At 61.8% G+C, this 57378-nt stretch carries 51 protein-coding genes, 1 other RNA gene and 1 pseudogene (2 of these 53 cut by a window edge); 14 read left to right on the top strand and 39 right to left on the bottom strand.

Annotated features, from left to right (window positions below; genetic code table 11):
- Together CO667_RS24705 and CO667_RS24700 are read right to left on the bottom strand one after the other, a co-directional pair.
- Positions 1 to 1274: the 5' portion of a PrkA family serine protein kinase gene (locus tag CO667_RS24705; RefSeq protein WP_097620921.1), read on the bottom strand. It extends 670 nt beyond the left edge of the window; the window shows 1274 of its 1944 coding nt (coding positions 1-1274); the start codon lies at positions 1272 to 1274; its stop codon lies beyond the left edge, outside the window.
- A 397-nt stretch (positions 1275 to 1671) separates the two neighbouring features.
- Entirely contained in the window at positions 1672 to 2148 is a 477-nt protein-coding gene (locus tag CO667_RS24700; protein WP_097620920.1) for a VOC family protein, read from the bottom strand.
- 231 nt (positions 2149 to 2379) lie between these two features.
- Here CO667_RS24700 and CO667_RS24695 point away from each other — a divergent pair, with 231 nt between their 5' ends.
- A complete protein-coding gene (locus tag CO667_RS24695; RefSeq protein WP_097620919.1) occupies positions 2380 to 4842 on the top strand; it encodes a UvrD-helicase domain-containing protein in 2463 nt (820 codons plus the stop codon).
- A 21-nt stretch (positions 4843 to 4863) separates the two neighbouring features.
- On the opposite strand, the gene CO667_RS24690 is transcribed toward CO667_RS24695, so the two are convergent.
- Positions 4864 to 5211 carry a hypothetical protein gene (locus tag CO667_RS24690; protein WP_097620918.1) on the bottom strand — a complete coding sequence of 116 codons (348 nt, stop codon included), beginning with the start codon at positions 5209 to 5211 and terminating at the stop codon, positions 4864 to 4866.
- Here CO667_RS24690 and CO667_RS35485 point away from each other — a divergent pair.
- From CO667_RS35485 to pncA, 3 genes are all read left to right on the top strand, one after another.
- On the top strand, positions 5210 to 5380 hold the full coding sequence (locus CO667_RS35485; RefSeq protein WP_179874214.1) for a hypothetical protein: 171 nt from the start codon (positions 5210 to 5212) through the stop codon (positions 5378 to 5380). The genes CO667_RS24690 and CO667_RS35485 overlap by 2 nt on opposite strands.
- A 227-nt stretch (positions 5381 to 5607) precedes the next feature.
- Positions 5608 to 6108, top strand: coding sequence for an EF-hand domain-containing protein (locus CO667_RS24685; RefSeq protein ID WP_097620917.1), 501 nt, complete (start codon positions 5608 to 5610; stop codon positions 6106 to 6108).
- Positions 6109 to 6408: 300 nt separating this feature from the next.
- The gene (pncA, locus tag CO667_RS24680) at positions 6409 to 7035 is read left to right on the top strand and encodes a bifunctional nicotinamidase/pyrazinamidase (RefSeq protein WP_097620916.1); all 627 of its coding nucleotides are present in this window, start codon (positions 6409 to 6411) and stop codon (positions 7033 to 7035) included.
- Between the two features lie 15 nt (positions 7036 to 7050).
- On the opposite strand, the gene CO667_RS24675 is transcribed toward pncA, so the two are convergent.
- The gene (locus tag CO667_RS24675; RefSeq protein ID WP_097620935.1) at positions 7051 to 8643 is read right to left on the bottom strand and encodes a hypothetical protein; all 1593 of its coding nucleotides are present in this window, start codon (positions 8641 to 8643) and stop codon (positions 7051 to 7053) included.
- 184 nt (positions 8644 to 8827) lie between these two features.
- Positions 8828 to 9073: a DUF2164 domain-containing protein gene (locus tag CO667_RS24670; protein ID WP_033181033.1), complete on the bottom strand. Its 246-nt coding sequence runs from the start codon at positions 9071 to 9073 to the stop codon at positions 8828 to 8830.
- Positions 9074 to 9202: 129 nt separating this feature from the next.
- On the opposite strand from CO667_RS24670, the gene CO667_RS24665 reads away from it, so the two are divergent.
- Entirely contained in the window at positions 9203 to 9934 is a 732-nt protein-coding gene (locus tag CO667_RS24665; protein WP_097620915.1) for an AzlC family ABC transporter permease, read from the top strand.
- 3 nt (positions 9935 to 9937) lie between these two features.
- The gene (locus tag CO667_RS24660) at positions 9938 to 10246 is read left to right on the top strand and encodes an AzlD family protein (RefSeq protein ID WP_097620914.1); all 309 of its coding nucleotides are present in this window, start codon (positions 9938 to 9940) and stop codon (positions 10244 to 10246) included.
- A 31-nt stretch (positions 10247 to 10277) separates the two neighbouring features.
- On the opposite strand, the gene CO667_RS24655 is transcribed toward CO667_RS24660, so the two are convergent.
- Positions 10278 to 12113 carry an aminopeptidase P family protein gene (locus tag CO667_RS24655; RefSeq protein ID WP_097620913.1) on the bottom strand — a complete coding sequence of 612 codons (1836 nt, stop codon included), beginning with the start codon at positions 12111 to 12113 and terminating at the stop codon, positions 10278 to 10280.
- A gap of 280 nt (positions 12114 to 12393) precedes the next feature.
- Here CO667_RS24655 and CO667_RS35480 point away from each other — a divergent pair, with 280 nt between their 5' ends.
- The gene (locus tag CO667_RS35480; RefSeq protein WP_179874213.1) at positions 12394 to 12567 is read left to right on the top strand and encodes a hypothetical protein; all 174 of its coding nucleotides are present in this window, start codon (positions 12394 to 12396) and stop codon (positions 12565 to 12567) included.
- Positions 12568 to 13146: 579 nt separating this feature from the next.
- On the opposite strand, the gene CO667_RS24650 is transcribed toward CO667_RS35480, so the two are convergent.
- Positions 13147 to 14025 carry a 50S ribosomal protein L11 methyltransferase gene (locus CO667_RS24650; RefSeq protein ID WP_097620912.1) on the bottom strand — a complete coding sequence of 293 codons (879 nt, stop codon included), beginning with the start codon at positions 14023 to 14025 and terminating at the stop codon, positions 13147 to 13149.
- 68 nt (positions 14026 to 14093) lie between these two features.
- Positions 14094 to 14696, bottom strand: a complete 603-nt coding sequence (locus CO667_RS24645; protein ID WP_097620911.1) for an SCO family protein — start codon at positions 14694 to 14696, stop codon at positions 14094 to 14096.
- A 323-nt stretch (positions 14697 to 15019) separates the two neighbouring features.
- Between CO667_RS24645 and CO667_RS24640 the strand changes: the two genes are divergently transcribed.
- The gene (locus CO667_RS24640; RefSeq protein ID WP_085737779.1) at positions 15020 to 15490 is read left to right on the top strand and encodes a chemotaxis protein CheW; all 471 of its coding nucleotides are present in this window, start codon (positions 15020 to 15022) and stop codon (positions 15488 to 15490) included.
- A 174-nt stretch (positions 15491 to 15664) separates the two neighbouring features.
- On the opposite strand, the gene CO667_RS24635 is transcribed toward CO667_RS24640, so the two are convergent.
- Together CO667_RS24635 and CO667_RS24630 are read right to left on the bottom strand one after the other, a co-directional pair.
- Positions 15665 to 16156: a CreA family protein gene (locus CO667_RS24635; RefSeq protein ID WP_097620910.1), complete on the bottom strand. Its 492-nt coding sequence runs from the start codon at positions 16154 to 16156 to the stop codon at positions 15665 to 15667.
- Between the two features lie 77 nt (positions 16157 to 16233).
- A complete protein-coding gene (locus CO667_RS24630) occupies positions 16234 to 16824 on the bottom strand; it encodes a 3'-5' exonuclease (RefSeq protein ID WP_097620909.1) in 591 nt (196 codons plus the stop codon).
- A gap of 272 nt (positions 16825 to 17096) precedes the next feature.
- Between CO667_RS24630 and CO667_RS24625 the strand changes: the two genes are divergently transcribed.
- Complete coding sequence (locus CO667_RS24625) at positions 17097 to 17633, top strand: GNAT family N-acetyltransferase (RefSeq protein WP_097620908.1); 537 nt, start codon at positions 17097 to 17099, stop codon at positions 17631 to 17633.
- Positions 17634 to 17667: 34 nt separating this feature from the next.
- Here CO667_RS24625 and ligA read toward each other — a convergent pair whose 3' ends face one another.
- From ligA to aqpZ, 10 genes are all read right to left on the bottom strand, one after another.
- Positions 17668 to 19824 (bottom strand): NAD-dependent DNA ligase LigA, encoded by a 2157-nt coding sequence (ligA, locus tag CO667_RS24620; protein ID WP_097620907.1) that lies wholly within the window; start codon positions 19822 to 19824, stop codon positions 17668 to 17670.
- 402 nt (positions 19825 to 20226) lie between these two features.
- Positions 20227 to 20754, bottom strand: coding sequence for a DUF6886 family protein (locus CO667_RS24610; RefSeq protein WP_097620906.1), 528 nt, complete (start codon positions 20752 to 20754; stop codon positions 20227 to 20229).
- Positions 20755 to 20831: 77 nt separating this feature from the next.
- Complete coding sequence (gene recN, locus CO667_RS24605; protein ID WP_097620905.1) at positions 20832 to 22505, bottom strand: DNA repair protein RecN; 1674 nt, start codon at positions 22503 to 22505, stop codon at positions 20832 to 20834.
- Positions 22506 to 22510: 5 nt separating this feature from the next.
- Positions 22511 to 23380 (bottom strand): outer membrane protein assembly factor BamD, encoded by an 870-nt coding sequence (locus tag CO667_RS24600; protein ID WP_174824440.1) that lies wholly within the window; start codon positions 23378 to 23380, stop codon positions 22511 to 22513.
- 268 nt (positions 23381 to 23648) lie between these two features.
- Positions 23649 to 24605: a UDP-3-O-acyl-N-acetylglucosamine deacetylase gene (gene lpxC, locus CO667_RS24595; RefSeq protein WP_097620904.1), complete on the bottom strand. Its 957-nt coding sequence runs from the start codon at positions 24603 to 24605 to the stop codon at positions 23649 to 23651.
- A gap of 261 nt (positions 24606 to 24866) precedes the next feature.
- Positions 24867 to 26597, bottom strand: a complete 1731-nt coding sequence (gene ftsZ, locus CO667_RS24590) for a cell division protein FtsZ (RefSeq protein ID WP_097620903.1) — start codon at positions 26595 to 26597, stop codon at positions 24867 to 24869.
- 55 nt (positions 26598 to 26652) lie between these two features.
- Complete coding sequence (gene ftsA, locus CO667_RS24585) at positions 26653 to 27984, bottom strand: cell division protein FtsA (RefSeq protein ID WP_003565034.1); 1332 nt, start codon at positions 27982 to 27984, stop codon at positions 26653 to 26655.
- Positions 27981 to 28913 (bottom strand): cell division protein FtsQ/DivIB, encoded by a 933-nt coding sequence (locus CO667_RS24580; protein ID WP_097620902.1) that lies wholly within the window; start codon positions 28911 to 28913, stop codon positions 27981 to 27983. The genes ftsA and CO667_RS24580 overlap by 4 nt, the downstream gene beginning before the upstream one ends.
- Positions 28901 to 29827: a D-alanine--D-alanine ligase gene (locus tag CO667_RS24575; protein ID WP_097620901.1), complete on the bottom strand. Its 927-nt coding sequence runs from the start codon at positions 29825 to 29827 to the stop codon at positions 28901 to 28903. Before CO667_RS24575 ends, CO667_RS24580 begins: the two co-directional genes overlap by 13 nt.
- A 273-nt stretch (positions 29828 to 30100) precedes the next feature.
- A complete protein-coding gene (gene aqpZ / locus CO667_RS24570; RefSeq protein ID WP_097620900.1) occupies positions 30101 to 30787 on the bottom strand; it encodes an aquaporin Z in 687 nt (228 codons plus the stop codon).
- Between the two features lie 204 nt (positions 30788 to 30991).
- Between aqpZ and CO667_RS24565 the strand changes: the two genes are divergently transcribed.
- Positions 30992 to 31921 carry an SDR family oxidoreductase gene (locus CO667_RS24565; protein ID WP_097620899.1) on the top strand — a complete coding sequence of 310 codons (930 nt, stop codon included), beginning with the start codon at positions 30992 to 30994 and terminating at the stop codon, positions 31919 to 31921.
- Between the two features lie 3 nt (positions 31922 to 31924).
- On the opposite strand, the gene murB is transcribed toward CO667_RS24565, so the two are convergent.
- The 18 genes from murB to CO667_RS24475 all read right to left on the bottom strand — a co-directional run bounded on the left by murB (position 31925) and on the right by CO667_RS24475 (position 51479).
- Positions 31925 to 32899: a UDP-N-acetylmuramate dehydrogenase gene (gene murB, locus CO667_RS24560; RefSeq protein WP_097620898.1), complete on the bottom strand. Its 975-nt coding sequence runs from the start codon at positions 32897 to 32899 to the stop codon at positions 31925 to 31927.
- A complete protein-coding gene (murC, locus tag CO667_RS24555) occupies positions 32896 to 34311 on the bottom strand; it encodes a UDP-N-acetylmuramate--L-alanine ligase (RefSeq protein WP_097620897.1) in 1416 nt (471 codons plus the stop codon). Before murC ends, murB begins: the two co-directional genes overlap by 4 nt.
- On the bottom strand, positions 34308 to 35432 hold the full coding sequence (gene murG / locus CO667_RS24550) for an undecaprenyldiphospho-muramoylpentapeptide beta-N-acetylglucosaminyltransferase (protein ID WP_097620896.1): 1125 nt from the start codon (positions 35430 to 35432) through the stop codon (positions 34308 to 34310). Before murG ends, murC begins: the two co-directional genes overlap by 4 nt.
- Positions 35433 to 35437: 5 nt before the next feature.
- The gene (gene ftsW / locus CO667_RS24545; protein WP_097620895.1) at positions 35438 to 36592 is read right to left on the bottom strand and encodes a putative lipid II flippase FtsW; all 1155 of its coding nucleotides are present in this window, start codon (positions 36590 to 36592) and stop codon (positions 35438 to 35440) included.
- Position 36593: 1 nt separating this feature from the next.
- Positions 36594 to 38006 carry a UDP-N-acetylmuramoyl-L-alanine--D-glutamate ligase gene (murD, locus tag CO667_RS24540; RefSeq protein WP_097620894.1) on the bottom strand — a complete coding sequence of 471 codons (1413 nt, stop codon included), beginning with the start codon at positions 38004 to 38006 and terminating at the stop codon, positions 36594 to 36596.
- A gap of 7 nt (positions 38007 to 38013) precedes the next feature.
- Complete coding sequence (gene mraY / locus CO667_RS24535; RefSeq protein ID WP_003593357.1) at positions 38014 to 39114, bottom strand: phospho-N-acetylmuramoyl-pentapeptide-transferase; 1101 nt, start codon at positions 39112 to 39114, stop codon at positions 38014 to 38016.
- Between the two features lie 22 nt (positions 39115 to 39136).
- On the bottom strand, positions 39137 to 40570 hold the full coding sequence (locus tag CO667_RS24530) for a UDP-N-acetylmuramoylalanyl-D-glutamyl-2,6-diaminopimelate--D-alanyl-D-alanine ligase (protein WP_097620893.1): 1434 nt from the start codon (positions 40568 to 40570) through the stop codon (positions 39137 to 39139).
- A complete protein-coding gene (locus CO667_RS24525) occupies positions 40567 to 42087 on the bottom strand; it encodes a UDP-N-acetylmuramoyl-L-alanyl-D-glutamate--2,6-diaminopimelate ligase (RefSeq protein ID WP_097620892.1) in 1521 nt (506 codons plus the stop codon). Before CO667_RS24525 ends, CO667_RS24530 begins: the two co-directional genes overlap by 4 nt.
- A gap of 6 nt (positions 42088 to 42093) precedes the next feature.
- The gene (locus CO667_RS24520) at positions 42094 to 43851 is read right to left on the bottom strand and encodes a penicillin-binding protein 2 (RefSeq protein WP_097620891.1); all 1758 of its coding nucleotides are present in this window, start codon (positions 43849 to 43851) and stop codon (positions 42094 to 42096) included.
- Entirely contained in the window at positions 43851 to 44357 is a 507-nt protein-coding gene (locus CO667_RS24515) for a hypothetical protein (RefSeq protein WP_097620890.1), read from the bottom strand. The genes CO667_RS24520 and CO667_RS24515 overlap by 1 nt, the downstream gene beginning before the upstream one ends.
- 1 nt (position 44358) lies before the next feature.
- Entirely contained in the window at positions 44359 to 45384 is a 1026-nt protein-coding gene (gene rsmH, locus CO667_RS24510; RefSeq protein ID WP_097620889.1) for a 16S rRNA (cytosine(1402)-N(4))-methyltransferase RsmH, read from the bottom strand.
- Positions 45385 to 45401: 17 nt separating this feature from the next.
- Positions 45402 to 45839 carry a division/cell wall cluster transcriptional repressor MraZ gene (gene mraZ, locus CO667_RS24505; protein WP_245433249.1) on the bottom strand — a complete coding sequence of 146 codons (438 nt, stop codon included), beginning with the start codon at positions 45837 to 45839 and terminating at the stop codon, positions 45402 to 45404.
- Between the two features lie 428 nt (positions 45840 to 46267).
- An RNA gene (gene rnpB / locus CO667_RS24500) (RNase P RNA component class A) lies at positions 46268 to 46665 on the bottom strand.
- Positions 46666 to 46719: 54 nt separating this feature from the next.
- Positions 46720 to 47895: an FAD-dependent oxidoreductase gene (locus tag CO667_RS24495; protein WP_097620888.1), complete on the bottom strand. Its 1176-nt coding sequence runs from the start codon at positions 47893 to 47895 to the stop codon at positions 46720 to 46722.
- 10 nt (positions 47896 to 47905) lie between these two features.
- Positions 47906 to 49093, bottom strand: a complete 1188-nt coding sequence (locus CO667_RS24490; protein WP_097620887.1) for an FAD-binding oxidoreductase — start codon at positions 49091 to 49093, stop codon at positions 47906 to 47908.
- Positions 49094 to 49224: 131 nt separating this feature from the next.
- Positions 49225 to 49752 carry a lytic transglycosylase domain-containing protein gene (locus tag CO667_RS24485; protein WP_097620886.1) on the bottom strand — a complete coding sequence of 176 codons (528 nt, stop codon included), beginning with the start codon at positions 49750 to 49752 and terminating at the stop codon, positions 49225 to 49227.
- Positions 49753 to 50013: 261 nt separating this feature from the next.
- Positions 50014 to 50775 carry an N-acetylmuramoyl-L-alanine amidase gene (locus CO667_RS24480; protein WP_097620885.1) on the bottom strand — a complete coding sequence of 254 codons (762 nt, stop codon included), beginning with the start codon at positions 50773 to 50775 and terminating at the stop codon, positions 50014 to 50016.
- The gene (locus CO667_RS24475; RefSeq protein ID WP_097620884.1) at positions 50772 to 51479 is read right to left on the bottom strand and encodes a DnaJ family molecular chaperone; all 708 of its coding nucleotides are present in this window, start codon (positions 51477 to 51479) and stop codon (positions 50772 to 50774) included. Before CO667_RS24475 ends, CO667_RS24480 begins: the two co-directional genes overlap by 4 nt.
- Before the next feature lie 515 nt (positions 51480 to 51994).
- Between CO667_RS24475 and CO667_RS24470 the strand changes: the two genes are divergently transcribed.
- The 3 genes from CO667_RS24470 to CO667_RS24460 all read left to right on the top strand — a co-directional run bounded on the left by CO667_RS24470 (position 51995) and on the right by CO667_RS24460 (position 54935).
- Positions 51995 to 53206, top strand: coding sequence for a pyrophosphate--fructose-6-phosphate 1-phosphotransferase (locus CO667_RS24470; protein WP_097620883.1), 1212 nt, complete (start codon positions 51995 to 51997; stop codon positions 53204 to 53206).
- Between the two features lie 57 nt (positions 53207 to 53263).
- On the top strand, positions 53264 to 53899 hold the full coding sequence (locus CO667_RS24465) for a LysE family translocator (RefSeq protein WP_097620882.1): 636 nt from the start codon (positions 53264 to 53266) through the stop codon (positions 53897 to 53899).
- A 115-nt stretch (positions 53900 to 54014) separates the two neighbouring features.
- Positions 54015 to 54935, top strand: coding sequence for a lytic transglycosylase domain-containing protein (locus tag CO667_RS24460; RefSeq protein WP_097620881.1), 921 nt, complete (start codon positions 54015 to 54017; stop codon positions 54933 to 54935).
- A gap of 46 nt (positions 54936 to 54981) precedes the next feature.
- Here CO667_RS24460 and CO667_RS24455 read toward each other — a convergent pair.
- Positions 54982 to 56404: pseudogene (locus tag CO667_RS24455) on the bottom strand (serine hydrolase).
- Positions 56405 to 56594: 190 nt separating this feature from the next.
- On the opposite strand from CO667_RS24455, the gene CO667_RS24450 reads away from it, so the two are divergent.
- Positions 56595 to 57378, top strand: partial view of a DUF3419 family protein gene (locus tag CO667_RS24450; protein ID WP_097620879.1) — the 5' portion only. It continues 461 nt past the right edge of the window; 784 of the gene's 1245 nt are visible here — the first part of the coding sequence; the start codon lies at positions 56595 to 56597; the stop codon falls past the right edge of the window.

Here is a 57378-nt window from a genome sequence, read left to right as displayed (position 1 = left end):
CGGGTCGATATGCCGTCCATGCCCTCATCGATACCGGCAGCATCCCGGTATTCCTGAACGCTGCGGGCGCGCGGATCGGTTTCTTTCAGGCTCTCGCCGTCATAGGTGCGCATCTTCGAGAAGAACGTCGAATTCTCGTGCTTGCGCAGGCGTGAAAGCACGGAGAAGCGGGCGAGCATTTCGAGCGTCGCCGGGGCGCATGGCGCGTCCGCGAGTTCCGATCCCTCGATCAGCTTCTCGTAGATCTTCTGCTCTTCCATCACCCGCAGGCAATAGGGCACCTTGATCACACAGATGCGGTCGATGAAGGCCTCGTTGTTCTTGTTGGCCTTGAAGGTCTGCCATTCCGCTTCGTTCGAATGCGCCAGCACGATACCCGAGAAGGGTATGGCGCCGATATTCTCCGAACCGATATAATTGCCCTCCTGCGTCGCCGTCAGCAGCGGGTGCAGCATCTTGATCGGTGCCTTGAACATCTCGACGAATTCGAGGATGCCCTGGTTGGCGCGGTTAAGCCCGCCGGAATAGCTGTAGGCGTCGGGATCGTTTTGGGAATAGGTTTCCAGCTTGCGGATGTCGACCTTGCCGACCAGCGACGAGATATCCTGATTGTTCTCGTCGCCGGGCTCGGTCTTGGCGATGGCGATCTGGCGCAACCGCGAAGGCTGAACTCTGACGACACGGAAGCGGGAAATATCGCCGCCGAAATCGTCAAGCCGCTTCAGGCACCACGGGCTCATCAGCCCGTTCAGGCGCCGCAGCGGGATGCCGTATTGCTCCTGCAGCAGCGACCCCATCGTGTCCGGATCGAAGAGGTTGAGCGGACTTTCGAAAACGGGGCTGATCTCGTCGCCCGCCTTCAGCACATAGATCGGATGAACCTCCATCAAGAGCTTCAGCCGCTCCGCCAGCGACGACTTGCCGCCGCCGACCGGGCCGAGCAGGTAGAGGATCTGCTTGCGCTCCTCCAGCCCCTGCGCGGCATGCCGGAAGAAGGAAACGATGCGTTCGATTGTTTCTTCCATGCCATGGAAGCCGGCAAAGGCCGGATAAATCCGGATGGTCCTGTTCATGAAGATCCGCCCGAGGCGCGCATCCCTGGCGGTGTCGACCATCTGCGGCTCGCCTATCGCGGCGAGCAGGCGCTCCGTCGCATTGGCATAGGCGATCGGGTCCTTTTTACAGAGATCGAGATACTCCTGCACCGACATATCGGTTTCGCGGCGCGCTTCATAACTGCGCGTAAACGCATCGAATACGGATTCGTTCAGCATGGGCCCTCCAGTAAGGTTATGCCGCAGGCTCAAAGTCTATAACCATCGAGATGGCTATGACGTTCCTAAGAATCAATAATTTCGCAGGTATATTCGACGCTCACCGGCTGTTTCTGGCAACGCACAAAAACGTGCATGCACCGGTTATTTTTACTCTACGAAACTGTTTCTCATTATAGTTGAAAAAACCACCATCGCGGTATCAGCACATTTCGCGACGTGACAGAAAGATGAAAAGGGTGTGCAATGTCGCCCGTGATTCGAACTCTCGAAAAATCGACGATTGGCAGCCAAATCTGCGCAAAGTCGATGCTGGACAGCACGTGCCGATCCGCCCCTGACAGATGGAATCGGGCGCATCCCGGCCGCCGCCAGTTCATGCGCCCGCCGACCCAATTCAGCCGTTGAACGCCTCCTCCAGCGCAGTGACATCGATCTTGACCATGCCGAGCATCACCTCGGTCACGCGCTTCGCCCGCTCGCGGTCGCTGTCGGCGATCATTTCGGAAAGACTATGCGGCACTATCTGCCAGGAAAGACCCCAGCGATCCCTAAGCCAGCCGCAGGCCTCCGGCGTGCCGCCATTGGCGAGGAATGCCTCCCATATCCGATCAATCTCGGATTGGCTTTCCAGCAGGATCGCGATCGAGAAGGAATGGTTGAAGCTGTCGAGCGGGCCGGCCTTCATCGCCAGGAAGGCCTGGTCGCCAAGCGTGAATTCGATCAGCTCGACGCTGCCGGGAGGCCCGCTCGGCGTTTCCGCCGGCAATATGGTGGTGCGGCCGATCTTGGAATTCGGGATGATCGACACGTAGAATTCGACGGCTTCGCGGGCTTCCTCGGCAAACCAGAGATTTGAAACGACCTTCGGCATGAACTGCCTCCTTGTTGACGGTTGATCCGGACCGTTGTCCGATGATCCAAGGACGCCCGCCCTGGATCGGTTCCGACAGGCTGCATCAGTTTTTTTCGGCCGCCGCCGCTGTATGGACATCCCAGCCGCGACTTCCGAGCCTGGGGAAACCCCTTGGGATAGCGGCGATTCGGGAATGAAAGCAGAACATCTTTTCTGGTCTTTCCTTCCCGAATCACTACATTACGCGCCATGAGCAATAGTTTCGACGATATTCCCTTTTTCGACGAAGAGCCGGGTGAGATGGCGCGCAAGCCGCAGCCGCCTGCCGCGCCCGCTGGCGGCGGCATTGCCGCGCGCGCCATGGCGGCCCGCGACGGCGGCAAGCGGCCGGATTATCTCGCCGGACTGAACCCGGAACAAACCGAAGCCGTCGAAACGCTGGAAGGCCCAGTCCTCGTGCTTGCCGGCGCCGGCACCGGCAAGACGCGGGTGCTGACCACCCGCATTGCCCATATCCTCAATACCGGCCGCGCCTTCCCCTCGCAGATCCTCGCCGTCACCTTCACCAACAAGGCCGCCCGCGAGATGAAGGAGCGTATCGCGCTGCTGGTCGGCGGCGCCGTCGAAGGCATGCCGTGGCTCGGTACCTTCCACTCGATCGGCGTCAAGCTGCTGCGCCGCCACGGCGAGCTCGTCGGCCTCCGCTCCGATTTCACCATTCTCGACACCGACGACGTCGTCCGCCTGATCAAGCAGCTGATCCAGGCCGAGGGTCTCGACGACAAGCGCTGGCCGGCCAAGCAGTTCGCCGGCATGATCGACACCTGGAAAAACAAGGGTCTCGGCCCGGCCGATATCCCCGAGGGCGATGCCCGCGCCTTTGCCAATGGCCGCGGCCGCGACCTCTATTTTGCCTATCAGGCGCGCCTGACGACACTGAACGCCTGCGATTTCGGCGACCTGCTGATGCATCCAATCGCGATCTTCCGCAAGAATCCGGATCTCTTGAAGGAATATCACGGCCGCTTCCGCTATATCCTCGTCGACGAGTATCAGGACACCAACACCGCCCAGTACATGTGGCTCAGGCTTCTCGCCCAGCGCTCTAAGGGCGAGCCGCAGAACGTCTGCTGCGTCGGCGACGACGATCAGTCGATCTATGGCTGGCGCGGCGCCGAGGTCGACAATATCCTGCGCTTCGAGAAGGATTTCCCCGGCGCCAAGGTCATCAAGCTCGAGCGCAATTATCGCTCGACCGAACATATCCTCGGCGCTGCCGCCCATCTGATCGCCCATAATGAAGGCCGGCTCGGCAAGACGCTGTTCACCGACCGCTCCGATCCCGACGATGTCAAGGTGCAGGTCCACGCCTCCTGGGATTCGGAGGAGGAAGCCCGCGCCATCGGCGAGGAGATCGAGCAGCTCCAGCGGAACAAGCATCTCTTGAACGACATGGCGATCCTCGTGCGCGCCTCCTTCCAGATGCGCGAATTCGAAGACCGCTTCGTTACCCTCGGCCTCAATTACCGCGTCATCGGCGGCCCACGCTTCTACGAGCGCCTGGAAATCCGCGATGCCATGGCCTATTTCCGCCTGGTCGCTCAAGCCTCCGACGACCTTGCCTTCGAGCGCATCATCAACACGCCGAAGCGCGGCCTCGGCGACACGACGGTGCGTGCCCTGCACGATTACGCGCGTGCCCGCGACATCCCGATGCTTGCGGCCGCCGCCGACATCATCGAGACCGACGAGCTGAAGCCGAAGGCGCGCAAAGCCCTGTTCGACGTGATTCAATCTTTCCGCCGATGGCAGGAACTGCTTGAAAACACACCGCATACCGAACTTGCCGAGCAGATCCTCGAAGAGTCCGGCTATACCGACATGTGGAAGAACGACAAAAGCGCCGAAGCGCCGGGCCGCCTCGAGAACTTGAAGGAACTGATCCGCTCGATGGAAAGCTTCGAGTCGATGCGCGGCTTCCTCGAACACGTCTCGCTCGTCATGGATGCGGAGACCAACGAGAACCTCGACGCCGTTTCGATCATGACGCTGCACTCGGCCAAGGGCCTGGAATTCGACACCGTCTTCCTGCCCGGCTGGGAGGAAGGCCTCTTCCCGCACCAGCGCTCGCTGGATGAAAGCGGCCGCGCCGGCCTGGAGGAAGAACGCCGCCTCGCCTATGTCGGCATCACCCGCGCCAAGCACCGCTGCCACATCTGGTTTGTCTCCAACCGCCGCATCCACGGCCTCTGGCAATCGACCCTGCCTTCGCGTTTCCTCGACGAACTGCCGGAAACCCATGTCGAGGTCGCCGAGATGGAGCAGAGCTACGGCGGTTACGGCCGCGGCGGCTACGGCCAGTCGCGCTTCGACAAGGCCGAACCCTTCGCCAACTCCTATTCCACCCCCGGCTGGAAACGCGCCCAGGCCAACAAGACCGACGCCACCCGCGACAATTGGGGCAGCCGCTCCGGCCATGCGGTCGAACGCATCGGCTACGGTGAAAGCGGCCCGAAGGGGCGCACGATCGAAGGCGAGCTGGTGGCGAAATCGACCTCGTCGGAACCGTCGAGGTTCACCCTCGGCGACCGCGTCTTCCACCTGAAATTCGGCAACGGCAACATTACCGGCATCGAGGGCAACAAACTGACGATCGATTTCGATCGCGCGGGCCAGAAGCGAGTGCTGGACGGGTTCGTCGAGCGCGTGTGATCTTGCGGCGAGTGGGAATTCTCACCCGAACATCCGCATACTGCTGAGCCCGAGAATATCGTTCAGCAAGGCGATCCCCATTCCGGTGGCGACGATGCTCAATCCGATCAGGAAGAGCCGCCGCGATCGATCATATTTGACCGCAAGCAACGAGTCGCGCGCCAAAAGATCGGCAAACACCTTCACCTGAATGACGATGCCGACGGTCAGGAACGACATCGGCAGCAGATCGACACGGCTCCAGTCGTTCGGGTTGGAGACCCAAAGGCTGATGAAATTGAGAGAAAAACCGAGAATGATCCCGGTCGCCGTCAGCGATCCGTTGCGGAACGTCGCATCGATCTTTTCCTCTGGCCCGGGCTCGGACATGGTTTCGCTTCCCGCTTCTGAGGCAAGAAAGGCAGAAATCGCGGCCGCGAGCAAGATCGATCCGGCATCGCCTGCCGAGAAGATGGACGAAATGCCGCAGCAGCACGAAGCAGGCCGCATCCGCCGCCGCTCGTTCCGCCAGCCGCGCCGGCGCGATCTCATCCGATAAGCGGCATAAATTCGCGCGCGCCAGAACATACCGGCGTTCAAAAAATCCAATATTTTCAATGAAATTATTTTGGTAACCGAAAGGTTAACGTGCGTTGCCCCGCCTCGTCAATCGCACTTCTCCCCTGTCAAAACGTCGCTTTGACGCTTTCCGCAAATCAGCTTAGCCCGGAGGCTGCCCACCCATGAAAGGCGGGCTTCACGACGAACTTTTCGAAGGAGGTTCAAGTGACCAGTGTTTCATCTCTCGGCAGCACATTGACCCAGTACCCGTCTCCGCTTTCCAGTCTCGACAAAAATGGCGACGGCGTAATTTCGCCGGACGAACTCGCCGCCGCTTCGCAGTCCTCGACGGCGAGCACGGCCTCGACCGGCGACAGCGACGACAAGAGCAGCGATATCGTCAAGAAGATCACCGCCGACATCCTGTCGCTGATGCTGTCCCTGCAGAAGACCGACGGCAGCGATGATCAGAGTGACGGCAGCGATCAGAGCGACGACTCTTCCAAGGGCGTCTTCGCCTCGATGGATACGAATGGCGACGGCAAGTTGACCGAGGCCGAATTCCTCGCCGCCGATACGAGCAGCATCAAAACGTCAGGCGACAGCGATCCACTCCTCACCAAGGTGTTGAGCGATATGCAGACGGCCCTTCAGGCCTACCACAATACCTACGGTTCTTCCGCCGTGGCGGCCGATACGGCAACCGACGACGTGGCCGCGGCCTGACCGGCTGAGACGAGGCTCCGCCGGGGGAGCCTCGATCCATCGACCTGCGAAATGCGCCATGTTGGGCAGCCGAGTTTGACTGCAGTCGCCGCCTCTGCCGGCTGGCAGCTACCTGCGACCCCGCATCAACACGAGAACCTCCAGATTCTCTCAATGATTGCATTAGGATATGCTTTTTCAGCCACTTACTGCCGCGGGCGCCAGAATTAGCGCTTGCATGTGCGCTCTCGGAAATTCACTAGTTGATGCGTTCAATGTGCTTGGCGTCTTACACTGAAATAAGCGAAGGGATTGGCCTTGATGAAAGCGCTGCTGCTCGTCGATATTCAGAACGGCTTTTGCCCGGGCGGCAATCTGCCGGTGCCGGATGGCGACAAAGTGGTTCCCATCGCCAACAGCCTGATCGACAGCGGCAAATACGACCTGATCGTCGCCTCGCAGGACTGGCATCCGCCGGGCCATGGCAGCTTCGCCTCTGCCCATCCGGGTGCCGTTCCCTTCGAGATCGGCGAACTCTCGGGCAAGCCGCAAATGATGTGGCCCGACCACTGCGTTCAGGGAACGCTTGATGCCGAATTGCATCCCGCGCTCAAATCCGAAGAGATCGACCTGATCCAGCAGAAGGGCGAAGATCCCCATATCGACAGCTATTCGGCCTTCCGCGACAATGACCGCGATGCCTCGACACGCCTGTCCGATTTCCTCACGGACCAGGGCGTCACCGATCTCGACGTCTGTGGGCTGGCGACCGATTATTGCGTCAAGTTCTCCGCGCTCGACGCATTGGAGATGATGCCTGGTGTGCGTGTCCGCTTCATTGAGGACGCAAGCCGCGGCATCGCGCCCGAAGGCGTCGCCGCCGCCATCGAGGAGATGCGGGCGCAGGGCATCGCAGTGATCAAAAGCGTGGACGTGTTGCGCGAATAAGCTGCTGACCGAAGCCTATTTCAGTACGTAGACATCGAACGTCTCATCGCTTCCGGCAACCGCGCCGAAGCGTTTGATGAGGTTTGTCGCGCTCTGGAAAGCAGAAATGTCTTCCGGCGTCAGAGATAACCGCCAAACGTAGCTTTCACGCAGAGAGACGGGTGCCGTAATCTGATCAAGCCGCTGCGAAAGAAGAATGACGACAGGCACATGCTCACTCTGCTGCAATCGATGTGCCGTTTGCAGAATATCGGCAAGGCTGAGCGAAAGTCGCGCGTTCCGGGTATATCGCACGATGGCGCCGAACCGCTCCTCTCGCAGAAGATAGGTGCGATTGGAGACATAATAGGGCAAGGCTTCCACGAGATAGTCGGGATCGGCCATGATGACCGCATCGTTGAGATCAGGGCGCGATTGCATGAACGCACCGAAATCCTTGCTTCGGCTCAGAGGTATTTCGGCTATGAAGGCCTGATTGACCTTTTCGATGCCGGACACGACCTGTAGCGCCAGCAATATCAGGAAGCATAGGCGCCCGAACTTCACGATCCCGCCAGCAGCCTCGATGTCGGCAGCGCCCGCCCCCTCGCGCTGAGTACGCGTGGTCAAGGCGGTGATCGCGATCATGAAAACCAGCCAGAGCGCCTGATGTCTGTATCCGCCCGGATAGACAAGCGTAAAAAGCAGCGAAAGCCCTAAGAGAACCAGTCCGGCTGCGATCATCGCCGGCCGCCGGTTCGCCAAAGCCAACAGGCTGCCGTAGACAAGCACGGACATCAACGCTGCGAAAATATGGGAGGCCAACGGATACGCCACGATCAGTTCAAGGATGCTGTTGGGATAGAATGCCACAAAATGCGAACTGGGCGCGGCAAGAGCACTGAGGGCAAGCAAAGCGAAACTCTTGCCACTGAGATCGTTCTGCCCCGTATCATTGAAGGTCGGATAGACTGTTACGAAACATAGAACAATTCCAACCGCGGCAATGGCGGCGGCTGTCGCAAAGGCCCGATATTCCGCCAGAGCAGGCCTTGGCCGCGCCAGCATTAAATCGAAAAACCAATAGGCGAGGAAGCCGCCGACGAGGACGACCGAATGGACGTTGGTATTTGCCAGCAAGGCAAACAACAGACCGAGCAATACCCCGTTGCGTGTTCCTTTCTCCCAACTCAGGACGATAAGGAAAATTATCAGCATGCTGATGCCGTAATTTCGCGACATCGCGGCGTAGTCGAACATCGAAAAGCTGCTGAACAGCGATAGCAGCATGATGGAAAGCGGCAATTTCAGGCGGAAAACCAGAAGATAGGCCGCCGCCGCCGCAATCGTCAGGGCGACGACCTTCAGGACGACAGGTGAGCCGACCACAACATAGGCGGCGCGCAGCAGAATATACCAAAGAGCAGGATGACCCTCGCCATGCATCTGGCGAAGCATATCGATGAAATTATCCCCCTGGAGGGCGAGTGACAATGCACGAACCTCGTCACGCCAGACCGTTTCGGACCAGCAAAGCGCAGACGCCAGCGCAAGCCAGGCCATAAAGATCAATGCCTTGCCGAGCTTGGCGGATCGAGGTTCATCGATAGCAGAGACAATCACGGCCAAATAACACGCAACCCGGTGAACGAAAGCGTCGACCATATCGGCGCAGAAATAATTTGGCGTTAAGTGAAGGCCATCTTTTGATTTCAGGGGCGCTGAAGCATGTCGCGCAAAACTGTGCAGCGGTTTTACGACAACAACAAAGAGCTAAAGCGCGACAAGCGAATCTGAAAGATCGCGACGCGCTTTAGAATTTTTCCTCCCTCTCAAGAAGATGGATATCTTCGGCGACGTCGTCCATTCTCTGCAATAAGGCGGCCTGGGCATCTCTTAGCCCTCGATTGTAGAAGTACGGCCCGATCTCCTCGGCGAAGAAGTCAAGCAGGAATTCAGCCGGCAATGCACCGATGGGATCGAGTTCCCGGTCGAAATAAGCGCGGATGCGCGAAACGATCTCAGCCTTTTCTTCCTTCGAAAATTCGATCTTCTTCATCTTTGCCTCTTTACCGAATGCGATCAGGACTTTGATGGTTCAGCGAAATCGATTGGTCAATCAAGGAAATTCAATTGCCGTTGCAAGCCATAGACCATAAGGGAAGCCTGAATTCCAACTGGAGATCGCATGAATCGCGCCGACTTTGTTGAAGGTTTGCGGGGCGGCTTTGCCGTTGCGCTGGCATCGGCGCCGTTTGGCGCCCTGTTCGGAGCGCTCGCCGTCGAAAACGGCATGTCGCTTTCCGAAGCCGCCTTCATGAGCGCCACCGTCTATGCCGGCGCCAGCCAGATGGTCGGCATCGAACTCTTCGGTCACAATGTCCATGCCTGGCTGATCGTGCTGTCGATCCTCGCCGTCAATTTTCGCCACGTGCTCTATTCGGCGGCGATGGCCCGCTATATCGGCCAGTTCACGCCGGTCCAGAAATTCTTCACCTTCTTCCTGCTCGTCGATCCGCAATTTGCCGCAGCGGTGAAACGCGGCGAGTCCGGCCAGCCCGTCACCTTCGCCTGGTATTTCGGCTTCGCCATCATCATCTATGTCCCCTGGATACTGACCAGCGTCGCCGGCGGCTTGCTCGGCGGTTTCATCGGCGATCCCAAGGCGATTGGCCTCGATATCCTGCTGCCGGCCTATTTCCTCGGCATCGTCCTCGGCTTCCGCAAACGCGACAATTTCCTGCCCGTGGCGCTCGTCAGCGCCGTCGCTTCCGTGCTCGCCTATCGATATGTCGGCTCGCCCTGGCATGTCAGCCTGGGTGCGGCCGCCGGCATCGTGCTCGCCGCCCTTTTGCCGCTGCCGCCGCAAGAGACGGATCTCGAAGCCGACGCCCTGCAATCCGAAGTGCACGAGGTCTGAGCCATGGAATTCGATCTTCACATGGCGCTCGTCATCATTGCCGCAGCAGTCGCCACGTTCGCCACCCGCATCGGCGGCTACATCCTCATCACCCGAATGAAGAGCATTCCGCCGCGCATGGAGGCGGCGCTGAATGCCGTGCCGGCCGCCGTGCTGACGACGCTGGTCGCTCCCGCCTTCTTCATCGGCGGCTGGGAATCGAAACTGGCGCTGGTCGTCGCCCTCTTCGTCGGCCTGCGCGTTTCGCATACATGGATGCTGGTCGCAGCCTGGATCGTCGTCATGACCTGGCGCCACACGATCGGCGCCTGACGCGACGGCGCCGGCGCCCTCGACGCCCTTCTCAATATTCCAGCGGCAGCGTCGCGTTTTCGAGCCACGCCCTGACGTCGTGATCGTGGATCAGCGGCATCAGCGCCTCGCGTGTGCGGCGGTGATAGTCGTTGAACCAGTGCAGCTCGTCATGGGTCAGAAGCTCCGGAATGACGAGGCTGCGGTCGATCGGGCAGAAGGTCAGCGTCTCGAAGCCGAGCATCGCCGCGTCGCCGCCCTCGATCTCCTCGGCTCCACGCACATAGACCAGATTCTCGATGCGGATACCGAAGCTGCCGGGCCGGTAGTAACCCGGCTCGTTCGAGAGGATCATGCCGGGCAGCAATTCCTGCGTCGAAAGCCTGGAGATGCGCTGCGGCCCCTCATGCACCGAAAGATAAGAGCCGACGCCATGGCCCGTGCCGTGGGCGAAATCGGCCCCTGCCCGCCAGAGCGCGATGCGCGCCAGCGGATCAAGGTCGCAGCCGCGCGCGCCCTTCGGGAAACGCGCCGTGCTGATCTGGATCATCCCCTTCAGCACCAGCGTGAAGAAACGCCGATGCTCCGCCGAGACAGCGCCGATACCGACGGTGCGGGTGATGTCGGTCGTGCCGTTGATATATTGCGCGCCGGAATCGATCAGGAAAAGTTCGCCGGCCTCGATCATCCGGTTGGTCTCGGTCGTCACCCGGTAATGCATGATCGCAGCATGTTCGCCCGCGCCCGAAATCGTGTCGAAGGAAATGTCCTTCAGTGGGTTCTGCATGCTCTCACCGACGCGGGCGCGCGTCGCTTCGAGACGTTCGGCGGCAGCGATTTCGCTGACCGTGCCGGGCTTTTCCTGCGACAGCCAATAGAGGAATTCCGCCATCGCCGCCCCATCCTGCAGATGCGCGGCGGCCGAGCCGTTGATTTCGACGTCGTTCTTCACCGCGCGCGGCAGCTTGGCGGGGTCGGCGCCCTCCACCACTTCGCCGCCGGCCTTACGGATGATCTCAGCCAGCGCATAGGAGGCGACATCAGGGTCGATCAATATGCGGCCGCTGTCCCTGGAAACGGCGGAAAGCCGCTCCTCCAGCGCCGAGGGCGGCAGCTGAGTGCAGATCTGCCCGAGATAGGCTTCCGGCTCGATGCCGGTCTTGCGCTTGTCGAGGAAGATCTCAGCCCGCCCGTCGGCATGGATGATGGCGCGCGCCAGCGGATGCGGCGTGTGCGGCACGTCGGCGCCGCGGATATTGAAGATCCACGCGACCGAGGAGGGATCGGCGATCAGCACCGCCGCGAGATTCTTCTTCGAAAGATCGGCGGCAACAGTCGCGATTTTGTCGCTCGCCAGCACGCCGGCCTGCGCCACGTTCTGGATGCTGACCGCGCCGAGCGGCTCGACCGGCCGGTCGCTCCAGAGCCTGTCGAGCGGATTGTGCGGCAGGAAGACGAGCGTGCCGCCGATCTCCGAAAGCGCCCTTTCCAGGCGGCGCACCTCGGCACCGGCATGCAGCCAGGGATCGATCCCCAGCCGCAAGCCCCCGGCTCCGTTTGCGGCCAGCCAGAGATGCGGCGGCTCGTTGACGAGATCGCCGCCCGTAAAGACCGAACCGTCGACCTGTTCGGCAAGCTGCGTCACATAGCGCCCGTCGACGAAGACGATTGCCTGGGTGCGCAGGATCAGCGCAATGCCGGCCGAACCTGTGAAGCCCGTCAGCCATGCCAGGCGCTCCGAACATGCCGGAACATATTCGCCATTGAACTCATCTGCGCGCGGCACGAGGAAGGCATCGATGCCGAGCGAATCGAAAGCAGCGCGCAGCGCCGCTACGCGATCCCTGCCGAAATGTGGCGTGGAGGTGACCTCGAAAGACTGGAACATGCTGGAAAACCCGAATGGTTGAGACGAATCCGGTGAATGGGATGCCGACCATGTTAGCGAAATTTCAACCGATGGGGAGAAAAAGCGACGAAACGAGTCGAAACCCCTGGGGCCGCTCAACATTTCGACAGAACTGTGGCGCCAAAAGTTAATTTGGCACGCTTTATGCGTTAGCCGCATGGCTCCCATGAGCGAAACCCTCTGCCTCCGCATTTCAGAATAGCTATATAGACGCCATCGAACGGTTCGCGATGAACCTGCAAACAAAGGAACTCTTGAAATGACCGCCTCTCTCTCGCGCTTCGCATATAGCAGCCAGGTGCAGGCTGGCGAACGCCAGACCGTACGTCACGTGATCGGTGCCCGGCGCCCGCAGAATGAGGACAGCCTCAAGCTGCTCAGCGCCGGCCAGCGTGCCGCACGCCACAAGGGCGCCCCCAGCTACGCGTTCTAAGTCTGAAAGCCTGTCCGTCTCCTCCCTCCCGGACCGGCCTATTGGAATGCAGTAGAGCCCGCTCGAGCCCTCCTCCCCTTGAGCTCGCGGGCATTGACCGGATAGACCGGTCCAAGGCGGTGCCCTCGGCGCCGCCTTTTTTATTGTTATTGAAGAGTAGGAATGCGTGAGGTCGCGGCTTGCTCCCTCTTCTCCCCAGCGGGGCTATCAGATGCACACATCTCAATTCGGCACCGAATGAAGCTCATGCATCGGAGTCTTATTCAAGGAATATCGGTTGGTTTTGAAGTATTGAGCCGTTTTTTTGAGTCAGAAGAAGATAGTCGGCTAACCTTTTCAATCTAGTTTAAGATATTGAAATAATTGCATCTTATCAGATGTGTGAATCTAATAGCCCAGCGGGGAGAAGGTGGCCCGAAGGGTCGGATGAGGGGGCCGCACGGCACACCCTTCGTTGCCCTTCGCTTGTGCTCAGCGCATTCGCGGCTTTGCCGCTCACCCCCTCATCTGCCCTTCGGGCATCTTCTCCCCGCTGGGGAGAAGATGAGTGAGCCGCAGCCGTCGCGCGCCTCCTCCTCGTCAAGGCCGATCGAAGTGAACCGTCACCCAGCCATTCCGCCAGATCGTCCTGACATGGCGAAGCCTGGCCCCACTATAGGCGGCAATCACCTTCCAGCGCTGCGCAGCGAGAATGCCTGAAAGAATCACCGATCCACCGGGTGCCAGATGTGTCGCAAGCTTCGGCGCCATGCGAATCAGCGGCCGGGCAAGAATATTGGCGATGATGAGATCGAAGGGGCCATGTTCGGAGAAGGCCGTCGAATGGAAACCCGGCGCGGTTCGGGTGACAATGCCCGAGGCGATGCCATTGCGGCGCACGTTTTCTGCCGCGACCGTGGTAGCGATCGGATCGATGTCGGTGGCAAGCACCGGAATGTTCTTCAGCTTGCGGACCGCAATCGCCAGCACGCCGCTGCCGGTGCCGAGATCGAGCGCGTTGCGGACCGGGCGCGAGCGCACCACGGCGTCGATCACTTCAAGACAGCCGGCCGTGGTGCCATGATGGCCGGTGCCGAAGGCCTGGCCGGCATCGATCTCGATGGCGATATCGCCGGGGCGGACCTTATCGCGATCATGGGAGCCGTGCACCAGAAAGCGCCCTGCCCTGACGGGCTTCAGCCCCTCCAGCGATTTCCCCACCCAATCGACGTCGGGGATGACCTCCCGCAGCAACGGAGCATGGGGAAAGGTACTCTTCAACGCCGCCTCGATGCGGGAGCGCACCTCCGCCTCGTCCTCGGCCATCATGTAGACGGAGGCTTCCCAGATATCCTTCTTCTCGTCGATCTCGGTGGTACCGATGGCGAAGTCTTCTTCGCCGAAGACCGCGCTCAGAAGGTCGAGGATCTCTTCGGCCTTGCTTTCGGTCGTCGTCACGTAAAGGCGGATTTCACTCACGATAGGCGGTCTTTCCCGTTTCCGTTGCCCGCCACCGATCGAGCCAACGCCCTGTCATGCGCAAGCCGTCATCCCTTGTTGACGAGATTCTCCAGCTTCTTTACCGCCGTGTCCGGGTTTTCGCCATAGGCGATCGTTCCGGAAAACCGCCCGGCCGAATCGAGCAGAAACACCGAGGCAGTGTGATCCATCGTATAGTCGCCATTCGGGTCCTTCTCGTCGACCGGCACCTTCTTGGCGTAGACGCGGAAGCCCTTGATGACTTCGGCGATCTTGTCAGGCGCACCTGAAATGCCGGTGATCCGCTTGGAAACGTTGGAAACATACTCGTTCATGATCTCGGGCGTGTCGCGCTCCGGATCGACGGTGACGAAATAGGCCTGCAGCTTGTCACCCTTGGGATCGACCTTCTCCATCCAGCCGTTCAGCTCGAAAAGCGTGGTCGGGCAGACTTCCGGGCAATGAGTGAAGCCGAAGAACAGCGCCGTCGGCTTGCCGCGCAGCGCCTCTTCGGTGATCGGCTGTCCGCTTTGGGAGACCAGTGTGAAGGGCACGCCGAAGGGAGCCTCCGCCACCACATTCCCCGATCTGTTGAGATAGTACGAGAATCCGCCGAGAAACCCGGCCAGTATCAGGACACCGACCCAGACGGCGATGCGGAATGTCTTCATTGGCATGATCCTCGATCCCGGCGGATATCTGCCGCCCACCCTTGCCCCGCGTGATTATAGTCTCGGTCGGACGCGCGCAATTCAAGATTATGTTTTCTGACCCGTGATTAATTGTCTCATCGGTAGCAGCCATCTGCAGTGGGAAATTCGCCCGCCGAAATTGGCACGGATCGAAAATGCCATGTGTTTGAATAGCTTGCCTTGAGAGCGGCGGACAATCCGAAAATACATATCGTTAGGAAAGACTTAAGCGGTCACATCTATATTTAACGGCGGTTCCGCATCGCCGCTCCCACTGGGGACAACTGGGAAGAATTCTGATCATGAACAACAACAATGCCATCAAGCAGTCGGGTGCTTATCTCGAAATCGTTTCGTTCCATCTGGGCGATCAGGAATTCTGCATCGACATCATGGCCATCCGCGAAATCCGCGGCTGGGCGCCGGTGACGCCGATGCCGCACACCCCGCCCTACGTGCTGGGCCTCATCAACCTGCGCGGCGCTGTTATCCCCGTCATCGACATGGCCTGCCGCCTCGGCATGAAGATGACCGAGCCCTCCGAGCGCTCGGCGATCATCGTCACCGACATCGCCGGCAAGCTGGTCGGCCTGCTGGTCGAACAGGTTTCCGACATGATGACCATCAAGAGCGAAGACCTGCAGCCGCCGCCGGAAATCATCCCGGAAGCCCAGCGCGCCTTCTGCCGCGGCATCGTCGCGCTCGAAAAGACCATGGTCTGCTTCCTGAACCTCGACACGGTCATCGCCGACGAGCTGAATCAGGCCGCTTGAGCGGAATTGATATCTGGAATTCGAAGGCCCGGCTCGTCCGGGCCTTTTTGTTTGAAGAAGACGCGACTCAGCTTCATCTCGCCAAGCCGCGGGCACTCCCTCTCCTCCCTCATCTCTGTCCTCGGGCTTGACCCGAGGACAGAGATGAGGGAGGCAGGGGCAGACGCTCCGCCCCTAAGGCTTCCCATTCTTCCACACAACATTCTGCCCATAGAGCGGTATCGTCGAAATCGACATCTTCGCCGAGCCATCCGTCAGTTCGCGCGAATGGGCGAGATAGATCAGCGTGTCGTTGGTCTTGTCGTAGATGCGGTTGACGACCAGCGTCTTCCAGATCAGCGACATGCCTTGCCGGAACACTTCGCTGCCATCCTTGGACAGGTCGATACTGCCGATCTCTATCGGCCCGGTCTGTCGGCAGGCGATGGAATTATTGGACGGATCTTCGAACCAGTTGCCGTTCTTGAACCGATCGATCAGGCTTCGGTCGAAATAGGTGACATGGCAGGTGACGCCCTTGACCTCTGGATCGGAGACCGCCTCGACGATGATGTCGTTGCCGATCCAGTCGACCCCGACCTTGCCGACGACTTCGGCCGAGGCGGCGCCGGCGGAAAGGGCAGCGAAGGAAAAGGCGGCGAGGAAAAGATTATGCAGCTTGGACATGGCGGCTCCCTGAGTGATCCGCATTCTAGATAAGTGCGCCCCGATGCTTTGCAAGAAATGGCGCCCTGGGGGAGCGATCAGCCTTTGCGGCAGGTGCAGGGCTCGTAGGCCCGCGCCGTCAGCCGACCGGGCCTCATGCCGATCATCGCCGGTATGGCGTGAACGGCGTTGGCCTTGACCGCCTTCGCCATCTCGATCGCCGCGGCCGCGCAGACTGCGGCATCCTCGGCGGCGTTGTGGTGCACGAAACGCAGGCCGAGGTGCTCGGCGATCAGGTTCAGCCGGTGTGAGAGGAAGTGCGGCCAGATCCGCTGCGCCATCTTCAGGCTGCAGAGATAGGTCAGTTCCGGATAGGATTGCCGGTAGTGATCGAGGCTCGCCCGCCAGACGCTGAAATCGAAGGCGGCATTGTGGGCGATCATCGTCGCGCCGCTGATATCCTCGTGGAACTCGTCCATCACCTCGGGAAACTCCGGCGCATCCTCGACATGCTCGGGCCGGATGCCGTGGATCGCAATGTTCATCCCGGAAAAGCGCATCTCTCGCGGCCGGATCAGCCGCTCCTCGACCCGCGTCACCCTGCCCTCCTCGATCCAGGCAAGCCCGACCGAGCAGGCACTGCCGCGCTGCTCGTTGGCTGTCTCGAAATCGATGGCGATGGTCTTCAAGGGCAAATATCCGAATCGTCTGCCCCTACCGGAATAATCATAGCCGCATGCAAAGGCAAATTCCCGCCTGTTGACATCTGCACGCAAATGGGGAAACTTTTATGCATGATCAACTCTGTGACATCAATCAGGCATCATATCGCCACGACCCTTCCAGGGTACGCGGGAGCGATGGTGCGTCACTAGCCGTCCGATCATTCCCGAAAACCCTGCCGAGGCGAGCAGGGTTTTCGAAATCCGGCTCTCCTCCTCAAACCCAAGGAGAGCATCCCATGTCTGAAAACGAAGAGAATGAAGCTCGCGGCCGAGCGCGCCTGCCGGATGGCGTCCTCGTGCGCGCCGTGCGTCTTTCCGATGCCGAGGAGATCACCGATCTCATCAATCTGCCGGGCTACCGGGCCGGCACCCTGCGGCCGCCGTACCAGCGCATCGAGGAGGTTCGCAAGCACATGGAGAACCCGTCGCCGGGCGCGCTCAGCCTCGTCGTCACCCAAAATGGCAAAATCGTCGGCAATTGCGGCCTCAATCGCCTTTCCGGCCGCCGGCAGCACGTCGCCGGCATCGGCATGGGCGTGCACGACGACTTCACCGGCCGCGGCTTCGGCCGGATTTTGCTCGGCGCGATGGTCGACGCCGCCGATGACTGGCTCGATATCAAACGGCTGGAACTGACCGTCTATACCGACAACGATGTCGCCATCGGCCTCTACCGGAAATTCGGCTTCGAACAGGAAGGCCTGCTGAAAGCCTTCGGCTTTCGATCAGGGGAGTATGTCGACGCCTATACGATGGCGCGGCTCAGACTATGAGCGAGCGGGAGGCTGGCGGTCCGCCGTCACCCCCTCACCCGCTGATCAGCGCCAGCCACTCGTCCTCGTCCATCGTCTGCACGCCGAGCTCGCGCGCCTTGTCAAGCTTGGAGCCGGCGCCGGGGCCGGCGACGACGATGTCGGTCTTTTTCGAGACCGATCCCGCCACCTTGGCGCCGAGGCTTTCGGCCCTCGCCTTCGCCTCGTCGCGGGTGAATTTTTCCAGCGAGCCGGTGAACACCACGGTCTTGCCGGCGACCGGGCTGCCTGCCGTCACCGGCTGTTCGGCCTCCTCAGGCGTCACCTCGTCGATCAGGCGATTGATCACCTCGATATTGCGCGGTTCCTTGTAGAACTCGACCATGGCGCGCGCCACGACCTCGCCAATGCCCTCGATGGCGTTGAGATCGTTCCAGGCGTCGCCGGAAAGCGGTGCCGCCTCCTTCATGACAGTCGCGAAGGCTTCGTAGGTGCTGTAGGAGCGCGCCAAGAGCTTCGCCGTGCTCTCGCCGACATGGCGGATGCCGAGCGCATAGATGAAGCGGTGGAGCGCAATGCTGCGCCGTTCGTTGATCGCCGCATAAAGCTTGCCGACGCTGACCTTGCCGAAGCCGTCGATATTCTCCAGCTTGGTCAGCGATTGCTGCTGGCGCTTCTCCAGTGTGAAGATATCGGGCGCGGTGCGGATCTGCAGCGACGGATCCTCATTTTCGAAGAAGAAGTCGATCTGCTTCGAGCCCAGCCCTTCGATATCGAAGGCGTTGCGCGAGACGAAGTGCTTCAGATGCTCGGTCGCCTGCGCCCGGCAGATGAAGCCGCCGGTGCAGCGGCGCACCGAATCCATCTTCCCGGTCTTCTCGTTGACCTCGCGCACCGCATGCGAACCGCACACCGGGCAGGTCTTCGGAAACTCGTATGAGCCGGCGTCGGCGGCGCGTTTTTCCATCACCACATCGAGGATCTGCGGAATGACGTCGCCGGCGCGCTGGACGATGACGGTATCCCCTTCGCGGATATCGTGATCATCAGGCCGGATGCGCTCACCACTATTGCCGATGCCCTTGATGTAGTCCTCGTTATGCAGCGTCGCATTGGTGACGACGACGCCGCCGACCGTGATCGGCTTCAGCCGCGCCACCGGCGTCAGAGCGCCGGTGCGGCCGACCTGGATCTCGATCTTCTCGACTTCGGTAAAGGCCTGCTCGGCCGGAAACTTGTGCGCCGTCGCCCAGCGCGGCGAACGCGAGCGGAAGCCGAGACGAGCCTGCAGTTCGAGGCTGTCGACCTTATAGACGACGCCATCGATGTCGTAGTCGAGATCCGGACGCTCGAGGCCAATCTCATCGTAGTGCGCCAGGATGTCGGCAACCGAATTCAGCCGCTTCATCAGCGGATTGACCGGAAAACCCCAGTCTTTGAAGGTCTGCACCATGGCGAACTGCGTTTCGGCGGGCATGTCAGACATCTCGCCCCAGGCATAGGCGAAGAATTTCAGCTTGCGGCTCGCCGTCACCTTGGCGTCGAGCTGACGCAGCGATCCAGCCGCGGTGTTGCGCGGGTTGACATAGGTCTGCTTGCCTTCCGCCTCCATCTGCCGGTTCAGCGCCAGGAAGTCGCTCTTGGCCATATAGACCTCGCCGCGGATCTCGACGACGGCGGGAACGCCCTTCGGCAGTTGGTTGGGGATCTCGGCAATGGTGCGGATATTGGCAGTGACGTTTTCCCCCGTCGTGCCGTCACCGCGCGTCGCAGCCGTCATCAGCCTGCCGTTCTCGTAACGGATCGACATCGACAGACCGTCGATCTTCGGCTCGGCGGTAAAGGCGATCGACTGGTCCGGCAGGCGGCCGAGGAAGCGATAGACGCCGGCGACGAAATCCTGCACGTCTTCTTGCGAGAAAGTGTTGTCGAGCGACAGCATCGGCCGCGCATGAACGACTGGCGAGAAGGTGACGGAAGGCGCGGCCCCGACACGCCGTGACGGGCTGTCGTCACGGATCAGCTCGGGAAACCGCGCTTCCAGCGCATCGTTGCGGCGCTTCAGCGCGTCGTAATCGGCATCCGAAATCTCCGGCTGGTCCTTGCCGTGGTAGAGCGCATCATGATGCGCGATCTCCTTTGCCAGCCGTTCGAGTTCGGCGGCAACCTCTTCGATCGTCAACGTGTCGACGGCGGAACCTTCGGTGGACATGGAATAACACTCCAGAGAATCTGGCCAGAAATCTGGATTGGTTTTAGAGCAAAATTGCCGGATGAAAAGGGTGCTGGCGTACGTCGAGATCCTCTATTCCAGCCCCCGGCATTGCGCAGCCGGATGCCGCCGTCATATAGGCCGATCGCTACCCCCTGCCTTCATTCCTGTCCTCGGGCTTGACCCGAGGGATGTCACAGGAATCCAGCCACCGCGCGTCTGCGCGGTGAATGACTCCATAGACCTCGAAAAGAGTCTCCCGCGCCCAAAGACTTGGGCGCGCTGGATTCCTGTGACAAGCACAGGAATGAGGGAGAGTGAGGTAGCATTCGCTCCAAATTCTCTACTCTGGACTGCATTGACACGTCGAAGCATCGTACAGATCCATAGCATTGGATCGCTCTATTCCCAATCCCCAGCATTGCGCAGCCGAATACCGCTGACATGCAGGCCAGTGTCCCAAAAGCTCTTCAGCGGCCGAAGACTATCGACCACCCTGAGCTCCACCCCGCGCGGCGCAAACTCCCGGTCGAGCCGCGATATGGCGGTGCGCTCGGTCGGAACAACGCGTCCGCGGGCCACCCACATGCCCGCATCATCCAGATCCTCGAAATCCCCAGCCGGCAACTCGTAGCGATGGATCGTCTCCACCGAGAGCCTTTCCAACCAGTGACGCTCGATATAGGCAGCGGCCCGGCAACCGCCGAGCCAGCGCCGCCGCTCGGCCTCCGGCGTCTCGGATGTCGCCCAGATCAGGATCCGCGGGCAGTCGCGCGGAAAGAGATACATGAAGTCATGGTCGCCATCGATCGCCCAGACGAGCGGACCGTTCAGCCATTCCCGGCCCGTTGGGCGGATCGAGGGCACGCGAACCGGACGCGGTTCGAACACCGCAATATTGGGATCATCACTGAAATGGAAAAGGTGCATGGCAACGGATCGTCGCTGATCGGAATGTTACCGATAGCGCGAAGCGAGACGCTCGTCACCGCCGATGGTGCTGGAAATCAACCGTTGCCGGCCAGCAGCCGCTTCGCCGCCGCCCTCGCCTCTTCGGTCACCGAAGCGCCAGCCAGCATGCGGGCGATCTCTTCGGTGCGATCCGTGTGCGCCATCGTCGCCACGCGCGTGGCGATCTTTTCGGATCCCTCGGCCGCCGGTCCCTTGGATATCAACAGATGCGTCGCCGCCCTTGCCGCGACCTGCGGCGCATGCGTGACCGACAGCACCTGCACACGCTCGGACAGCCGTTTCAGCCGCTGGCCGATCGCATCGGCCACGGCACCGCCGACGCCGGTATCGATTTCGTCGAAGACGAGCGTGGGGGCCGATCCGCGATCGGCGAGCGCAACCTTCAGCGCCAGCAGGAAACGTGAGAGTTCGCCGCCGGAAGCGACCTTCATGATCGAGCCCGGCCGCGTGCCCGGATTGGTCTGGACATGGAACTCGACCACATCGATGCCTTCGGCCAGAGCCTCGTGTGCATCCGTGGTGATCTCGACCATGAAACGGGCGCGTTCGAGCTTCAGCGCCGGCAGCTCGGCCATGACGGCTGCGGCCAGTGCGGTGCCGGCGTGATGGCGCTTGTCGGAGAGCGCGCGCGCCGCCGCATCGTAATTTTCCCGCGCCAGGCCGACCTCTGCTTCAAGCCGCGCAAGCCGCTCCTCGCCCGCATCGAGATCGGCGAGATCGGCGATCATGCGGACGGCAAGCGCCGGCAGTTCGGTGACAGGCACGGAATATTTGCGCGAGGCGGCTCTGAGCGCAAAAAGCCGCTCCTCCACCCGCTCCAGTTCTCTCGGATCGTATTCGGTCTTGCGCAGCGCCGCCTCGACTTCCATCTGCGCGTTGGAAAGCTGGTCGAGCGCGGCGTCAAGCAGCGTCACAGTGTCTTCGAGCAGGCCCGGCGCCTCATGGCTCTTGCGCTCCAGCCGGCGCACCAGCGAGGCGATATGGGGCACCGGCGAGGCATTGCCGTTCAGGAATTCGGAGGCCTCGGCGATATCGCCGAGGATTCGCTCGGCCTTCATCATTTTCTGTCGGCGGTCGGCGAGTTCGTCCTCCTCGCCATCCTGCGGCGAGAGCTTCTGGAGCTCCTCGACGGAAGAGCGCAGGTAGTCGGCTTCGCGGGCAGCACTTTCCACCTTCTCGCGATGCTTCTTCAGCGTCCGCTCGCTGTCGCGCCACAGGCGATAAAGCCGGGAAACGTCCGAAACCTCGTCGGCAAGGCCGGCGAAGGCATCGAGCAGAGTGCGGTGGGCATTGGTGTCGACAAGGGCGCGATCGTCGTGCTGGCCGTGGATCTCGACCAGCATCTGGCCGGCCTGGCGCATCAGTTGCACGCTGACCGGCTGGTCGTTGACATAGGCCTTGGTGCGCCCATCCGCCGATTGCTGGCGGCGGAAGATCAGGTCGCCTTCGTCGTCAATGCCGTTTTCACGCAGGAGCGCGCGGGCGCCGTGGTCCATGCCGACGTCGAAGACCGCCGTCACCTGGCCCTTATCCTCGCCGTGGCGCACCAGGCCGCCGTCGCCGCGCCCGCCGAGCGCCAGCGACAGGCTGTCGAGCAGGATGGATTTGCCCGCCCCGGTCTCGCCCGTCAGCACGGAAAGTCCGGTCTCGAAGGCAAGATCCAGCCGCTCGATCAGGACGATATCGCGGATCGAAAGCTGGATCAGCATTGGACTTATGAACCGAGCAGGAGTTTCTTGCCTGCCGCAGCGATCCACGAGCCCTTGTTTTCCCGCGGCTCGGCGCCACCGGTCTGCAGCAGCTTGTAGGAATCGGCGTACCACTGGCTGTCGGGATAATTGTGACCGAGAACGGCAGCCGCCGTCTGCGCCTCGTCGACGATACCCATCGCGTAGTAGGCTTCGACGAGACGCGCCAAGGCTTCTTCGATCTGGTTCGTGTTCGGATATTTCTCGACGACGATGCGGAAGCGCGAGATCGCGGCGAGATATTCCTTCCGCTCCATGTAGTAGCGGCCGATCTGCATTTCCTTGCCGGCGAGCTGGTCGCGCGCGAAGCGGATCTTGGCCTGCGCGTCGTCAACATATTCGGAGTTCGGATAATTGTCGATGACGGCCTGCATCGCCTCGATCGTCTTGGCCGAGGCACGCTGGTCCTGCGTCACGTCGACGATCTGCTTGGAATAGGTGAGACCGATGAGATACTGCACATAGGCGGCATCCTGGGACTTCGGATATTGCGACATGTAGCGGTTGCCGGATGCAAGCGCATCGTCCAGGCGGCCCTGACGGTATTTGACGAAGGTGCTCATCACAAGCGCCTTGCGCGCCCATTCGGAGAACGGGTTCTCGCGGTCGATCGCGTCGAACTTGCGCGCTGCTTCCGCCATGTTGCCGGCCTTCATGTTGGCGAGGCCCTGGGTGTAGAGCACGTCAGGCGGATCGGTCTCGAGGCCGAGCTTGGTGATGTCGATATCAGGGTCCGACTGGCAACCGGAGATCGCGGCGCCTGCGCTGAGCACCAGAAGCGATGCGAACAAAGCACGCGCTGTCTTCATCATACCTTCAGATCCTGCATAACCCATTCGAAAGAACCCCACTGCCGCCGCTCGCTCCACGGCAGCCACGCCTCGCTGGCGTTTCTAGCCACAAATGTGCATCAAGAGCAACGCAATGATAAGGCATTAACGCATTTTTGTGGCAGCAGCCTCCAGAATGACCGGCTTTTCCTCTTCTCTCCAAACTGTGGCAGCTAAGCAACTGCAACAAAACACCGATCGCCGCAGCCTCGGGCCGACATAAAAAAACCGCCTCCGGGAAAGAGGCGGCCTGGTCTTGAGAATAGGCTGGAGGTCATGCCGACCAGGGAGCGAATTCCGAAGCGCTGACGGCGATCAGCTCGCGGGCAGCGACGCGCTGGCGCGGCGTCGACGTCTCCACGACCTCGTAGGCCGAGGGGTCGGCGAGCAGCGCCTTCAGCGCATTGGCATTCATCTTGTGGCCGCCGCGATACGAACGGTAGCAGCCGATGAACTGGGCGCCGGCAAGCGACAGATCGCCGACGGCATCGAGCGTCTTGTGGCGGACGAATTCGTCCTTGGCGTAACGCAGCCCCTCGATATTGATGACGGTGTTGTCGTCCGAGATGACGACGGAGTTTTCGAGCGAGGAGCCGAGCGCGTGGCCCGAGGCCCAAAGACGCTCGACATCGCGCATGAAGCCGAAGGTGCGGGCGCGGGAAAGCTCGGTCTTGAAGACGGAAGCGGTCAGGTCGCCGGCCCACTTCTGCCGGCCGATCAGCGGGCATTCGAAATCGATCTCGACCTCGAAGCGCGTGCCGTCATAGGGGCGGAATTCGCTCCAGGAGCCGCCGTGCTCGATTCGCACCGGCTTGGTGATGCGGATATAGCGGCGCTTGACGCCGAGCGAGACGAGACCGGCCTGCTCGATCGCTTCGACGAAGGGCAGCGAACTGCCGTCCATGATCGGCATTTCGGCGCCCTGCACCTCGATCACCACATTGTCGAGGCCGAGCGCATAGATGGCGGCCATGACATGTTCGATCGTCGCGACCGAATGAGCGGGCGAGAAGCCGAGCACGGTGCAGAGGTCGGTATTGCCGACCTGCGAAGAGACAGCCTTGAGTTCGGTGATGTCGCCATTGTCATGCAGGCGCTGGAAAACGACGCCGGTGTCCGATTCGGCCGGGTTCAGGGTGATCGAAACGACTGCGCCCGAATGAACTCCAGTTCCCGTGAGCGTCACGGGACGCGATACCGTCGTTTGAAAACCCAGCAAGCCAATTGCCATAAATTCTGCCTTTATTCTTCCGCACCGGCGGTCTGTCCGATCGGCACGGTCATCATTCATTCTGCACAAGGAGCCTGTCGAAGGGTCTGGTAGTGCAGTTTCCTTGCACCATACTTACGTGCGCCGGCGCTCCAATCCAAATCACTGTTTCTTTCGCTTTGTTACGAAGTCAGGCGTTTGAAATCGCTCGCGAATCGCAGGCTGAAAAACAGCAATGCCCGGGACCTTGATCCCGGGCATGAACGGTGCTGAAGCAGCCCCTCAATTCGACTGGCGGCGCAGGAATGCCGGGATTTCCAGCTGGTCGTCTTCCTGCGTCATCCGGGCCTGCGGAACCGCCCGGCCCTGGTCGTCGAGGTTGCCGCGACGCGGTGCGTAGAGGCTTGCCTCCGGCGACAGCGGACGGCGCTGCTGCGAAGCGGCCGGCGGTGCTGCCGTCATGTCGGCGGCAACCGCGTCGTCGTCGCGGCGGCCGAGCGAATTGGTGATTCGCTTCAGCAGGCCCATCGGACCGCGCTCTTCTGCCGCATGTGCGGAAGCCGCCTGCGTGCGGTGGTCGAGTTCGGCCTGGACGACCGGCGGGAAATCCTCAACCTTCGGCATGCGCATCGGTTCAGGCGCTTGGCGGATGATCGGCTCCTGCCGGACCGGCTGCTGCTGGACGGGCTGGCTTACGACCGGCTGGCTCATGACCGGCTGGCTCATAACGGGTGCCGGAGCCTGCTGCTGCACCTGAGGGCGCATGACCGGAGCTTCCGGTGCAGGCGCGAAGATCTTGCTCTGCGGACGGAAGGTTTCCTGCTGTGCCACCGGCTGCTGCAGTGGGGCGGCGGCACGCGGGGCCGGGATTTCGAGTTCGCGTTCCATCTCGGCTGCGCGGATGGTCTGCGCGATCGGATCCAAGGCCTTCGGTGCCTGCATCACGGGCGCAGGCTGAACTGCGGCCGCTGCCGGAGCAACAGCCGCGGAAGGGCGGATAGCAGGCTTTGCGGCCGGCTGGAAATTGCGCTCGGCGGCTTCGTTCATCGCCCGATCGATGCCGGTGGCGACGACCGAGACGCGAATGATGCCCTCAAGCGATTCGTCGAAGGTGGCGCCGAGGATGATGTTGGCGTCGGGATCGACTTCTTCGCGGATGCGGGTCGCAGCTTCGTCGACTTCGAAGAGGGTGAGGTCGCGACCGCCGGTGATCGAGATCAGCAGGCCTTGAGCGCCCTTCATCGAAGTTTCGTCGAGCAGCGGGTTGGCGATTGCAGCCTCGGCGGCCTGCAGCGCGCGGCCGGAGCCGGAGGCTTCGCCGGTGCCCATCATCGCACGGCCCATTTCACGCATCACCGAGCGGACGTCGGCGAAGTCGAGGTTGATGAGACCTTCCTTCACCATCAGGTCGGTGATGCAGGCAACGCCCGAATAGAGAACCTGGTCGGCCATCGCGAAGGCATCAGCGAAGGTCGTCTTGTCGTTGGCAATGCGGAAGAGGTTCTGGTTCGGAATGACGATCAGCGTATCGACAGACTTCTGCAGTTCCTGGATGCCCATCTCGGCCAGGCGCATGCGGCGCCCGCCTTCGAAATGGAACGGCTTGGTGACGACGCCGACCGTCAGAATGCCCTTGTTGCGGGCGGCCTGCGCGACGACGGGCGCAGCGCCGGTGCCGGTGCCGCCGCCCATGCCGGCGGTGACGAAGCACATATGCGTGCCGTTCAGGTGATCGACGATCTCATCGATGCACTCTTCGGCTGCCGCGCGGCCGACTTCCGGCTGCGAACCTGCGCCGAGGCCTTCGGTGACATTGACGCCGAGCTGGATGATGCGCTCGGCCTTCGTCATCGTCAGCGCCTGCGCATCCGTGTTGGCGACGACGAAGTCGACGCCCTGGAGACCGGCGGTGATCATGTTGTTGACGGCGTTGCCGCCACCGCCGCCAACGCCGAATACGGTGATGCGCGGCTTCAGCTCTGTGATGTCAGGCTTTTGCAGCTTGATGGTCATGGTACCTGTTCCTTCTCTCTCTGGCCGCATCGCCACGCCGGCCAATCACTCAATTTCAGAAGCTTTCCTTCAGCCACTGGCCCATCCGGGCTATGCGGCTGTTATTTCCTCCAAGCGACATGAGCAGACCGCTCTGTGACGCATGTGTCTCCATGTCCGCGACCTGCGGATAGATCATCAGGCCGACGGCCGTCGAAAAGGCCGGGCCCTTGGCCGCCGTCGGCAATCCCGAGACGCCCATCGGGCGGCCGATGCGGACGTTGCGGGCAAGGATGCGGCGCGCCACATCGGCAAGGCCGGTCAGCTGGCTGGCGCCGCCGGTCAGCACGACGCGCTTGCCGACGATCGGGCTGAAGCCGGAGCGCTGGATGCGGTCGCGGATCAGTTCCATCGTCTCTTCGATTCGGGCCGAAACGATGCGCGAAACCAGCGCTCGCGGCACCTGCGACGGCTGGTCGCGATCATCCTCGCCGATCGGCGGGATCGAAATCAGTTCGCGCTCGTCGGAGGAATTCGAAAGCGCCGTCGCATGCACGACCTTCAGCCGCTCGGCATCCTCGATGCGGGTCGAAAGGCCGCGCGCCAGATCCGTGGTCACGTGATGGCCGCCGAGGCCGACGGCGTCGGTATGAACGAGCTTACCTTCGGCAAAGACCGAGATCGTCGTCGTGCCGCCGCCCATGTCGATCGCCGCGCAGCCGAGCTCGACCTCGTCGTCGACGAGAGCCGCAAGACCGGATGCATAGGGCGTCGCAACGATTCCCTCGACCGACAGATGCGCGCGGTTGACGCTGAGTTCGAGGTTTTTCAGCGCCGAGCGCTCTGCGGTGACGACATGCATATCGACGCCGAGCGCATCGCCGTACATTGCCAGCGGATCGCGGATGCCGCGCTCGCCGTCGAGCGAGAAACCGGTCGCCAGCGAATGCAGCACCGAACGGTCTTGGCGCAGCGACTGCTGACAGGCTGCCGACAGCACCTTCTTGAGATCGTTGAGCTCGACTTCCTGGCCGCCGAGATCGATCGTCGCAGTGTAGATGTCGCTGCCGAGACGGCCGGCCGTCAGATTGACGATCAGGCTCTCGACGGTCAGCCCCGCCATGCGCTCGGCCGCGTCGACGGCCAGCCGAATGACGCCTTCCAGCGCGTCGAGATCGGCAATGACGCCGGTCTTGATGCCGCGGGATCGCTGGTGGCCGATACCGATGATCTCGATATTATGCGTGCGGCCCGGCAGGATCTGGCTTTCCTCGCGCGGCGTCAGCCGGCCGATCATGCAGACGACCTTGGTCGAGCCGATGTCGAGCACCGAAACGACATGCGACCGCTTCGACGAAAGCGGCTTCAGGCGCGGCAATCCGAAATGGGATGAACCGAACAAGCTCATATATTCTGCCCCGCCTTCTTCAATTCCTTGGTACGCTCCGTCACAGCCGTCTGCCGGCGAACCGCCGCCTCCGGCGTCAGCTGGATCGCGGTTCTGTCGGCCAGCCTGAGATCGACCGCAGCAATGTCCCGCTCCAGGAGCTGGTGCTCCTTGTCGAACTTCGAAAGTGTCGCCAGCGCATGGTCGATACCGTCTTCCGGCAGCTTGACGACGACGCCGTTATCCATGTGCAGGTCCCATCGGCGGCCGGATATCCAGACATAGGCCTTCACGCGGGCCTTCACGTCGGGCCACTTCGAGAAGGCGTCGTCGAGTGACGCCGCCGCCGTTTCCGCATCACGGCCGACAACCAGCGGCAGCGCCGAAAACTTATTGTCGCGCAGCGGCGCAATGACGCTGCCGTTCTTTTCGATCAGCGAAAGCTCCTGCCCGTGCTGCCATATGGCATAGGCCTGACGCTCCTTGAGCTTCACCTCGATCGTCTTCGGATAGACCTTGCGGACCTCGACGCTTTCGACCCAGGGGAGATGCGCGATCTTCCGGCGAGCGGCATCGACATCGAGGGCGACCAGCGAGGTCGTGCCATCGAGGCCGATCAGCTGCAGGATTTCAATTTCGGAGGTCTCCGAATTGCCGGAGACCTTCACGTCCTCGATCGCAAAGCCCGCCGCCGTCGTCGTCGCCTGCGCGACGGCTTCCGTGTGGCCGCCGAGCGACATGCCGTAAAGCCCCGTCGCGACCAGGAAGGCAAGCGCCGAAACCGTGCCCGTATGGGCGGGGATGTAGATGCGGCCGCTGCCGAGGCTAATCAGGAAGCGGGTAACGCGGCGCAGCGGACGCGGCAGCACGAACCGCTCTTCGGCTTCCATCATCGGAAGCGCGGCATGATGGCTGGGACGCCCTATCTTCTTGACCGTCAACGCAAACAAGACGCGTCCTCCACCATCCACCGGAGAAATTCACCAAAGGAATAACCGGCATGACCGGCCATTTCGGGCACAAGCGAGGTTGGAGTCATGCCCGGCTGGGTATTGACCTCCAGCCAGATGATTTCGCCGTCTTCGGAGAAACGATCGTCGTAACGAAAGTCGGACCGACTGACGCCGCGACAACCGATTGCCTGATGCGCCCTTAGGGCCAATGTTTGTATTTTTTGGTAAATATTCGGTGAAATTTTCGCCGGGATGACGTGTTTTGAACCGCCTGCCGCATACTTGGAGTCGTAATCATAAAAATTGTGGCCCTGCGGCACCACCTCGGTGACGCCGAGCGCGGTCTCGCCCATGACGCCGCAGGTGAGTTCGCGGCCGTAGACATAGCGCTCGACCAGCACCTCCTCGCCGTAATGCCACTCGGGCGAGCTCACGACCTGCGGCGGATGCGCCTGATCTTCCGTGACGATGACGACGCCGAAGCTCGAGCCCTCACGCACCGGCTTCACCACATAGGGCGGCTTCATCGGATGCGTCGAGGGAAAAGCGAAACGATTGATGACTTGTGATTCGGCGACCGGAATGCCGGCAGCGGCAGCAACGAGCTTCGCCTTGTCCTTATCCATCGCCAGCGCCGAGGCGAGCACGCCTGAATGCGTATAGGGGATTTCGAGATATTCGAGGATGCCCTGGATTGTGCCATCCTCGCCGAAGGGCCCATGAAGGGCATTGAAGACCACATCGGGCTTCAGCGCCGCGAGCCTCTCGGAAACATCGCGCGCCACGTCGATGCACGTCACTTCGAAGCCTTCAGCTTCGAGGGCCTGTGCGCAAGCCTTTCCCGAGGAAAGGCTGACCGGCCGTTCCGAGGAAAATCCGCCCATCAGGACAGCGACATGCTTGCGACTCATCAACACCCCCCAAAAATAACTTCCATTCTCGAAATCGACGCTTGCGCGAAGCTGTCGTCGCCGTTTCAGGCCTTTGTCCGACCTGGGTGCAGTAGAGCATCATTATGGTTAATGAAGTGTTTACTTTCGTTAACTTCCTCTTGGCGCGCCCTTAATTTTTTAACTTTCGCTTCTGCGGACTGCCGGGGCGAAGGCGCCTGCCGATCCATTGACGCAGAAAAGCCCGCGCGGAAAAACCACGCGGGCTCAATGGGATAGGTCGATGTCTTGCAGTCAGTCGGCGTCGTCGAGGAACTTCCACACGAGCCCGCCGAGCGCCCCGCCCGCAAGCGGTGCAATCCAGAACAGCCAGAGCTGCTGCAGCGCCCAGCCGCCGACCAAAAGCGCCTGGCCGGTGGAACGCGCCGGATTGACCGAGGTATTCGTCACAGGAATGGAAATGAGATGGATCAGCGTCAGCCCGAGGCCGATCGCAAGCGGCGCGAAGCCGGCAGGCACCCGGCTGCCGGTCGATCCCAGGATGATGATCAGGAAGAACATGGTCAGCAGCACTTCGATCAGCAGTGCCGAAAGCAGCGAATAACCGCCCGGTGAATGATCGCCATAGCCGTTGGCGGCAAAGCCGCCGAGTTCGAAACCCGCCTTGCCGCTGGCAATGAGATAGAGCAGCGCGGCCGCGGCGATGGCGCCGACGACCTGGACGACGATATAGGGAACGAGGCGCGCCGCGGGAAACCGTCCGGCAACCGTCAGGCCGAGGGAGACGGCCGGGTTGAAATGACCGCCCGAAATGCCGCCCACGGCATAGGCCATGGTGAGCACGGTCAGGCCGAACGCAAAGGCCACACCCGTAAATCCTATCCCAAGCTCGGGATAGGCAGCCGCGAGCACGGCACTGCCGCATCCGCCGAAGACCAGCCAGAATGTGCCGAGAAATTCGGCGACAAGGCTCTTTTGCATGCGCAGTCCCTCCACTTCAACCAGAAAGTTTATGATGAATCTGCTGCAATTCGATTCCGGTCAAGTTAGGGGCAGCGGTCGCCGCAAGCCTCACGCAAGGATCGGGCGCCGGCGGATGTCGAGGGGAAAACCGCGGCGGTTTTTTATTGATGCGATCGTCAGTTCCGGCTAGCCAGAATTCTGCTGCAGCATAGGGAAAAGATCATGCGATGCCTCATCACCGGCGCAGCCGGGTTTGTCGGCCGTCCGCTCGTCGAAAGACTCCATAAGGAGAGCATCTCAGAGCTTTCGGTGACGACACGATCGGCGGCCTCCGCCTTCCCTGAGAATATCAGCCATTTTCCGATCGAGATGACCGAGGCGACCGACTGGACACCGGCTCTTCAGGGCGTCGATGTCATCGTCCATCTGGCCGCCCGCGTTCACATCATGAACGACCGAGCGGCCGACCCGCTTGCGGAATTCCGCCGAACGAACACTGCCGCCACGCTGAATCTTGCCGAACAAGCCGCCCGCGCTGATGTCAAAAGATTCGTCTTCATCAGCACCATCAAGGTCAACGGGGAAGAGAACGACCGGCCATTCCGGCACGACGACACGCCGAGGCCCATCGATCCCTACGGCATTTCGAAGCTGGAATGCGAGATCGGCTTACGCGACATCGCTGCGCGCACGGGCATGGAAGTCGTCATCATCCGCCCGCCGCTGGTCTACGGCCCGGGCGCCAGGGGCAACTTCGCCCTGCTCGTCAGCCTTGTCAGCAAAAGGCTGCCGCTTCCCTTCGCTTCGCTGAAGAACCGCCGCACCTTGGTCGCGGTGCAAAATCTCGTGGACCTGATCATCACTTGCATGGCGCATCCCGCCGCCGCAGGCGAGACGTTTCTTGCCGGAGATGGGAAGGATCTTTCAACGCCTGAGCTCATCGAGGGAATTGCCGCAGGGCTGGGCGTCAAGCCGGTGCTGCTTCCCATCCCACCGGTATTGCTGCACATGGCTGCGAAGGCGGTGGGGAAGGAAGCTGTCTATCAGCGCCTTTGCGGCTCGCTGCAGGTCGACATATCCCAAGCGCGCGACGTTCTCGGCTGGTCGCCCATCGTCACGCCGCGCGAAGGTCTGAAGCTTGCCGTGAAGTAAAACCTATTCGCTGGTGACGCCGTGGAACGGGCGCACTTCGCGGCCGGGCATGAAGACGCCGAGGCGCTTGATTTCCCATTCGAGCTTGATGCCCTCTTTCTCGAAGACCTCGCGGCGCACCTGTTCGCCGAGATATTCGAGATCGTAGCCGGTCGCCTGCCCCATGTTGATCATGAAGTTGCAGTGGAGCGACGACATCTGCGCACCGCCGATGACGAGGCCGCGGCAGTCTGCCTCGTCGATCAGCTTCCAGGCCGAATGACCCGCCGGGTTCTTGAAGGTCGAGCCGCCGGTCTTTTCGCGAATCGGCTGCACCGTCTCGCGGTGATTGCGAACGGCGTCCATCTCGGCGCGGATCTGGGCGCGCTCTTCCGGATAGCCCTCGAACAGCACCGAGGTGAAGATCAGATCGACGGGTGCTGCGGAATGGCGGTAGGAATAGCCCATCTCGGCATTGGAAAGCACATGCTTGTTGCCCTTGCGGTCGACCGCGTTGACCTCGATCAACCGCTCGCGCGTCTCGACGCCGTTGGCCCCGGCATTCATGCGCGCCGCGCCGCCGATGCTGCCCGGAATGCCGTAGAAGAAATGAAAGCCGCCGATGCCGTTATCCATCGCCATCGCCGCCACATGTTTATCGGGGCAGATGGTGCCGGCCAGGATACGGTTTTCGCCGGCAAGCTCGACGAAGCCGAAACCCTTGGCCGACAGACGCAGCACAACGCCGGGAATGCCGCCGTCGCGCACCAGGATGTTGGAGCCGACGCCGACTACCGTCAGCGGCACCTCTTCCGGCAAGATCTTCAGGAAGGCGACGAGATCGTCGATATCATGCGGCTGGAACATCAGTTCGGCCAGGCCGCCGGCCCTGAACCAGGTGACACGGTCCATGGGGGCATCCGGCGTGATACGGCCGCGGATATCCTTTACACCGTCTCCGAGAGACGCGAGAAGCTTTTCCCCATTCACCTGTTTCATGCGGACTTTCCCGATAGGCCTTCCAGTTGCTTGGGCAGCGCCGCCGCCCAGGATGTGATGCTCCCAGCCCCCAACAGAACCACAAAATCGCCAGGCTTTGCAACCTCCGCGACCATCTGCGGCAGAAGTTCCGCCGAGGTGAGAAAACGGGCGTCGCGATGGCCACCGGATTTGATCCGCGAGACGAGTGAAACGGAATCGATGCCTTCGATCGGATCTTCACCCGCCGCATAAACCGGCGCCAGGAAAATGCTGTCGGCATCGTTGAAGCAGGCGGCGAATTCCTCGAACAGGCTGGCAAGGCGGCTGTAGCGGTGCGGCTGGTGGACCGCAATGATCCGGCCCTTGCAGGCTTCGCGGGCAGCGCGCAGCACCGCCTTGATCTCGACGGGATGGTGGCCGTAATCGTCGAAGATCTGCACCCCGTTCCATTCGCCGGTCAAAGTAAAACGACGCTTGACGCCGCCGAAGGAGGCAAGCCCTTTGGCGATATCGGCGTTCGATATGCCGAGCCGGTTGGCAACGGCGATCGCCGCCGTCGCGTTGGATATATTATGGCGCCCGGGCATCGGCATGACCAGCCCCTTGAGCTCGATCACCTGGCCGGTGCGGCGGCGGCGGATTGCGACATCGAAGATCGAGCGCGTGCCGTCGATGCGCACATTGGTGAAGCGCACGTCGGCCTGCGGGTTCTCGCCATAAGTGATGATCTTGCGATCCTCGATGCGGCCGACCAGCGACTGCACTTCGGGATGGTCGAGGCACATGACGCCGAAGCCGTAGAACGGCACGTTCTCGACGAACTGCCGGAAGGCGGCGCGCACGGCATCGAAATTGCCGTAATGGTCGAGATGCTCCGGGTCGATATTGGTGATGACGGCGACATCGGCCGGAAGCTTCAGGAAGGTGCCGTCGGATTCGTCGGCCTCGACCACCATCCATTCACCCTCGCCCATGCGGGCATTGGTGCCGTAGGCATTGATGATACCGCCATTGATGACGGTCGGGTCGAGCCCGCCGGCGTCGAGCAGGGTGGCGACCAGCGACGTGGTCGTCGTCTTGCCATGCGTGCCGCCGATGGCGATCGCATTGCGGAAGCGCATCAGTTCGGCGAGCATTTCGGCGCGGCGCACCACCGGCAGCAGCTTTTCGCGCGCGGCGATCAGCTCCGGATTGCTCTTCTTGATCGCGGTGGAGACGACGACGACTTCGGCATCACCGAGGTTTTCCGCCCGGTGGCCGACGAATACCTCGATGCCCTTGTCGCGCAGGCGCTGGACATTGGCGCTGTCGGCCTGGTCCGATCCCTGCACCTTGTGGCCGAGATTGTGCAACACCTCGGCGATACCGCTCATGCCGATGCCGCCAATGCCGATGAAATGGACGAGACCGATCGCCTTCGGCAGTTTCATGCGCGTGTCCTCTTGAATTCCGCTATTGTCCGTTTGGCGGCAATAGCCTCAACCATGTCGGCAAGCAAGTTCGCGGCATCGGGTTTCCCGGCGAGTTTCGCCGCCGCTGCCATATGGGCAAGCTTTTCCGGGTCGTTCATCACGGCTGTCAGGATCGCCGCGATCTTCTCCGGCGACAGCTCCGACTGGGCGATCACCTTGGCTCCGCCGGTCGCCGCCAGTGCCGCGGCATTGGCTGCCTGATCGTGATCGAGAGCATGCGGATAAGGCACGAGCACGGCCGGCCGGCCGATGACGGAGATTTCCGAAACCGTCGAGGCGCCGGAACGGCAGATGACAAGGTGCGCTTTCGCCAGCCGCTCGGCCATGTCGGTGAAGAAGGGGGCGATATCGGCACCCATCTCCAGCTTGGCGACGCAGCCGCTGACCATCTCCATATCCTCGGGACGCACCTGCTGGGTGATGCGCAGACGCAGGCGAAGCGCATCGTCGAGCAGGCTGATCGCCGTCGGCAGCGCCTTGGAGAAATATTGCGCGCCCTGGCTGCCGCCGAAGACGACGAGATTGAACGCCTCACCGGAATGCGATGGCGCGTAAGGCACCTCGGCGGCGGCGATGATTGCCGGGCGGACCGGATTGCCCGTCGTCACCGTCTTGTCCGGGAAGGCAGCTCCCCCTTCCGGCAGGAAACCGCCGGCAATGGCCTGCACACGGGTCGCCAAGGCCTTGTTGGCGCGGCCCATCACGGCATTCTGCTCATGGATCATCGAGGGCACGCCGAGTCGGGTGGCGGCAAGCAGCGGCGGCACGGTGGGATAACCGCCGAAACCGACGACGATCACGGGTTTCAGCCGCTGGATCAGCTTCTTTGCCGCCCGCATGCCGCTCCAGAGCGTCCACAGCGAGCGGGCGACGGCTACCGGGTTCTTCGAACCGATCGTCGCCGACGGCACGACATGGATTTCCTCGGCCGGGAACTTGCCGGCATAACGCTCGGCCCGGCTGTCGGTGACGAGATGCACCGAATAGCCGCGCTCCTTCAGCTTGAAGGCGAGCGCCTCCGCCGGGAACACATGGCCGCCGGTTCCGCCGGCGGCAAGCAGCACGATGCCTTTGCCCATAGACCTTACTCCGCCGGCATGCCATGCGGGACGCGGAAGAGGCTCCGGTCCTGCGCACGTTTTTCCGGTCGATGGCGCGTCAGCGCGAGAATGAAGCCGGCGGTGACGCAGATCGCCACCATGGACGAGCCGCCGTAGGAAATCAGCGGCAGCGTCATGCCCTTTGCCGGCAACAGCTCGAGGTTGACGCCGATATTGATGATCGACTGGATGCCCATCTGCAGCACCAGGCCGGCGACCGCGAAGCGGTTGAAGTCGTTGCGCTCGCGATAGGCATGCGAGAGGCCACGCAGCACCAGCACGGTGAACAGCGCAACCAGCGCCATGCAGAAGACGATGCCGAACTCCTCGGCCGCGACCGAGAAGATGAAGTCGGTATGCGCATCCGGAATAATGCGCTTGACGATGCCCTCACCCGGTCCCTGGCCGAACCAGCTGCCGCGGATGATCGCCTCGCGCGCGGTGTCGATCTGGAACGTGTCGCCCTCGCCGGTCATGAACTTGTCTATTCGCAGCGCCACGTGCGGGAAGACGTAATAAGCGCTGAGCAGGCCGCCGGCGCCGCCGATGCCGAGCAGCATGATCCAGATCCACGGCATGCCGGCCATGAAGAACATCCCGCCCCAAACGGCCGTCGTCAAGATGGTCTGGCCGAGGTCCGGCTGCGCGACGAGAAGAGCGGCGACGATGGCAAACAGGATGATGGCGAAGAGATTGCCGGGGATCTCCGGCTGGCGCGCATGTTCGGCAAACAGCCAGGCGCAGACCACGACGAAGGCGGGCTTCATGAATTCCGACGGCTGGATGGAAAGGCCGGCGATCCAGATCCAGCGCCTGCCGCCCTTGACCTCCTGGCCGACGAACAGCACCAGTACCATCATCGCAAGCGAGATGATCAAAAGCAGGATCGCGGTTCGCCGCACCTGGCGCGGCGTCAGGAACGACAGCCCGAGCATGACGGTGATCGACGGGATCATGAAGGCTGCGTGGCGTTTGACGAAGTGGAAGGGCTCAAGTCCGATGCGCTCGGCAACGGCTGGAGATGCCGCGAAGGACAGCATGAAGCCGATGCCCATCAGGAAGATGAACATCGCCAGGAAGAAGCGGTCGATGGTCCAGAACCAATCGGCCAGAGGCCCACGTTCCGCGCGGCTTACCATGTCATTTCTCTCCTGTTGCCGAACCGATCAGCATCGTCATTCCGTCAAGTGCCGCCACGTGGCCGACGAAGGCATCGCCCCTGACTTCGAAATTCTTATACTGGTCGAAGCTTGCGCAAGCCGGTGATAACATGACGGCCGAAGAGCCGCTCTCGTCGCGTTCGGCATCGGCGGCCGCATGCACGACGGCGCGCTCCAGCGTGCCCGAGATTTCGTAGGGCACGGCCTCGCCGAGCGTCGCGGCAAATTCCGCCGCCGCCTCGCCGATCAGATAGGCCTTGGCGATGCGCGGGAAATAGGGAGCAAGCGTCGTGATGCCGCCTGATTTCGGCAGGCCGCCGGCGATCCAGTAGATGCGATCATAGCTCGAAAGGGCCGGTGCCGCAGCATCCGCATTGGTTGCTTTGGAATCGTTGACGAAAACGACGCGGCCACGCTGCCCGACCGGCTGCATCCGGTGCTTGAGGCCGGGAAACGAGACAAGGCCGGCGCGAATGTCGTCGGCGGAGACCCCGACGGCGAGGCAGGCGGCAACGGCGGCTGCGGCGTTCTGGGCATTATGGCTGCCGCGCAGCGTCTGGATGCCGTCGAGATCGGCGAAGGGCAGCATGGCGCCGCCGGCGGCCTGAATGAGCCGGGTGCCCTCGGCATAGATGCCCGATGCCACCACGCTGCGGCGCGAAATGCGAACCACCTTGACGCCGGCCCGCTCGACACGGTCGGCAATCAGCGCCGAATGGCTGTCGTCGACGCCGACGATCGCCACATCGCTGCCGGCGACCAGCCGTTCCTTGACATCGGCATAGTGCTGCATCGTGCCGTGACGGTCGAGATGATCGGGCGTCAGGTTGAGCAGGATGCCGGCAGACGGGTTCAGCGTCGGCGCCAGATCGATCTGGTAGGAAGAGCATTCGACGACATAGTAGCGCTCGGCCTTCGGCGGATCGAGCGTCAGCACCGCCGTGCCGATATTGCCGCCGAGCTGCGTGTCGTAGCCCGATGATTTCAGAATATGGGCGATCAGCGCCGTCGTCGTCGACTTGCCGTTGGTGCCTGTTATGGCGATGAACGGGCAATCCGGCGCATGGGCGCGGCGCTCGCGCACGAAGAGCTCGACATCGCCGACGATATCGACGCCGGCGGCACGCGCGAGATCGACGGTCCAGTGCGGCTTCGGATGAGTGAGCGGCACGCCGGGCGACAGCACGAACAGAGCCTGCTGGCTCCAGTCGATGGTGTGCAGGTCTTCCGTCTTGATGCCTTCGGCGGAAGCCTTGGCGACGCTGTCGGGATTGTCGTCCCAGGCGGTCACCTCGGCGCCGCCTGAAACCAGCGCCCGCGCGGTGGCCAAGCCGGAGCCGCCGAGGCCGAAGAGCGCGACCTTCCTGTCCTTGAGCGTCGTGATCGGGATCATCGCCGCCTCACCGCAGCTTCAGCGTCGACAGGCCGAGCATGGCAAGGCCGACGGCGATGATCCAGAAGCGGATCACCACCTGGCTCTCGGTCCAGCCCTTCTTCTCGAAGTGATGATGGATCGGCGCCATCAGGAAGACGCGCCGGCCGGTCATCTTGAAAAAGCCGACCTGGATGATGACCGAGAGCGTCTCCATGACGAAGAGGCCGCCGATGATTGCCATGACGATCTCGTGCTTGGTGGCGACGGCGACGGTGCCGATCGTACCGCCGAGCGCCAGCGAGCCGGTGTCGCCCATGAAGATGGCGGCCGGCGGCGCATTGAACCAGAGAAAGCCGAGGCCGGCGCCGATGACGGCGCCGAGCACAACGGCGAGCTCGCCGGTGCCGGGCACGAAATTGATCTGCAGGTAGTTGGCAAACACCACGTTGCCGGCGAGGTAGGCGATGACGCCGAAGGAGGCGGCGGCGATCATCACAGGCACGATGGCAAGCCCGTCGAGACCGTCCGTCAGGTTGACGGCATTGCCGGCACCGACGATGACGAAGCCGCCGAAGACGACGAACATGATGCCGATATTGATCATGAAGTCCTTGAAGAAGGGAAAGGCGATCGAGGAACCGAAGGTCGAACCGGCAACACCCGAGGCAAGGGCGGTGCGCATCATGAAATAGACGGCGATGCCGGCGATGACGAATTCGATGCCGAGACGCGCCTTGCCGGAAAAGCCCATGTGGCTCTGCTTCGTCACCTTGAGATAATCGTCATAGAAACCGATCGCGCCGAAGCCGAGCGTCACCAGCAAGGTGGCGACGACATAGACGTTGGAAAGATCGGCCCACAGCAGCGACGCGCCGACGATGCCGGCAAGGATCATCAGCCCGCCCATGGTCGGCGTGCCGGCTTTCTTGAAATGCGTCTGCGGCCCGTCGGCGCGGATCGGCTGGCCCTTGCCCTGCCGGATGCGCAGCGAATTGATGATCGTCGGCCCGAACAGGAAAACGATCAGTGCTGAGGTGAAGAGCGCGGCTCCTGTGCGGAAGGTAATATATCTGAACAGGTTCAGAAATTTGAAATATTCCGACAGTTCGACAAGCCAGATCAGCATTCAGGGCCCCTTGTTTACCCGATCAAAGTTCGCGTTGCGTGTCGGAAAATGGTGGGAACTTGTCAAGGAGCGCGGCGACGATCTTGCCGAAACCGATGCCCAGAGACGATTTCACCATGAACACGTCGCCTGGTACGACCGAGTCCAATACATAGTCCGTCAATTCGCTGGTGTTCTCGCGATATTCGACATGGACGCTTTCCGGCAACGATTCCTTGAGCGCAGCCATTTCTGCTCCTGCGAGCCAGACATATTCGATGCCGGCCGCAAGCAGCGGCACGGCGAGATCGCTATGAACCTTCTGCGCATACTCGCCCATCTCCAGCATGTCGCCGAGCACGGCGATACGGCGTCCGCGGCCGGTCGGCTCGGAGGCCGCCAGCAGCGCGATCGCCGCGCGCATCGAAGCCGGATTGGCATTATAGCTCTCGTCGATCAGCGTGAAGCTGCCGCTCCCGATCGAAAGCCGGTGGCGCTTGCCCCTGCCCTTTTCCGGCTTCAGCGTCCCAAGCGCTTCGATCGCCTTTTCCATGTCGGCGCCGACGATCCTGACGACGCCGAGTGCTGCCAGCGCATTCTCGCCGATATGGCGGCCGGGGGCGCCGATCGCGACCTCCAGCGTCTCGCCGCCGATCGTCAGCCACAGCGTCGAATTCTCGTCGGAGCCATTGAATTCCGCCAGCCGGAATTCGGCCTTGGCATGCTGGCCGAAGGAGTGGATATGTTCGATGCCGAGCGACTGCGCCGTCCGGTCGAGGAAGTTGAACTGGTCATTGTCGCGATTGAGCACGACATGGCCGCCCGGTTCCAGCCCCTCGAAGATCTCCGCCTTGGCGGCGGCGATCTCCTTGATGTTCTTGAAATTGCCGAGATGCGCCGGCGCGATCGTGGTGATGACGGCGATATCGGGACGGATCATCGCCACCAGCGGCCGGATCTCGCCGGGATGGTTCATTCCGACTTCGAAGACACCGTAATCCGTGTCCTCAGGCATGCGCGCCAGCGTCAGCGGCACGCCCCAATGATTGTTGAAGGAGGCGACGGAGGCATGCACCTTGCCCGACGGCGACAGTACATGCCGCAGCATTTCCTTGGTGGTCGTCTTTCCCACAGAACCCGTCACCGCAATGATCCGAGCCCGAGAGCGCTCGCGCGAGGCAAGGCCGAGCCGGCCGAGTGCGGCGAGCACGTCTTCGACGACGATCATCGGCACCGTCAGGCGGCCCATGGCGGGAAGCCTCGCCTCGCTGACGACGAGAAGAGAGGCGCCGTTTGCCGTCGCCATCGATGCGTAGTCATGACCGTCGACACGGTCGCCCTTGATCGCGAAGAAGGCCTCGCCCGGAGCAATCGAGCGGCTGTCGATGGAAATGCCGGTGATGCCTTCGGGCAGAGTGCCGAAAGGGCGCCCCGCCATCGCTGCGATCATGTCTTCGGTTGTCCAGAGCCAGCTCAAGATTTCAGTTCCTCCAAGGCCTTGCGCACCTCCGCATGATCGGAGAACGGCAGGGTGACGCTGCCGATCGTCTGTCCTTCCTCATGCCCCTTGCCGGCAACGATCAGCGTATCGCCGGATCTCAGCATGCCGACAGCCTCGCGGATCGCCGTAGCGCGATCGGCAATTTCCGAGGCGCAGCTTGCTGCCGCCATGATCTCGGCGCGGATCGAGGCCGGTTCCTCCGAACGCGGATTGTCGTCGGTGATGATCACGACATCGGCAAGCCGGCAGGCGATTTCGCCCATGATCGGTCGCTTGCCGCGATCGCGGTCGCCGCCGCAGCCGAAAACGACGATGACGCGGCCTGTCGTGAAAGGCCTGACCGAGCCCAGCACATTTTCCAGCGCATCCGGCTTGTGGGCGTAGTCGACATAGGCGAGCGCGCCGTCTTTCGTATGGCCGACCAGCTCGAGACGGCCGGACGCGCCGACGAGCTTCTCGAGTGCGGCCATCGCAACCCTAGCGGCCACGCCGGTCGACATCGCAAGCCCTGCCGCAACAAGTGCGTTGGCGACCTGGAAATCCCCGGCCAGCGGAATATCCACCTCGAAGATCTCGCCGCCGATGTGGATCTCCGCCATCTGCTTGTGACGGAAGTGCTCGACACGTTTCAAGGAGAGGTAATCGCCCTTGCGCCCGACGGTGCGGACGTCGTGACCGGCATCGGTCGCGGCCTTGATCGCCTGCGCCGACCACGGATCGTCGGCAAAGATCACCGCCGGCGACCCCTTCGGCAACAGCGTATCGAAAAGCCGCATCTTGGCGGCCATATAGTCTTCGACCGTGGGATGATAATCCATATGATCGCGGCCGAGATTGGTGAAGGCGGCGGCCGCAAGCCTGACGCCGTCAAGCCGGCACTGGTCGAGGCCGTGGCTAGAGGCCTCCATCGCGGCATGCGTAACACCTTCGTCGGCGAGTTCGGCCAGCAGCTTGTGCAGCGACACCGGATCGGGCGTCGTCAGCGCGCCATATTCGTTGCGCGTCGGCGAGACGACACCCGTCGTGCCGATCATCGCCGCCGTATGGCCCGCATGCGCCCAGATCTGCCGGACGAAGGAGGCGACGGAGGTCTTGCCCGCCGTGCCGGTAACGGCAACCATGGTATCGGGCTGCCTGCCGTGGAAGCGTGAAGCGGCGATGGAAAGGAAACGCCGCGGCTCCTTGACCGCAAGAACCGGAATGGAGGCATCGATGGCTTGGGAGGCGATCGCCACCGCAGCACCGCGGCCGGCAGCATCGGCGATGAAGCCCGCTCCATCAGCCTTGGTGCCGGCGACCGCGACGAAGGCATAACCCGGCGCCACATGGCGGCTATCCGAAGACAGGCCTGAGATATCAAGCAAGCCTGCCGGGCCTTCGAGCTGTGCTTCAAGTTCCGGAAACTGATCTCCGGCCAGGTCTCGCAATTTCATCGCACGCACTTTTCTCTGTTGAAGCCGGTTCACCCCTCGCGAATCGGCGTCGATATTCATTCACACTCAATAAGACACCAGCAAGGCCGATCCGCCCTCCCCGAATTTCGGCTCGATGCCGAGAATGGGGGCGGCGCGGCGGATGATCTCGCGGGCGATCGGGCCGGCGGTACCGGCGGAGATCGTTCCGCCATATTGCTTTTCGCCGGTCTTCGGCTCGTCGCAGAAGGTGATCACCGCATATTTGGGATCGTTGATGGGGAATGCGGCAATGAAGGAATTGAAGTTCAGCGTCGCCGAATAACGCCCGTTCACCACCTTGTCGGCCGTCCCGGTCTTGCTGCCGACGGCAAAGCCCGGCACGCGGGCAACACGCCCGGAACCCTTGTAGCCGTTGAAGTCAAGCAGATAGCGGATCTCGTCGCTGGTCGTCTTCTTGATCACCTGCGTGGCGATCTCATCGGCCTGTTCGCGCGTGCGCGGCAGGAATGTCGGCTCGATCAGCTTGCCGCCATTGACGAGAGCGGCGGCCGCCACCCCTGTCTGCAGCGCCGTCGTCGAGACACCATGGCCGAAGGAAATCGTGATCGAATTGATCTTCTTCCAGACGCGCGGCTGGCTCGGCATCTTCACTTCGGGCAGCTCGGTCTGCATCTTCGTCAGCAGGCCGAACTTGGTCAGATAGTCCTTCTGCGCGTCGATGCCGACGATGTCGATGACGCGCGCCGTGCCGATATTCGAAGAATACTGGAAAATCTCGGGAACGGTCAGCCAGCGGCGCTGTCCATGAAAATCGTGGATGGTGAAGCCGCCGATATAGATCGATTTGCTGGCATCGAAACTGTCGGTCATCTTCACCTTGCCGGTGTCGAGCGCCATCGCCAGTGAAAAGGTTTTGAATGTCGACCCCATTTCGAAGGTGCCGTTGGTCATCCGGTTGAGCCAGCCTTCTTTGGCGCCCTCCTGCGGATCGTTCGGGTCGAAGTCGGGCGCCGACGCCATGGCCAGCACTTCGCCGGTATGGACGTCGATGACCGCTGCACCCGCGCCCTTGGACTGGAAGTTGTTGACGGCGTTGACGACGGCGTCCCGGACGATGTTCTGCACCCGCAGATCGATCGACAGCCGCACCGGCTCCAGCGGCTGATCGCTGGTCATGCCGACCGAAGCGAGATCGGCGAGCCCCTGATCGTCGATAAATTTCTCCATGCCGGCGACGCCGCGGTTGTCGATGTTGACATAACCGAGGATGTGCGCGGCGGTCGAGCCGCCCGGATAGAAGCGGCGCTTCTCCGGCCGGAAGCCGATGCCGGGAATACCGAGCGCCAGGATCTGGCTCTGCTGCTTCGGCGTCAGCTGCCGCCGCAGCCAGGCGAAATGCGAGGTCTTGACCGAGAGTTTCTTATAGGTGTCCCTGACGTCGAGCTCGGGCAGCACCGTCGCAAGCTTCTCGACCGCCTCGTCGGCATCGACGATCTTGTTCGGCTCGGCAAACAGCGAGACGGTGCGGATGTCGGTCGCCAGCACTTCGCCGTTGCGGTCGAGAATGTCGGGGCGCGAGGCCATCAGCCGATCGGGCGGCAGGATGCTGGAGACGACTTCCTGATCCTTCATCGCATATTCGACGAGGCGGCCCCCGATGATGACGTAGACCCCCATGAAGCCGAGGATCAGCAGCCCGACGCGGCTTTTGGCCTGCCCTGATTTTTTCTTGCGCGACCCCTCGATCGCCAGGCCGGCGGAGGGACCGCCGAAACGGTTATAAACGCCGGCGGAAAAATGCGCCTGACTCTTCAAAACCATGATGCGGGAAAGAAACGACATTATTCCACCGACCCCGTTTCGATCTCGTCTGCCTCATCCTCCGCCCCGCCGTCGAGCGTCACGGCGCCGTGCGGCTCCACCGCGCTGCGCGGCGCGGGCGTCGGAACGCGCTGCCCCCTGCCGGCCGCGCCTTTGGCGCTGGCCTCGGTCGTGCCCTTGGCGCCCGCCCCGGCCGCGCCTTTGGCTTTGGCCTCCGTTACATCGGGCACGGGAACCTCGGATTTCAACATCGGCAATTCCTTGGCATGCACCAGCGCCGTCGATTCCGTCGGCTGCAGCTGCAGTTCGTCATCATAGGCCTTGACCAGCCGCTCCAGACGGTTCGGCTGCGATTGCAGCGCCCAGTCGGCCTTGAGAAGGTCGATCGTGTCCTCCTCGAGCTTGATCTCGGCTTCGAGGCGATGAACCTCCTCGAGCTTCAATTCGGCGCGATGCTTGATCGTGTAAGTGACGGCGGCGGTGGCCGTCATAACGCCGATAAGCACGAGATCGAACGTTTTCAGCATATCAACCTCCAAGCTTTCCGAGACTGGCGAGATTGGGAAACCCGAAGAGCGACATATCCGCAGCTTCGGCAGCAGCATCCGTCCTCAGGCCGGCGCGCAGTTTGGCGGAGCGGGCGCGCGGATTGATCTCCGCCTCCGCCTCGCTTGCCGAAACCATCGACTTGCCCACAGCCGCAAACGTTGCCGCCCGCTCAAGCGCGACCGGCAGATGCCGCGACCCCGACGCCTTGCCGGCACGGTCGGAGAAGAATTTCTTGACGATGCGGTCTTCGAGCGAATGAAAGGTGACGACGACGAGCCGGCCGCCCGGCTTCAGCACCCGCTCGGCGGCAAATAGCGCCTGCGCCAGCTCGCCGAGCTCGTCGTTGACGAAGATGCGCAGCGCCTGGAAGACGCGCGTTGCCGGATGAATCTTGTCCTTCATCTTGCGCGGGGTGACGAGCTCAATGAGACCGGCAAGATCGCGCGTCGTTTCGAACGGCTTTTCCTCGCGACGCTTCTCGATCGCATGCGCGATGCGCGGCGACTGGCTTTCCTCGCCAAGGAAATGAAAGATGCGGATGAGATCGGCGACCTTGGCACGATTGACGACATCGGCGGCAGAAACGCCTGTCGCCGACATGCGCATGTCGAGCGGCCCGTTCTTCTGGAAGGAGAAACCGCGCTCGGCCTCATCGATCTGCATCGAGGAAACGCCGATATCGAGCACGACGCCATCAAGTCCGCCTTGCGGCGCATGATCGGCGAGATGTGAGAATTGCGAATGAACGAGCTTGAGACGACCGCCATGGGCGGCGACCATGGCCTGGCCAGCGGCAATCGCGCTGGGGTCGCGGTCAAGCGCGATCACCTCGGCGCCGGCCGCGAGGATGGCCGAGCTGTAGCCGCCCGCACCGAATGTGCCATCAAGGATGAGCGTGCCGGGTGCGGGCGCCAGCGCTGAAAGCACTTCATCGAGAAGAACCGGAATGTGACGAACCGGTCCGCCACCGGCATCAGTTGAACCTCCGCCAGGATTCGCCGCCATTCCGTTCCCTCGCTCTTTCAGGAACGCTTGCCCGCCAGCTTGCGCTCCCCTCGTGCCTGTGCCTGCGCGGCCACAAAAGCCTGCGGCTGCCAGAGCTGAAAATGATCCGCCCGACCGACGAAGGTCACTTCGTCCGAGATGCCGGTAAAGCCGCGAATGAAATCCGTGACCATCAGCCGCCCCTCGGCGTCGAGCTTCATGAAGACCCCGCCCCCATGAATGAGAAGCGACATCTCGTTCGCATCCGGCGAAAACGGATCTTCCGCAGCAATCTGCCGCTCGAATCTTTCGAGAAGATCCGGACCGCCGACGCTGATCGCCGGAAACACAAAGTCCTGGAAGCAATAGAGCTCCTGAACATTGCGCTGCGCCAGCACGGAACGAAATGCGGAAGGCACGGAAACCCTGCCCTTGGCATCGATCCTGCTGGTCACGTTCGAAAGGAAGCGGTTCATCACACGAAACATCCGTTCCCGCAGGGGTCCGGACCAAAAGACGCCCGAAACTCCCGATATCAGGCACAGCTTCGCAAGCCGGATGAGCAAAAACCCCTCCGACGGTTCCGGAGAGGAAGACGCCTTTGCTTTGCGATGAACGGGCAGGTAATTGCCCCGGTGCAGTGCACATTTGGGATAGCATGGGACCATATGGGCGTCAATGGGATACGCCCAGTTTGCAATGGACGCATGATCAAAAATTTATAAGCCGTTAAGTTTAACAAAGGGTTAGGATCACCACTCGCAAGAGGCGTGAAGACGGCACTTTCACAAAAAGGAATTTCAGCCGGAGGGGATGCATCAGCATCTCCTTGAAAACATTTTGTTTCAGCGGCTTATATGGAAATTATCCCGTGATTCGGCGGTTGATCGCGCCACAAATGTTAATCGCCAGTTGGCCTGTAAGCCGGGTTCTGTATGGCTCCGGCGTGAACCGGAACGTGGCAGCCATTCCTCTGGGACAGCGCTCGCACGCTGCCTCACGCAACCCACCCGGATGACTGGCCTGGAAACCAGCCGGAGGGCCTTTCGGCCCGCCGCGTCATCCCTATTCGGTCTTGCTCCCGGTGGGGTTTACCGTGCCATTTCCGTTGCCGGAGATGCGGTGGGCTCTTACCCCACCCTTTCACCCTTACCTGTCATGACAGGCGGTTTGCTTTCTGTGGCACTTTCCCTGAGGTCGCCCTCGCCGGACGTTATCCGGCACCGTGTTTCCGTGGAGCCCGGACTTTCCTCACCCTACCGCCTTTCGGCATTGGTAAAGCGCGGCTGCCCAGCCAACTGGCAGGGCTCCCATAAACGAGAGAGATGGCAATTGCTATCGAATAAATGATATGAGTTAGCGAAATTGCGGTGTGAAATCCGTGGAGTAGCCCTGCCCGCTGATTCCGCCTGACAAAAGCAGCTCAGCTCCGAGCCGGCCGATTTCATCCGAGCTCTTGGCCGAAGTGCCGGCGCAGCCCGTCAACACGGCGATCTCAGGCGACGAGGTATAACCGATCATCGGGTAGCCGCTTTCCGTCTCCGACACGATGCAGGCGGCCGTCGAAATCGAGAGCGGCGCCATGTCGGGCACGAGACCTTTGACGATGCGGGTGAGATGCGCGCGCACGCTGTCGCGCCCCTCGGTCTTGAACCAGGCGCGCATCGCCGCCTCGTCCCGAAGGACCAGATCGTCCGGGTCGCCGCCGATCTTCAGGTAGAATTTGCCGTCGGGATAGCGGATCGGCGGCAGCAGATAGATATGAATGTCAGGTGTTTTGAAAATCAGCGACGGCATCCCGGCCAGGCGCGCTGCATCGGCCTCTCTGACCTCGAACAGCGTCACGGTCCGGGCATAAACCGTCATGGCAACCGGCCGCGGCAACAGATTCTCCGCAATGGAAAATCCGCCTGCCGCCAGCAGCACCTTTTCAGCGCGATAGGTCTGGCCGCCTGATGTCTTGACGACAGCCGACCCGCCCTCGCTGCCGATTGAGACGACATAATCGCGGATAACCGCCGCCCCCGCCTTTTCCGCCAGCAGCGACTGTGCCTTGACCAGCTTACGCGGGCTGATATGCCCGGCCCCCTTCGCCTCGAAGACGCCGGCGCCGCCGTCCGGAAAGGTGAAGAAAGGAAAGGCGGCCTTCAGCCCTGCCTTATCGAGAAGGCCGGTTTCGACGCTGAGCGAAATGGCCGCCTTCCGGGTGTTTTCGAGATAGTCGCTTCCATCAGGCGCGACGACGACGCAGCCAACCTCGCGATAGAAGTCGATGCCGCTGTCGCGGGCGATCTCGCCATAACGGCCGATCGAGCGGTTGGCGAGCAGCGCCCAGTTGCGGTCGGGATCGATGGTGCGGGTGATGCGCCCCTCGTCGTAATGGCTGGCAAAGACGCCCTGATGCGCCTTGCGATCATCAGGCTCATCCGGGCCGATCACAGCCACCCCATCGGTCTGCCGCGCCAGATGCCGCGCGGCGGCGGCTCCCATCAGCCCGCGGCCGACGACGATATATTTGAAATCGACTGCCATGTTATCCCTCTCAAGCGAAGACCGGCGTTAGCGCGCGGCCGAAATCCTCATCCCCGAGCCGTCCTTCCGCCAGAAGCACGGCGCCGAGGCGCCCGAGTTCGTCGGAAGATTTGGCTGCCACGAAATTGCCGCCGGTGAGCACGCCGATGCGCGGCGACTGCGTGAAGCCGACATAGGGGTAGCCGGTCGGCGTGAAATTCGCCACGCATGGGCCTGAAGTAACCGGGCAGCCGGCAAGCTCCGGCATCAGCTGCAGGGCGATGCGCGAGAGGTGATCGCGTTCGGCCGCACTGCCGTCAGAACGGAACCACGCGCCGGCATCCTCCAGCTTCTGGAAGGAAAGCGCCTCGGTATCGCCGCCGAGTTTCAGATAGGTCTTGCCGTCGGGATAACGCACCGGCGGCAGAATATAGATGTGGTCCTCTTCCCGATCGCCGAGCACGATGGTCGACGGCATATCGCCGAAGATCGCCATCTCACGCTCGCCCATTTCGTAGAAGACGACTGTGCGCGCCATCACCCTGGTATCGATGGGACGCGGCAGCAGGCTATGAAAATTGCTGAAGCCGCCGGCCGCGACCAGTACGCGCTCGGCGCTGTAGCTTCTGCCGCCGGCAGTCACTTCGACATGCGAACCCGCGTCGCGCACGGATGTCGCGGTTGCCTCGATCAGCGAGACGCCGCCCTGTTCGGCAAGCCTCGCCTGCGCCCGCACCAGCGCCCGCGGGTTGATGTGGCCGGCGCGCTTGCGCTCGAAATATCCTGTGAAATCAGGATCGACGGCAAGATAGGAAAAACGTTGGCGAAGGTCCGACGGCGCGATGGTCTCGATATCGCTGCCGAGGGTCCCGCTGACGGTCAGCGCCCGGTTGATATAGTCCTGCTCATCCTTTGGCGTCGGACCGGCAAAGAGGCAGCCGACCTCCGAATAAAAGGAAATGCCGCTCCTTGCCTCGATCTCACGGTAACGGTCGAGCGCGCGGGCGGCGAAGGTTCCCCAGGCCAGATTGCCGTCGAAGGTGCGGGTGATGCGCGCTTCGTCGTAGTGGCTGGCGAAGACGCCATCATGGACCTTGCGCTCCTCCGGCTCGCGCGGGCCCATCAGCGCAATGCCTTCGGTCATCGAGGAGAGATGCCGCGCGGCCGCCGCGCCCATCATGCCGCGCCCGATGACGATGAACCTGAAATCGACTGCCATATCCCACCTTATTGCGAGGTGGCCCACCTCGTATCAAGCCGGGATATCATGGCAAGCGCGCTGATTCATATCGCAAAATTGCCGCCACGGCATCTTGCCTGGACGCGCGTGCCGGACGCGCTTGACTGTGCTCAGTCGAGCATCGCCAGGACCTTGCCGCAATAGGTCTTCGACACCGGGTTCATCCGCGTTGCGGCATGGCCGGCATTGTATTTGAGGATGGTGTTGCAAGTCTCCCCGCCACCGAGCTGATGGGCGGCCGCCAGGTATTTCATGCCGTATTTGATGTTGGTTTCGGGATCGAACAGGCCTTTGCGCGTGCCGGAATATCCCATCATCCTGGCTGTTGCCGGCTTGATCTGCATCAGGCCGACTTCGCCGGCGCTGCCGCGTGCTTTCGGATTGAAATTGCTCTCGACGCGAATGACGGCCTGGGCGAGTGCGACAGGCACGTTGTATTCGGCGGCATATTTATTGATCAGCGTGGCATAGGGAACGGCGGTGGAGAAGTCCGGCATGGCATAGCCGCTCTGGCGATCGACGGTCTTCAATGAAATGGTTTGCGCCCTGATACCCCAGTCATCATTCGCCGACGCAAAGTTATACCCTGCCAGCAGCATGCCGAAGCACGCCGCAGCGCCAACAATCAAATTCTTCATATAGTCTCTTCACTCCGACCCAAAGAATTGCATGACTGCGCGCCTCGCCGTCATCCGGTCATAGGCGATCAAGGACTGATCGCCTTCCGCAGCAATTCTTATCGTTTCATTTGGCGCTCATCGTTACACTTGAAAAAGCCGCGAGCGCTGTTCAGCGGGCGTCCTTAGACCATCGCAATGAGGAGATAATAGGGAAATGATGTGGCGAGGCGGTTTTCCCGCCGGTCGCGAGAAATCCGCCCTGACGCCTGGCTCTTCCGATCAGGAGTAACGCGGCAGCGCCGACAGCAGCCGGTGCAGCGTGTCGATCGTCGAGAAATCGGCGATTCCGTCAACCCGTTCGGGCCGGAAATGGCGCTGGAAAGCTTCCACGTCACCCACCGTCTTTTCGGAAAATTGGCCTGTGATCTCAGTGCCATAACCATAGAGCGACAGCATCGACTGCAGCGCTTCGACAGGCTGGCCGGCATCGCCGCGCTGGAAGAAGCGCCCGCCGGCGATCCTTGCCGGCTCGACCCAGTGCCCGACGCCCGCCCGGTGGAGCTCGGCCCAGGGGAATTTTTCGCCCGGATCGACCTTGCGGATCGGGGCGACATCGGAATGCCCAAGCACCCGTTCCGGCGCGATCGACCAACGTTTGACACAGTCGCGACACAATTCGATCACCGCGGCGATCTGCTCTTCCGGATAATCGGGAAGGCCGCCCGGATGGCCGGCATTGGCGATCTCGATGCCGATCGACAGCGAATTGATATCCGTTTCGCCGCGCCAGCTGCTCTTTCCGGCGTGCCAAGCACGGCGCGTTTCCGGCACGAGCTGCACCACCTCGCCGTTCTCATGCACGAAATAATTGCTGGAAACCTGGCTCTCGGCGCGACAGAGCCAGTCGAGCGCGCCATCTGCCGTCGGCATGCCGGTATAGTGCAACAGGATCATGTCTGGGCGGCGCCCGTCCGCCCGCTCGCCGTGGTTCGGCGAAGGCTGCACGCGGGCGCTGCTGAAGTCGGCCTCGAAAGAGGTCATGCGGCGCGGCGTTCCTTCTCGATCGCCGCATAGGCGGCGTTCAACGCCGCCATGCGTTCATTGGCGATCACATGGAATTCCTTCGGCACGCCGCGTGAGATCAGCCGATCGGGATGATGTTCGCTGACGAGGCCATGGTAGCGACGGCGGATGGTCGGAAAATCATCCGAAGGCGAGACGCCGAGCACCTTGTAAGGATCGCCGCCAGATGAGACATGGCGGGCGGCGATCTGCTCGAAGCGGGTCTCGCTCATCTCGAAGATCTCGCCGATATGGCGCAGGAAATTCAGTTCCTTCTCGTGAATCAACCCGTCGGCCTTGGCGATATGGAAGAGGCCGTCGAGCACGTCTTCCAGCACCGTGCAATTGGCCGCGCAGGTGACGCAGAGCGTCGAGAGCCGTTCGGCATAGGCTTCGTAGCCGGCCACATCCTGGCGTGCCAGATTGTACAGCCTGGCGACGTTCTTCGCTTGATCCTCGGGGAATTCGAAGATTTCGCGGAAGGCTTCGACCTCCTTCTCGCTGACGATGCCGTCGGCCTTGGCCATCTTGGCCGACAGCGCGATAATCGCCACGGAGAAAGCCACCTTGCGCCGGGTCTCGGGATCGCCTTCGAAAACCGTTCGGATAGCCTCGACCACCGCGGAGAGCGCATTGCCCGCGGTATTGCCAATGGCATTCAACAGTTTTTCCCAGAAGGACATCGAAAATCTCGCACATACTTGTCAACTTATAGCGAACAGCTTGACCAAAGAATCGCAGCCTTTGCAAGGCGACTATTGGTCGTAGGGCCGAACACAGTTTTCACGATTTGGTAATTGTCGCACCGCAGCAAAGGATCATCACGCTCGCTTTGATCCCGTATGAGGGCAAGGCTCGGCGCCGCCGGCATGACCGGCATCTGTCCAATATGTGGGCTCAGGAGCGCAGGCCTTCGGCAATTTCCACAACAGTTCTCGACAGTCAGAACCGCCTTGAAACGATTATATCAGCCCTTCCGGTCACCACGCGGCAGAAAGGCGCGCTTTTCGTAAATTCTTTACTTTACAGGTCCCTTTCCCTGCCGCATCCATGCGCTCATGCATGTCGCCCGGAAGTGTGCAGCGGTTCCGGAATAACGACATGCATAAAAACAAAGGGCTAAGCGCGTCGCATGAATCAAATGTGATGCGAAGCGCTTTCGCCGACACCGCCGCACCGAAACGCCATAGGAGGGATCATGGCCAAGCAGAAAGTCGCAATGCTGACCGCCGGAGGCCTGGCGCCCTGTCTTTCCTCCGCCGTCGGCGGCCTCATCGAACGCTACAGCGACGTCGCACCCGACCTCGATATCGTCGCGTACAAGTCCGGCTACCAGGGCGTGCTCACCGGCGACAGCATCGAGATCACCCGCGAGATGCGCGAAAAGGCGCCGCTGCTGCATCGTTATGGCGGCTCGCCGATCGGCAACAGCCGCGTCAAACTCACCAATGCTGCCGACTGCGTCAAGCGCGGCCTGGTCAAGGAAGGCGAGAACCCGCTCAGGGTCGCCGCCGAACGCCTCGCCAATGACGGCATCACCATTCTCCACACGATCGGCGGCGACGACACCAACACCACCGCCGCCGACCTTGCCGCCTACCTCGCTGCCAACGGCTACAACCTCACTGTCGTCGGCCTGCCGAAGACCGTCGACAACGACGTCGTGCCGATCCGCCAGTCGCTCGGCGCCTGGACGGCCGCCGAAGTCGGCGCGCATTTCTTCGACAATGTCGGCAACGAACAGACGGCCGCCCCGCGCACCCTGGTCATCCACGAGGTCATGGGCCGCCATTGCGGCTGGCTGACGGCCGCCACCGCCCGCGCCTATCTCCAGCGCACCAGCCGCAACCAGTATGTCGACGGCCTGATGATGGATGCGCATCTGAAGAGCATCGACGCCGTCTACCTGCCGGAGATGGCCTTCGACCTCGACGCCGAAGCCGCCCGCCTGAAGGAAAGCATGGACCGCAACGGCCACGCCACCGTCTTCGTCTCGGAAGGCGCCTGCCTCGACGCTATCGTCGCCGAGCGTGAAGCCGCCGGCGAGACCGTCAAGCGCGATGCCTTCGGCCATGTGAAGATCGACACGATCAATGTCGGCGCGTGGTTCCAGAAGCAGTTCGCCAGCCTGTTGAACGCCGAGCGTTCCCTCGTGCAGAAATCAGGCTATTTCGCCCGCTCGGCGCCTGCCAACGGCGACGATCTCAGGCTGATCCAGAGCATGGTCGATCTCGCCGTCGAAAGCGCGCTCAACAAAGTCTCCGGTGTCACCGGCCACGATGAAGCGCAAAACGGTAAATTGCGCACTATAGAATTCCCGCGCATCAAGGGCGGCAAGGCTTTTGACCTTTCTACGGCATGGTTTGCCGAAGTCATGGACAATATAGGCCAGAAATACAAAGAAGCGTGATTGACGGATGGTTAATATGATGTCTTTGCTTGTTCCTGAGGAATAGGAGGAGACACCATGTCATTTGAAGCCTGGCTCGCTTTTGCGGCCGCATCCGCCATCATGCTGGCCATACCGGGGCCGACGATACTGCTCGTCGTCTCCTATGCGCTCGGTCATGGACGCAGGACTGCGTTTGCGACTGTCAGCGGCGTGGCGCTTGGTGACTTCACCGCGATGACGGCGTCTCTCTTCGGACTCGGCGCCGTCCTGGCCGCCTCCGCCACCCTCTTCACCGTCTTGAAGTGGATCGGCGGCGCCTACCTGATCTGGCTGGGAATCAAGCTCTGGCGGGCTCCTGTGATCGGGGAACCGATCGCTGACAACGACAATCTGCCGGAGGAAAAGTCGCTCAAGATCTTCCTCCACGCCTATGTCGTCACCGCCCTCAATCCCAAGAGCATCATCTTCTTCGTCGCCTTCGTGCCGCAGTTCCTCAATCCGGCCCTGCCCTTCCTCGGTCAGATGGCGATCATGGAAGCGACCTTCCTCGTGCTGGCGATCCTCAACGCTTCCACCTACGCATTTCTCGCCCATACCGCGCGCGGACTGATTCGTAAGGCGAGCATCCAGCGCGCCGTGAACCGGACGGGAGGCACCGTGCTGATCGCTGCAGGTGCTGTCACCGCCGGGTATCGCCGTATTGCAGCCTAGAAATATTCCGTGGTTGCCGGAATGTCACGAATAGGTTAATGGGGTCACCAGAGCTTAAGGCTTTTGGTAACTTTTATACGCTGCCGGGGCGGCGCGATTTCACGAAAGTGGCGGAATGGTAGCGATCGGATTGTCCGGCCTGAAACGCAGTCTTGTCGTTTCGACGATACTCTGCGGCGTGATGACGGGATGCACGAGCGTCGAATACACCTCCCAGGCCGAACTGACAGCTGCCCAGACCGTCGTGCCGATGCCGAAACCTGGCGAAGACGCCACACTCGCGGCGATCCCGACAGCCGAAGGCGCAGCCGTCGCCGGCGCCACCATTCCCCAGGCATCCCCCTCCCTGACCGCAACGGCGATGCCGGCCGTAGCAGCCTCTCAGCCTACCGATCTCGCCATGCAGCCGGCAGCCTATGCGCAAATCCCGCTGACGCCCGAGATGACGGCAATCCAGTCCGTCGTGCCGACGCCGCGTCCGGGACCCCCGGCACAACCGACGACGCAGCTTGCCTTTGCCGCGACACCGCAGAACAGCGCGCTTGCAGCACTTGCGGCCGTCGACACCACGCCGCGTGCCAGCATGGACTACGGTTTCGACGAATCCGGGCCGATCGATCCGCCGACGGCGCCGCCGATGTTCAGCGACGACGACAAAGACGATGCGCCGACGGTCGAAAAAAGCTTCGTCACCAAGCTCATTCAGAAATATTCGAAGGTCTACGAAATTCCCGAGACGCTGCTCCACCGCATTGTCCATCGCGAGAGCCGCTACAATCCGAAGGCCTACAACAAGCGCGGCTATTTCGGCCTCATGCAGATCAAGTACAATACCGCCAAGTCGATGGGTTACGATGGCGCCCCGGGCGGTCTCTTCGATGCCGAAACCAACATCAAATATGCCGCCAAATATCTGCGTGGCGCCTGGCTCGTCTCCGACAACAAGGAAGACGATGCCGTCCGCCTCTATGCGCGCGGCTATTATTACGACGCCAAGCGCAAGGGCATGAGCGACATCGCCCAAGGCAATTATTAAAATCGGCAATTCCTGAATAGAATGACGGCTGAAAGGCGGTCGCAGCCTATGGCTGCGGCTGGGCTTGGCTATTGTGATCCGGCCTGCTGTTGCGGTTCCCCCGGTGGCAAGGCCGCCAGGATCGCCTTCAGAAGCGTCTGCGGCTGATAGCCGAGCCAGCCCGGCGTCAGCCCGAGCCTGATGACGACCAGATTGGCCGATGGCACGATCGCCATGCTCTGCCCGTCATGACCCGTCAGCCAGAATGTATCCTCCGGCAGCCCGAACTTGGCGTTCGAGCCGCCGGGGGCGAGCCAGGCCTGGCCCTGCGTATAGCTCCCGTTCGACGCCGCCGTCGGCGTGCGCATGGCGCCGACGAAACCTTCCGGCAGCAGCCGCTGGCCGTTCCAGACGCCATCCTGCAGCAGGAACTGCCCGAAGCGGGCCCAGTCATGCGCCGTCGCATAGAGATAGGAGCTTCCGGCAAAGGTGCCGCGGGCATCGAGTTCGAACACGGCGCTCGTCATGCCGAGCGGTGAAAACAGCGCGTCGTGCGGATAGGAAAAGGCCGCCTGCGGATTGCCGACCCTATCCATCCAGATGCGCGACAAGAGTACCGCCGTGCCGCTCGAATAGCGGAAGCGTTGGCCGGGTGCGGCCTCCATCGGTGCGTTGGCCGGCAACGATACCATGTCGGGATCGAGATAGAGCATGCGCGTCACATCGGCGACCTCGCCATAGTCCTCATTGAAGGCAAGGCCGCTCTCCATGCCGAGCAGATCGGAAACCTTAATCCCAGCGCGCGCATCGTTCTTCCACTGCGCCAGCAGATGATCATCGTCGAAGGAGATCTTGCCGTCGAGCATCAGCCGGCCGAGAATCGCGGCATTCACCGTCTTCGTCATCGACCAGCCGATCAGCGGCGTCCTTGCCGAAAATCCGGGGCCATAGGTCTCGGCGACGATGCGGCCATTGCGCACCACCACGATCGCCCGCATGGCCGGGCCGGCAAGTCGGGCATTGGCAAGCAGTGTGGCGATCTGCGCGTCCGGCTGATCGCCGGCGCCCTCGCCTTGCGGCCACACCGCGTCGTTGGCCTCCACTCTGGCCGGCGCATCGAAAGGCACCGTATTCGCCGCCGCCTCGAAATTGCCGTCCGGCACGCTGGTGCAGCCGAAAGCGCTGCGATAGAGCGCATAACTCGGCGCAAACAGCCCCATGAAGCGCGCCGTCACGCGATCGTTGTCGCGGTCGACGCTGACGCGCACCAGCCGCAGCAGCGGATTTCCGGGCGCCTGGACGTCATCATGGAGCACATCCTCGGCCTCGCGGCCGGCAATGAAGACGTTGGAGCAGACGATCTTTGCAGCATAGCCGTCGCCGACCCGCAGCAATTCCGGCGGCTGGACGAAGAGCCAGCCGCCGGCGCCGATGACGACGAGGACGATAAGGAGAACAAGCGCCTTCAGAATACGCAGGACAAATCGCATGGCATTCCTCCATGACGGGAGAAAAGCAGGAATCGCACCCGCCGGAAAGGGGCCGGCGCGAAGAAGACCGGTCACTGCGATCACTTTCCCAAGAGGGCGATCCCTCTGGAGAACCCCACCCACAGCCCACGTCATCAAACTGTAGCAGTGGCGCGCTACACGCCCTGAACGCTAAAAAGGTGACAGACTCATGTCAGAATTTGCACCGGATGCCGGCTTCCGCAAGAACCGGAAACTCAAGGACGCCCTTCTCCGCCACAAGGCTTTTTCGAAGGACGGCTTTTCCGAGCGCCTCTTCGGCCTTCTCTTCTCCGGCCTCGTCTATCCGCAGATCTGGGAGGATCCGGATCTCGACATGCAGGCGATGGAGCTGAAGCCGAACCATCGCATCGTCACCATCGGCTCCGGCGGCTGCAACATGCTCGCCTATCTTTCCAAAGCGCCGGCCTCGATCGACGTCGTCGATCTCAACCCGCACCACATCGCGCTGAACCGCCTGAAGCTTGCCGCCTTCAAGCACCTCCCCGGCCATGCCGATCTCGTCCGCTTCCTGGCGATGCCGAACGAGAAGTCGAACAGCCGCGCCTATGACCAGCATCTCTCCGCCAAGCTCGATGAGGCGACCCGCAGCTATTGGAACGGCCGCAAGTTCGGTCGCCGCCGCGTCACGGTCTTCGACCGCAACATCTATGAAACCGGCCTGCTTGGCCGCTTCATCGGTGCAGCCCACCTTCTTGCCCGCCTGCATGGCGTCAAGCTGCGCGAGATGACCAAGACCCGCTCGATCCGCGAGCAGCGCCAGTTCTTCGAAGAGCAGATCGCGCCGCTGTTCGAAAAGCCGGTCGTGCGCTGGATCACCGGCCGCAAGAGCTCGCTGTTCGGCCTCGGCATTCCGCCGCAGCAATATGACGAGCTCGCGAGCCTCGCCGACGATCATTCGATTGCGCCGGTGCTGAAGCATCGCCTGGAAAAGC

This window comes from Rhizobium sp. L43, assembly GCF_002531725.1.
Classification (GTDB): Bacteria; Pseudomonadota; Alphaproteobacteria; order Rhizobiales; family Rhizobiaceae; genus Rhizobium.
The sequence above is the reverse complement of the archived record's forward strand: the minus strand, read 5'-3'. Positions and strand labels throughout refer to the sequence as shown.

Excerpts from the sequence above, each read along its gene's own strand:
- mraY (WP_003593357.1), bottom strand. The coding sequence starts at position 39,114 with ATGCTGATCTGGCTTGTCGAACTGTCGGAATATTTCAAATTTCTGAAC.
- CO667_RS24485 (WP_097620886.1), bottom strand. The coding sequence starts at position 49,752 with ATGAAGAATTTGATTGTTGGCGCTGCGGCGTGCTTCGGCATGCTGCTG.
- CO667_RS24625 (WP_097620908.1), top strand. The coding sequence starts at position 17,097 with ATGTCTGAAAACGAAGAGAATGAAGCTCGCGGCCGAGCGCGCCTGCCG.
- CO667_RS24470 (WP_097620883.1), top strand. The coding sequence starts at position 51,995 with ATGGCCAAGCAGAAAGTCGCAATGCTGACCGCCGGAGGCCTGGCGCCC.
- mraZ (WP_245433249.1), bottom strand. The coding sequence starts at position 45,839 with ATGAACCGCTTCCTTTCGAACGTGACCAGCAGGATCGATGCCAAGGGC.
- CO667_RS24690 (WP_097620918.1), bottom strand. The coding sequence starts at position 5,211 with ATGTCCGAGCCCGGGCCAGAGGAAAAGATCGATGCGACGTTCCGCAAC.
- CO667_RS24670 (WP_033181033.1), bottom strand. The coding sequence starts at position 9,073 with ATGAAGAAGATCGAATTTTCGAAGGAAGAAAAGGCTGAGATCGTTTCG.
- CO667_RS24565 (WP_097620899.1), top strand. The coding sequence starts at position 30,992 with ATGCGATGCCTCATCACCGGCGCAGCCGGGTTTGTCGGCCGTCCGCTC.
- murG (WP_097620896.1), bottom strand. The coding sequence starts at position 35,432 with ATGGGCAAAGGCATCGTGCTGCTTGCCGCCGGCGGAACCGGCGGCCAT.
- CO667_RS24525 (WP_097620892.1), bottom strand. The coding sequence starts at position 42,087 with ATGAATATCGACGCCGATTCGCGAGGGGTGAACCGGCTTCAACAGAGA.
- CO667_RS24660 (WP_097620914.1), top strand. The coding sequence starts at position 9,938 with ATGGAATTCGATCTTCACATGGCGCTCGTCATCATTGCCGCAGCAGTC.
- CO667_RS24645 (WP_097620911.1), bottom strand. The coding sequence starts at position 14,696 with ATGAAGACATTCCGCATCGCCGTCTGGGTCGGTGTCCTGATACTGGCC.
- CO667_RS35480 (WP_179874213.1), top strand. The coding sequence starts at position 12,394 with ATGACCGCCTCTCTCTCGCGCTTCGCATATAGCAGCCAGGTGCAGGCT.
- CO667_RS24655 (WP_097620913.1), bottom strand. The coding sequence starts at position 12,113 with ATGTTCCAGTCTTTCGAGGTCACCTCCACGCCACATTTCGGCAGGGAT.
- CO667_RS24460 (WP_097620881.1), top strand. The coding sequence starts at position 54,015 with ATGGTAGCGATCGGATTGTCCGGCCTGAAACGCAGTCTTGTCGTTTCG.
- pncA (WP_097620916.1), top strand. The coding sequence starts at position 6,409 with ATGAAAGCGCTGCTGCTCGTCGATATTCAGAACGGCTTTTGCCCGGGC.
- lpxC (WP_097620904.1), bottom strand. The coding sequence starts at position 24,605 with ATGGCAATTGGCTTGCTGGGTTTTCAAACGACGGTATCGCGTCCCGTG.
- CO667_RS24515 (WP_097620890.1), bottom strand. The coding sequence starts at position 44,357 with ATGCTGAAAACGTTCGATCTCGTGCTTATCGGCGTTATGACGGCCACC.
- CO667_RS24575 (WP_097620901.1), bottom strand. The coding sequence starts at position 29,827 with ATGAGTCGCAAGCATGTCGCTGTCCTGATGGGCGGATTTTCCTCGGAA.
- CO667_RS24520 (WP_097620891.1), bottom strand. The coding sequence starts at position 43,851 with ATGTCGTTTCTTTCCCGCATCATGGTTTTGAAGAGTCAGGCGCATTTT.
- murB (WP_097620898.1), bottom strand. The coding sequence starts at position 32,899 with ATGAAACAGGTGAATGGGGAAAAGCTTCTCGCGTCTCTCGGAGACGGT.
- ftsW (WP_097620895.1), bottom strand. The coding sequence starts at position 36,592 with ATGGTAAGCCGCGCGGAACGTGGGCCTCTGGCCGATTGGTTCTGGACC.
- ftsA (WP_003565034.1), bottom strand. The coding sequence starts at position 27,984 with ATGAGCTTGTTCGGTTCATCCCATTTCGGATTGCCGCGCCTGAAGCCG.
- CO667_RS24665 (WP_097620915.1), top strand. The coding sequence starts at position 9,203 with ATGAATCGCGCCGACTTTGTTGAAGGTTTGCGGGGCGGCTTTGCCGTT.
- rsmH (WP_097620889.1), bottom strand. The coding sequence starts at position 45,384 with ATGGCGGCGAATCCTGGCGGAGGTTCAACTGATGCCGGTGGCGGACCG.
- recN (WP_097620905.1), bottom strand. The coding sequence starts at position 22,505 with ATGCTGATCCAGCTTTCGATCCGCGATATCGTCCTGATCGAGCGGCTG.
- CO667_RS24600 (WP_174824440.1), bottom strand. The coding sequence starts at position 23,380 with ATGGGTTATGCAGGATCTGAAGGTATGATGAAGACAGCGCGTGCTTTG.
- murD (WP_097620894.1), bottom strand. The coding sequence starts at position 38,006 with ATGATCCCGATCACGACGCTCAAGGACAGGAAGGTCGCGCTCTTCGGC.
- CO667_RS24490 (WP_097620887.1), bottom strand. The coding sequence starts at position 49,093 with ATGGCAGTCGATTTCAGGTTCATCGTCATCGGGCGCGGCATGATGGGC.
- CO667_RS24465 (WP_097620882.1), top strand. The coding sequence starts at position 53,264 with ATGTCATTTGAAGCCTGGCTCGCTTTTGCGGCCGCATCCGCCATCATG.
- CO667_RS35485 (WP_179874214.1), top strand. The coding sequence starts at position 5,210 with ATGGTTTCGCTTCCCGCTTCTGAGGCAAGAAAGGCAGAAATCGCGGCC.
- murC (WP_097620897.1), bottom strand. The coding sequence starts at position 34,311 with ATGAAACTGCCGAAGGCGATCGGTCTCGTCCATTTCATCGGCATTGGC.
- CO667_RS24610 (WP_097620906.1), bottom strand. The coding sequence starts at position 20,754 with ATGCACCTTTTCCATTTCAGTGATGATCCCAATATTGCGGTGTTCGAA.
- CO667_RS24640 (WP_085737779.1), top strand. The coding sequence starts at position 15,020 with ATGAACAACAACAATGCCATCAAGCAGTCGGGTGCTTATCTCGAAATC.
- CO667_RS24635 (WP_097620910.1), bottom strand. The coding sequence starts at position 16,156 with ATGTCCAAGCTGCATAATCTTTTCCTCGCCGCCTTTTCCTTCGCTGCC.
- CO667_RS24695 (WP_097620919.1), top strand. The coding sequence starts at position 2,380 with ATGAGCAATAGTTTCGACGATATTCCCTTTTTCGACGAAGAGCCGGGT.
- ftsZ (WP_097620903.1), bottom strand. The coding sequence starts at position 26,597 with ATGACCATCAAGCTGCAAAAGCCTGACATCACAGAGCTGAAGCCGCGC.
- CO667_RS24700 (WP_097620920.1), bottom strand. The coding sequence starts at position 2,148 with ATGCCGAAGGTCGTTTCAAATCTCTGGTTTGCCGAGGAAGCCCGCGAA.
- ligA (WP_097620907.1), bottom strand. The coding sequence starts at position 19,824 with ATGTCCACCGAAGGTTCCGCCGTCGACACGTTGACGATCGAAGAGGTT.
- CO667_RS24495 (WP_097620888.1), bottom strand. The coding sequence starts at position 47,895 with ATGGCAGTCGATTTCAAATATATCGTCGTCGGCCGCGGGCTGATGGGA.
- CO667_RS24480 (WP_097620885.1), bottom strand. The coding sequence starts at position 50,775 with ATGACCTCTTTCGAGGCCGACTTCAGCAGCGCCCGCGTGCAGCCTTCG.
- aqpZ (WP_097620900.1), bottom strand. The coding sequence starts at position 30,787 with ATGCAAAAGAGCCTTGTCGCCGAATTTCTCGGCACATTCTGGCTGGTC.
- CO667_RS24475 (WP_097620884.1), bottom strand. The coding sequence starts at position 51,479 with ATGTCCTTCTGGGAAAAACTGTTGAATGCCATTGGCAATACCGCGGGC.